Here is a 57,071-nt window from a genome sequence, read left to right on the forward strand (position 1 = left end):
TGCCATCAAGGGCGGCGTGGCTGTGGTCACAGCGAATGCGCAATCCCGAGTGTTCGGCTCGGGCCCCGACCTGCTCGGAGCGGCCTATGTCTTCGAGCGCGACTCCTCCGGCGTGTGGCGGCAGACCGCGAAGCTGACATCGGGCGATGAAGGCGACTTGTATGGAACAGACGTCGGTGTGGACAACAACATCATCGTGGTGGGCGCGCTGTTCTCCCATGTCACCTATGTGTACGAAAAACGCGCGGGCAGCTGGCAGCTCATGGCCACCTTGGGTACCTCGACCGGCGGCGGCAACGGTTTTTCGGTGGCCACTGCGAATACTCACATCGCCATCAGCCAGGATCCTCCGCACGGCATGGTGATCTATCGCCGTGAGACCAGCGGTTGGGTTCGGATCGCGAGCTACCAGAACGGCGTCGGCCTCGACGATGACGAGTACTTCGGCCCACAGGTGGACATCTCGCAGAACTTTGCCATCCACGGCAGCTTCGGCGCCGAGTCCCCGCCCATCCCTGCGACAGCCTTCATCTACACGCCCGCTGACGGCGGTAACGTGAATTGGCAGACGCCGGCGGTGACCGCGCTCACTCGGCCGGGTGGTGACGCCGGTCCCGGCGGCTTCTCTTCCCGAGTGAGCATCTCGGGCAATACTGCATTGATCAACGACTGGCTGTTCTCGCCGAATGCGAGCGGGCAATGGGTCAACATCGGTCAAGTTCCCCTTGCAATCGCCCTGGACGACGACGATACGAGAGTCCTGGGCCACGCGCCGCCGTTCCGAAACATTTCTTTATATCGACGCAACAGCGCGGGTCCCTGGCCGTTGAGCGCCGAGCTCGTCGCGAGCGAGTCGCGCGAGTTCACAGCTGCTGACGTGAACGCCGGCCGTGCGCTCGTCGCGTCCTATCCGAACAAGATTGCTTACGTGTTCGAAACCCCCGAGAACCTGGATCGCCCCGCCCTGTCGCAGGATGACTTTCAAGATGGCGACGCGAACGGCTGGGCGACCACGCCAGGAAGTTTGTTTGCCGTCGCGAGCTCCGGCACGTTTCGGTTTTATCGGCAAAGCAGTGTCGCCGGAAACTCGGTGGCGCTGTGGCAAGCTGCTATCGGCAACGACCAATCCATCCAGGCGGACATCACTCCACGAGCCTTCGACGGCGCGGACCGTTGGTTCGGCCTGGTCGCGCGCTATACCGACATCAACAATTATTACTACGTGACGGCTCGCAGCGGCGGCAGTCTGCAATTGAAACGCATGCTCGCCGGCAGGTATACGACGCTGGGTACGGCCTCCATGCCGGTCGCGATCGGAACGCCGAATCGCATCCGGTTGGAAGCGGTGGGCAATCACGTTCGCGTCTTCGTCAACCAGAACGCCGTCATCCGCGTGCGCATCTCCGCGCTCAGCGGCGGCCGTCCGGGACTCATCACATTCAAGGCGCGCGCCGATTTCGACAACGTCGTCGTGAACGCCAATCCCGCGTACCTGGCTTTTGCCGATAACTTCGAAGGACGGCGCAACAACTGGCAGATCCAGGTGGAAGGCGACTGGCCGGTCGTCTTCGCTAACGGTTCGCACGTTCGCCGGAACACCGACGTAACAGGCAGCGCTCGCCTGGTGATCGCCGGCGCCGGACAGGCTTCTTTCGGCACTCCGGGCGATCAAGTGGTACAGGCGGATCTGCGTCCCACGCTATTCTCCGGCACGGATCGCTGGGTCGGCGTCATGGCCCGGTATCACGATGACGCCAACTATCACTACGTCACGCTGCGTAATAGCGGCTTCCTGGATATTCGCAAGCTCGTCAACGGCAGTGTCGTCAGGCTGGCGCGGGTACCGTTCACGGTTCAGCCGAACGTCAATTATCGGGTTCGTCTCGAGACGGTTGGCACGAGCCTGCGCGCCTTCGTCAACGGCAGATTGCGAGCGGAAGCGACAGACGCGTCGCTGACGCCTGGGATTTCCAGCGCCGGCGTCGTGACATTCAAGGCGGCCGTGGATGTCGACAATTTCTCGCTGCTGCAGCCGTAGCGACTGCCCTTCTCCCGTCGCCGCGATTTGCGACTCTCGCGGCGACACGACAGACTGATGACAGCCTCGCTGCATAGCGTGGGCGATGCCTTCAGCGGCCTCAAAACGGGAGAACAAGCAAGATGAACCTGGGCTTCTCGCGCAACGCCGGCCCCATGTGCCGGCTGATTCTGCGTACCGGTTTGCTGGCCGCGCTGTTCGCAACCACTCCGCTGTTCGCCAACGATGTCAACAAAGAGGCCATCGCCCGCGGCGACCGCTATTCCGGCCGGGTCTGGGCGACGCGCTCGCCCGTGATCGCCCGTAACGGCATGGCAGCCACCGCCCATCCCCTCGCCTCGCAGGTAGCCATCGACATATTAAAAGGGGGCGGCAGCGCCGTGGACGCCGCGATCGCTGCCAACGCGGTGCTCGGGTTGATGGAGCCGATCTCCTGCGGCATCGGCGGAGACCTGTTCGCCATCGTATGGGATCCGCGCACCAAGAAACTTTATGGCTATAACGCGTCGGGCCTCGCGCCGGGCGGTCGCAGTTACAACGAGTTGATGGCGAAAACCAAGGCTGTGTACAAGGGCATGGGCGTGCCGTATGTGGCGCGCATTCCGAAGTATGGCTCGCTGTCGGTCACGGTGCCTGGCGCAGTCGATGGATGGTTCGCTCTGCACGGCCGCTTCGGCAAGCTGAAGATGGCCGACGCGCTGGCGCCCGCGATTAAATACGCGAGAAGCGGCTTTCCGGTTACGCAAACGATCGCGATGAACTGGCAGCGGAACATCGCGTTGTTCGAAGCGAACCGGGCCATGATCGAGGAGTTCGACAACGCCAAGCGCGTCTACACTATCAATGGCCGCACGCCAGCCGAAGGCGAGATATTTAGCAATCCTGATCTCGCTGCCACGCTAGAGAAACTTGGCCAGGAGGGGCGCGCCGCTTACTACGAGGGTGCAATCGCCAAGACCGCGGACGCGTACTTCCGCCGCATCGGCGGGGATCTCCGCCTCGTCGACTTCACTTCTTATCACGGCGAATGGGTCGAGCCTCGCAGCGTCAACTACCGTGGTTACGACGTGTATCAGCTGCCACCGAACAGCCAAGGCTTCGGCGTGTTACAGATGCTGCAGCTTCTGAAGACCTACGATTTGAAGAGCATGGGCCCGGGCAGTCTCGCAACGGTGGCCACCGTGCTCGAAGCGAAGCGCCTCGCGTATGAGGATATGGCTCGTTACTACGCCGATCCACGCTTCTCGAAGATTCCCATGGATACGCTGCTGTCGGACGCATACGCGGATCAGCGACGCAAGCTCATCAATGTGGACAATCCCAGCCGTGATGTGAAACCGGGTGAAGCGCAGTTCAGCGTCGGCGACACGACTTATCTGACGGTCGCGGACAAGGACGGGATGATGGTGTCGCTCATCCAATCGAACTACCGCGGACTCGGCTCCGGCCTGGTGGCGGACGGTCTTGGCTTCATGTTCCACGATCGCGCCGAGCTGTTCTCGCTCGATCCGAAGTCCCCGAATGTTTACGCCCCGGGCAAGCGGCCGTTTCACACCATCATTCCGGCGTTCGTCATGAAGGACGGCGAGCCGTTTCTTTCTTTTGGCGTGATGGGCGGCGACATGCAGGCACAGGGCCAGGTGCAGGTGCTGGTCAATATCATCGACTTCGGCATGAACGTGCAGGATGCCGGCGACGCCGCGCGCTGGTATCACGGCGGCAGTTCCACCGTCATGGGCGAGCCCGCGCAGGGTTACGGCGTCCTTGCGATGGAGTCCGGTTTCCCGCAGGAAGTGAAAGACACACTCGCCAAACGCGGCTTCCAAGTCATTCCGCCGGGCCTCGAGTTCGGCACCGATGAATTCGGCGGCTATCAGGCGATTCAGTGGGATCGCGTCAATCGCGTCTACTGGGGCGCGAGTGAGATGCGCAAGGACGGCCAGGCCATCGGCTATTGAGGCGCCGGCGATGTCAGCGCACTACACCGCCGGCGGGTCGTCAGATCAGAACTTGATCGAATTGCTGATCGAGACCGCGCGGCCGCGGCCCGACAGATAGTAGGCGTTCGGTCCGGTCGGGATCTGGTTGATGCTGCTCGCGCTGATGGCCTGGATGTAATACTCGTCCGCCAGGTTCTCGACCGCGAGCGTCCAGTTGCCGAAGCGCTGCGTCTGGTACTGCAGGGTCAGATCAACGAGCGTGTAGCCTTCGAAATGTTCCTCCAGCGAGGCGCCGCTGTTACTCACGCGACCCTCGTTCATATCGCGGCTCAGATACGACGCGGCCGACAGGGTGGCGCTGGCGTTATCGCTGAACGCCCAGTTGACGATGGCCGCCACCTTGTTGGGCGGAATCTGATCGCCCGTCATGTGAACATCGAGCGGCTGTCCGGCGGCGAGCGAGGTCTTGCCTGTCGTGTCCGAGTAGATGGTCGTCAGCGTCAGGCTGTCCGTGATGTGCGCTTCGGCCATGAGCTCGTAGCCGGTGACGCGCGTCGGCGAGCGGCTGACGAACGACTGCTGAAGCACAGGATCGAACGTCAGCGAGCTGCCCAGCGGAGCATACGAGCGGTACACCGACGCACTGAAGCTGCCGAGCGAGCCGCGCCAGTTCACGCCGGCTTCCCGATTCGTCACCAGCAGCGGCGTAAGGTTGCCGCGAGTTTCCAGACTCTGATTGGGCGTGTTGATCGAACGCAAAGCGCGACCGATATCCGGAATGCCAAAACCTTCGCTATACGCCGCATACACCGACCAGCCGCCGCCGATACGGAAGATGCCGCCGATGTTGTACAGATTCTTGGTGAACGACAGTTCGCCACCTTGCACGAACGTATTGAACGGCGCGATGGTGGTGAAATCGTCCGTCTCGAGTTTCGCGTCTTCGTGACGAACGCCGCCGCGGACAGTCACCGGGCCGTATTCATATTCGATCTGCGTGAACGGCGCGATGCTCTGGTACTTCAACGGCGGCACCCAGACACGATGCGTCATCGCCAGGCCCTGCGCGGTCTCGTCATTGAGATAGTCCACGCCGATATCGAACTCCAGGCGGCTCAGCAGAAAATCCGGACGCACGTAGATCGAACGCACGCCGTGTTTCTTCGCCGTGATTTCCGATTGATCGACCAGCGTGCCGATGGGCGCGATGCGGATATCCTGCTTGCTCGGATCGATGGACGCCGGATTCAGCGCGCTCTGGTCGTCCTTGAACAGCTGTAGCAGCAGTTTGCCGCCGAGCAGGTCGTCATGCGTGTACACGAACGACGCATGGTTCATGACCTGATTTTGCGGCGTGCCCAGCGGCGTGCCGCGGCGACCGGAGTTGGTCAGGTTGAGCGGGCGATTGCCGTCCACGGCGACATAGTTGCCGTTATCCGCGTAATGGAAACGATTGATCATCAGCTCGACGCGCTGCGAATCGTCGGAGCCGAAGTTGTTGCCGACCTTGATCAGGAAATTGCGCGAGAACGTATCGAAGTTGTCGACGCCCATGAGCCTGCCATGCGCGTCGTAGTCCGGCGTGCGCGACACCAGCGCCGCCGCGGCGAATACGTCGAATTCTTCCTGGGCGTGAGAAACATTCAGGCCGGTACGCCAGCCCACCGTACTGCCGTGGAACTGCGAGCTCACCTTGGTGTCGAGGTTGACTTCGGTGGCGCCCGGCTTCGCTTTTTTGGTGATGTAATTGATGATGCCGCCGGCCGCACCGAGACCTTCGGTCGCCGACGGACCGTTGATGACTTCGACACGCTCTACCATCGACATGTCGATGAAGTAGGATCCGACGCTGCCATCGCGCAGCGGTGTCGATTGCGGAATACCGTCGAGCAGATAAAGCGGCCGGCGCCCGCGCAGTGTTTCCCCGAACGTGTAACGCCCGCCGCGAGAGGGCGAATAGCCTGGCAGGCTGCGCTCGAGCATTTTCGTGAGATCTTCCGTGACAGCCATATTGGACGCCACGTCCGTGGAGTCGATGACGCTGACAGCGCCAGGAATGCGATCCAGCGCTTTGCCAGTTCGATTGGCGGCGGTCACCAGCACCTCTTCGAGGACCGGCGACCGATCGGTGGACTCTTCGCTCTGTGTCTGCGCGCTTGCATCCATGCTGACACTGACAGACAACACCGAGGCGATCGCCATCGCGCACCCCGAGCGTCGTTTCGATAACTTGAGCAGCATCGTCATCATCTCCCCTCTGTTAGTTTCAGGCAGGCGCCCGCCGGCTGTGGTACGCGACCAGACGTACCGGCCAGACACCCGTGGATCGATCAACGCGTCAGTTAGACCTAGAGTGAATCTAGGATTGTTTGGATGTCATGATGGCCTACGATGTCCGCCGTTGCTGTCACGGACCTGTCGCGATGCGAGTCCGTTAAAGTCCGGAAGCAACGCCGTAACGAATGTGATACGACCGCTACGGTTGCGCCATGACGCAGCCCTGCCGAGAGAAGCTGTAATCAGTCGCATTCCATTCGGGGAGGTCACATGAGCACTAAGAGAGTGGTATCAACCTTGCTCAAACCTGCACTCATCGCATGCATGGCGCTCGGCGGCGCGCTGGCGACAGCCGGCGACGATGCACGCAACGACGATAGCAATCGCCAGACGAGCGTGAATGCTTCGTTCGGCCGCGGGCTCAACACCGCGTTCCCGGGCAATGCAGTGAATCATGCGGTGTTGCCCAAGGAAATCCACGTCAAGAAAGGCGGTGTGGTCGACTTCGGCGTCGCCGGTTTTCACGACATCGTTATTTTCAAGCCGGGCGTGACCCTCGAAGACCTGAACGACGGCACCGGACAATTGCCGCTGTTTCCGCCGATATTCGTACTGCCGCCGAATCCCGCCACCCCCCTGCCCGCCAGCAGCGCGTTTCTAGCGGACGATATTTACTATCGCGGCATCAATCCCGGAGGCGGACCGTTAGGGACCCCGTTCGACCCCATCAGAATGAACGGCGAGAATCGCAGCGAACCGGTCGCGTTCCTGGAGGCTGGAAGCTACCTGGTGATCTGCAACATCCGTCCGCATCTGCTCGATGGCATGTATGCCTACGTTCGGGTGAGCAATTGAGTACACGGGAAAGAGATTTATCCAGCGGTCGTTTGTTTCGGCTCTTGGAGAAAAATAAAAGTATCTTCCCCCTTCCGTTCACGGGAGGGGGAAGAGGGTGGGTCTTCCGGCAGGCTCAGCTCTTCCGAGGCTGGATGTTCGCGTTCAAACGAAACAGATTCGTCGGATCGTATTTGGTCTTCACCGCCACCAGCTTCTTATAGTTCCCGCGATAGTTGGCATTGATGTCGCTGGCCGTAGCCTCGCGAGGCATGTCGTTCACATAAAACCCGCGCGTGAATTTCTCGAGGCCCGACCAATAACGACGCGTCGCTTCGATGTGATCAGTGGCATTCTCGCCGTGAGTCCAGCCGCTCATCGTCATCATGTTCGCCAACGCATATCTGTGCGCAAAGGCCGTGGCATCCTCAGGAACCCGCGAACAAGCCCCACCGCAGTGCTGGAAGAACAGCGCCGTAGTCCGGCGCGGGTCGCCCTGGATGCCCTTGACCAACGCATCGATGAGATCGCCGGGCATCGCGGAAATGAAGCCGCCTTTGATATAGGTTCCCAGCAACCGCGCGTCAGACCAGTCCCCCGAGCGTTGCAATTCCACATAGTCCATCGCCTTGATGCTATCGGCGACGGACCCGCCAACTTTCCGGAGCGGCGCGAGCGCATGCTCCGCCTCCTGCGCCGGTCCGCTGTAGCAAACATCCAGCTGAGCGACGCCCGGAGCGCCACCGGGCGGCAGCACCACGATTGGATCGAAATAAAGAGTGTCCGGCGCGGCGGGCGCATAGTCCGCGTACATCGCGAGCACGTCGCGCATTTTCTCGAACGGAAACGTCAACTTGCCGGCGATCACTTCCCGCTGCATCGGATGCAACTTGAACTCGAAGTTGCTGACGACACCGAAGTTCCCGCTGCCGCCGCGCAAGCCCCAGAACAGGTCCGGATGCTCACGCATGCTCGTATGCAGCAGTTGTCCATCCGCCGTCACGACATCCATCGCGGTGAGATTATCGATGGCCATGCCGAAGCGACGAGCCACGCGACCGAAGCCGCCGCCGAGCGTGAGACCGCCCACTCCCGTATGCGACACCGTGCCAAGCGGCGTCACGAAGCCTTGAGCCATCGTCTCCGCATCGACTAGTCCCAATAAGCTGCCGCCCTTCACCGAGACTTTCCGCCCGGCGGTATCCAACTGCACGCCGCGGAAGTTCTTCAGATCGATCTGCATGCCGCGCTCGCAGGTCGACTGACCGGAATGACTGTGGCCGCCGCATTTCACCGCCAGCAGCAGGTTGTGCTCGCGGGCGAACTTCACCGCGCTCTGAATTCCCGACACATCGGTCGGCTGCGCGATGAGCGCCGGATGTTTATCGAACGACGGGTTCAGCAACAGGCGCGCTTCGTCATAACCCGCGTCCCCGGCCAGAAGCAGATTCCCCTGCAGCCGTTCGGCGAGCTCGCGAATCTCGGCGCTGCGTAGCGTCACGTCGCGCCCCTCGGCAGTGATTGCGGACACATCGCCAATGGGGCCCGACCGGGCCAGGGCGGAGACGAAATTGAAGGCAGGTAAGGTGGCCGTCGCAAACAGCGCTGACCTCACGAACTCGCGGCGTTTCATAATTGCCCCCATGCCCCAAATGCTTTGTATGCACAGTCCATTCGAGTTCTTCTGGAGCGCGCCGGTCCTTGGTCGGCGCGCTGGAATTCGTGGAGAGTAGATGCCCTTGGCGGCGCGAATGCAATCGCGGCCGCCCGCGTTTTCACTCCCGAATCGCGGGACTGGACATTCATCGCCGCTGCAGCAATCCTGGGAGGATGTTCGGTTCGAGGAGGGCGCCATGACCGCCGCTGCCCGATCCCAGTCCGCCACCGCTCACACCCCTGCCCTCGTGGACGACCCGGCCGTGGGCCTGCCGGCCTGGATCTACCGGGACCCCGACTTTTTCGAGCTGGAGAAGCGCTCCATCTTCCGAACCAGCTGGCAGCTGGTGTGTCACGGCAGCGATATCCCCAATCAGGGCGACTATCACTGCTTCGACCTGCTCGGCGAGTCCATCGTTTCGGTCCGCGGTCGCGATGGCGCGATCCGCAGCTTCCATAATGTGTGCCGCCATCGAGCCTCGCGTCTGCTCGACGGGCCGAAGGGTCACTGCGGCGGACGCATCACCTGTCCCTACCACGCCTGGAGCTATTCGCTCGATGGCCGGCTCATCGGTGTGCCCCACCGCGAAACGTTTGGCGACCTGAATCCGGAGCAGCACGGACTGGCGCCGCTAGAGCAGGAAATCTTCATGGGCTTCATTTTCATCCGCCTGGAGCCCGGCTTGCCCAGCGTGCGGGAAATGCTGGCGCCGTATGTCGACGACCTCGCGGCTTATCATCTGGAAGAGCTGGTGCCCCAGGGCCGCGTCACGCTGCGCCCTCGTAATGTGAACTGGAAGAATGTCGCCGACAACTACTCGGACGGCATGCACATCGATGTCGCGCATCCGGGGCTCACGCGACTGTTCGGCCGCAGCTACGGAATCGAAGCGCAATCCTGGGCCGACAAAATGTGGGGCCTGCTGCAGGAGACGCCACGCAAGAGCTGGTCCGAACGCATGTATCAGAAGCTGCTGCCCGCGGTGGAATCGCTGCCGCCGGAGCGCCAGCGACTGTGGACTTACTTCAAGCTGTGGCCGAACCTGGCCTTCGACATCTATCCCGACCAGATCGACTTCATGCAGTTCATTCCCCTCTCCGCCACCGAAACCATGATTCGCGAGATCGCCTATGTGCATCCCGACGATCGGCGTGAGATGCGGGCAGCGCGCTACCTGAACTGGCGCATCAACCGACAAGTGAACAAAGAGGACACCGCATTGATCGCGCGCGTGCAGGCCGGAATGAATTCGAGCAGCTATACCGTTGGACCGTTGAGCGAAACCGAAGTGTGCCTGCGCAGCTTCGCGAAACGAATGCGCGCCATGATTCCGGAGAGCCGCAGTGCCCGCAAAGTCTGACGTTCTCATCGTCGGCGGCGGCCACAACGGGCTCGTCTGCGCGGGCTATCTCGCCGCGGCGGGATTGAAAGTCACGGTGCTGGAGCGACGCCATGTCGTTGGCGGCGCAGCCGTCACCGAAGAATTCCATCCGGGCTTTCGAAACTCCGTCGCCTCGTACACCGTTTCGCTGCTCAATCCGAAGGTCATTCGCGATCTGCAGCTGCAAGCTCACGGCCTGCGCGTCGTCGAGCGCGAGATGTCCAACTTCCTGCCGACGGAAGACGGCCGCTACCTCGCCACGGGCGGCGACAGAACCAAACGCGAAGTCGCGAAGTTCTCGCAAAAGGATGCGGACAAGCTGGATGCCTACGGCGATCGGCTGGATGTCATCGCCGATTTGTTACGCGATCTGGTCCTGCAGACGCCGCCGAATGTTGTCGATGGCGGCTGGCGCATGGCCTTGCCAGAGCTCGTGCACGCGGCCCGCCTCGGAGGTCGTTTCAGCAAGCTCGACATGAGCATGCGTCAGGAACTGTTGAGCCTGTTTGTTACTTCCGCCGGCGACTACCTCGATGGCTGGTTCGAAAGCGCGCCCATCAAGGCCGTGTACGGTTTCGACGGCGTCGTCGGCAACTATGCCAGCCCCTACTCGCCGGGCTCTGCCTATGTATTGCTCCATCACGTCTTCGGTGAGGTGAATGGCAAGAAAGGCGCATGGGGCCACGCCATCGGCGGCATGGGCGCCATCACCCAGGCGATGGCGAAATCCGCCGCGAGTCGCGGAGCGGATATTCGTGTCAACGCGGGGGTGCGCGAGATCATCGTCGAAAATGGCAAGGCCGTCGGCGCGGTGACCGAGTCCGGCGAGACGTTTCATGCCGCCGCCGTCGTTTCGAATTTGAATCCGAAGTTGTTATATACGCGCCTGATCGATGCAGGAGCGCTGCCCGCATCGTTTCTCCAGCGCATCAATCAATGGCGCTGCGGCTCCGGCACGTTCCGCATGAATGTCGCGCTGTCCGAGCTGCCCGATTTTTCCTGCCTGCCCGGCAAGCAACGCGCCGCTCATCACACTGCGGGTATCATCATCGCGCCGACCCTGGCATACATGGAGCGAGCCTACTTCGATGCACGCACTCACGGCTGGTCCAAACATCCCATCGTCGAGATACTCATTCCCTCGACGCTCGATGACAGCCTCGCGCCTCCGGGCCAACACGTAGCGAGCATGTTCTGCCAGCACGTGGCTCCGATGTTGCCGAATGGCGAATCGTGGGACACGCATCGCGAAACCGTCGCCGATCTGATGATCGATACGGTCAACGCACACGCGCCCAACTTCAAGGCCGCCGTGCTCGGCCGGCAGATCATGAGCCCGCTCGATCTGGAACGCACGTTCGGCCTGATCGGCGGCGACATCTTCCATGGCGCGCTCAGCCTGGATCAAATGTTCTCCGCGCGGCCCATGCTCGGCTACGGCAACTATCGCGGGCCATTGCCCGGCCTATATATGTGTGGCTCGGGCACGCACCCCGGCGGCGGCGTCACTGGCGCACCGGGCCACAATGCCGCGCACGAAATCATGAGCGACTTCCGCCGCCGGGTGCTCCGGCGCAGCGCCTGAGATTCGGATAACTCCAGAGTTCTAGAACTCGCAACCTAGAACGCCGGATCGATAGGATTCGCAGCCACAGCTCTTAGAGTCACGGTTGCTTCTTTCGAAGCAAACACAACGACCGGGAGGGCTGATCATGAATATCGTGAAGAGCTGTTGGATCGCGGCAAGCGCTACTGTATTGGGCACCTCGCTCGCATTCGCGATAAGTCCCCACTTCCTTCGCGCCTCGGACTCCATCGACTTCGATACCGGCGAGTTTACATGCAGCTGGAAGGAAGTCGGCCTGGGCAACAATGCGCTGATCACCTATGTCTGCAGCGCCAGCGCGACGGCCACCTTTGTCTGCATCAACCACGGCGGCCGTAATCCGTCCGCGGCCAACAAGACCACCGTGGAAGCAGACGTGGGTGCGACAGGAACATTTCCTTCCACGAAGAATGGCTCGATTACCGCCAGCCTGACCGTCGAGCCGCCGGGACCCGGCGAGTTCAGCTGCCCGCCCGGACAATCCATGGGTTTGGCGCAGGTCAGCTACACTAATGTGCTGCTAACAGACACGACCAATGGGATCGCCGTCGCCCTGGCCGATCAGTCCACCGGTTGTCTGCTGCCCAACGTCGTCGAGGCCTGCTAACAACAATCGAAGCCCAACCTGACTTGCGGGCTCGACGTTTCTCCCGAGCCCCGCCGTCTGTGAATCGCTCAAGCGTTGTGTGCTCAACGGATGCGGCGTCGCGTACGCGATTTTGTCTAACTTTCCCGCTTGCCGTGGGTTATTGATTTGAGTTAAATCCTCTTCCTCGCCACATTGCGCACCTTCCGGACAAGGCGGTGCAGGACATATATATGAGCGGGCGTGGCAGACGCGTCAGCGCACCGCTCTTCGAGTCCGCACATGCAACCCTTAGCTGCTCCCCTCGGCCGGAAGCATTGGCAAGTGGCCTACGCCGGCGAGACGCCGAATGTGCGCTCGGCGATTTTCGGGCTGTGCACCAAGCAATCGATATTCCGATTCTGCGGCCAAACGGCGGCCCCGCATCAACTCGTCGGCGTCACACCCCCTCCAGACATCATTGTGATGGATGACGCCCTGTTGAGTCGGCGGGGGCTGACAGAGCTCGCGAAATTGCATGTCGCCTTGCCGCTCGCTCGCACGCTGCTGATCGGCGACTCGCTGCAGCCTTCGACCGTATCGGCCACTCTGCGTTTGGGAACATGGGGGGTGCTCGCCACTATGCGCGTGACGTTCGACCTGGACCGCGCGCTGTATGCTGTCGCCGGCGGCGAGCTCTGGTTGAGCCGGCGACAGCTCGCCACCGTGGTGGCGTTCACACACACGGCGACCCGGCGGGACTTCACCGAGCTGACCGCCCGGGAAAACGCCGTCATGCGCGGTGTGCTGCTGGGTCAATCGAACAAGCAGATCGCTCGCGACCTCGACATCGCGGAGCATACGGTGAAGATCCATTTGCATCACGCGTACGCCAAACTGCGCGTCCACAGCCGGGTCGAGCTATTGCTACACTACCGTGGCGGGAGCGAGGCTGTGCATTAGTCATCACCGGGCGGCCATTGCCGTGGACGGGGGTATCTGAACTCCATCTAACGCGACAACTAACCCCGGCCCACGAAGGGCATCTTCGTCGCCATGAGAGTCATGAACTGCACGTTCGCGTCGAGAGGCAGATTCGCCATGTAAAGCACGGACGTGCCGACGTGCTCGACGTCCATCAACGGCTCGACCGCGGTGCTGCCGTTGGCCTGTGGCACACCGCGCGCCATCGGTGCGGCGAGATCGGTGGATGCATTGCCAATGTCGATCTGCCCGCAGGCGATGTCGTATTTTCGGCCATCGAGCGAAGTGGATTTGGTGAGCCCGGTGATTGCGTGCTTGGTGGCCGTGTACGGCGCCGAGTTGGGTCGGGGCGCATGCGCGGAGATCGAGCCGTTATTGATGATGCGCCCGCCGCGGGGCTGTTGCGCCTTCATGAGCTTGAAAGCTTCCTGCGTGCAAAGAAACATCCCGGTCAGATTGATGTCGATGACCTGCTTCCATTGCTCGAACGTGAGCTCTTCGAGCGGCACGGGCGGCGCGCCGACGCCGGCATTGTTGAACAGGACGTCGAGGCGACCAAACGCGGCCTTGGTCGCGGCAAACAATGCCTGCACCGAAGCGGGAATGGCTACATCCGTGGGCACCGCCAGCGCGCGATGGCGATCGACACCTGCGAGTGCAATCACCTCCTCCAGCGGTTCCCCGCGACGCCCGGCAAGGACGACACGATAACCGTCTCTCAGCATCGCGAGCGCCACGGCCTTGCCGATTCCGGTCCCGCCTCCCGTGACGATCGCAACTCTTTCGCTCGCAGTCATATCCAGCTCCCGTCGACTAGTCCGCTTCACCCGGCCATACTACCGGGGCGGAATCGGCGATTGCGAGCGGGAGACAGCGTGACTCCGGTCATACGTTGCAACGACTACTTCGAGGCTCACCTCCTCGCGGGGCTGCTGAGACAGCACGGCATAGACACGTTCCTCCAGGGAGCGTACTTGCAGGGCGCGCTCGGCGAAATCCCCGCGATGGGTCACCTCGCCCTCATGGTCGACGAATCGGATCACCCGCGGGCGAAACAAATCATCGAAGCCTACGATCGCGGCGAGCTGGAGCTGGATGAAACACAGGCCGAGTAAAGCGATAGTTACGGCAACGGCCGATAGATGCGATCGAACACATAGTCCGCGATCTGCTGGCCCTGCGTGATGCCTTCGGTCTTGTCGAACGCCCAATGAATGCCGAGATAGATGCGGCTCTGACCGTTCTCCTCCTCGGCCTCCGATAGCGACTTGAAAGTGCGCGGATGCCGGATCCGCGCCACACCCTCGTTGTCGCGCGTGACGCCATTGTACTCGTCCGAAACGAAAGTAAACGAGATATCGTCGGTGCCGTAGAAACGACGCAGAGTCTGGAACAGCGCCCCGCCAAAACCGGCGTGGCCCGAGGGATAGGCGGGGAACGGCGGCGTAAAATTCGGTCCTTTCAAATTGCTGGCCGGCGCACCCAGCGGAGAGAACGTCGGATCGCCGACGGTCGCGGGATTGCCATCGCCTTTGCCGGTCGGACCGGTTCCGAGGTCCGATTCGCGAATCGCGGTCACCGGCCGCCAGAACTGGTAGTAAAACTTCGAGTCCCAGATGGCGATTCCCGCGTCTGCCAACGCCACATTCACCAGTGCGAGCAGACGCGCGGTCTCCGTGGCGTCCGAGCCCATTTGTCTCGCGATGGTCGTGGCGATCTGGTTATAAAGACGCGGGGGCGCGCACAGGCTCGGCATGCCGTCGTAAGCCCAGAAGATGCCGATGAACGTCTGCTCCTGCGTACGCTCTGTCGGCGTCGTCACACCATCGCCGCCGAGCCGCTGCACCTCTTCGTACGCTTCGACATATTCCCTGCTGGTCATTTCCGGGGGCGGCGGCGCGCGGAATTGTTTTCCCGAGGTGATCACGAACGGTTTGATCTCGCCCCAAGTCGCACCCAACGCCGCCTGGCTACGACTGACTGGATCGGCCCGCCACCAGCCGGGCTTATTACTAGGCGTGAAACCGTTACCTATCGTGGGTTCGTCATAGTACGAGCCATCGTATTTGCGAGCTCGAAGAATGCGCTTCGCGGCGTCCGCGCCCACGCTCCTTCCGGCCTTGCGTGTGTCGTCCGCGGGCAACCGATCCAACGATGTTTGTAATTCACGAGCGAATATCGGGCTCTGCGATGGGAACATTGCCTTCAATGTGTCATGCGCCGCCTGCGCGATCGCCGCTCTGGTCGAAACCCGCGTGGGATCGGCGACGCGGGGAATACTCGTGAAGGGCTTGTAGCCGCCTTCCACTGCCGTCATGGCATCGAACATCGCGATATGGACGATGGCGATCGCTCGCGCCGACCGCCCCGGTCCGACCGCTTCACCATAAATGCGATTCTCGCCCGCCTTCACCGGTGTGTGATCGAGGCCACTGGCGTCGATGGCGACGCTGTTCCAGTGCAGGACGAAGCCGAGTTGCGACGTGTCCGTCTGCGTTTGTTTTGGCAACAGAACAGCGCTCCCGACATTCGACTCTGGACGCGGGCCCAGATACTCATCCACCGTGATCGATGCTTTGTTTACTGTTTCGCTCGCCGCCGTGTCGGCGGATACTCCCAGTGAAATGAGCGCACAACACAGACACGCGCCGCGAACGGCGCGCTGAAGGATCGGATGTAACATTTCTTTCTCCCCGTGCCGGGGCCGAGAAAGGAGTAAAGGGAGTCGACAGTGAGGCCCCGGGCAGCGCGCAGACAACGGGCGCTCGATGTACTTAGTTCCTCAGAAAAGAAACATTGCCCGCCGCCCCCTGCGCAAATGAAAACGCCGCCCCGAAGGCGGCGTTTTCTTTCAAGTGGCTGCGTGCGACTGACGGGCCGGCAGCTGCTACTCGTTCGGGCAGTAGTCGATGCCTTGCAAATCCGCCCACGCGTTCAAAGTGGCTGCCGCGTCGTGACGTTGTGCATCGCTGCCCGGGCCTCTGCTTGCGAGATCGGACAACAAATCATCGCACGCCGCGCCACACGCATCGGTGCCGAACCAAATCTCCGTATGAGTCTTCCAGAAACCCGGGCTGCAATCGTTGAGCGTCGGCGGCGGTGGCTCTTCCCCATCGCCAGGCGCCGTTGCGAAAGCAAAATAGGCCAGCGACAGACCCGTACCGAGCGCGGCAACGCACAACGTGTTTCTTATCAGCTTGCTCATGGGATTCCTCCTTCGTTTGAGGTTCCCGCCGTTTAATGCAAACCACGCACCGGAAATAAAAACCTGTTAAACCCTCCGACGTTGACGCCGTTCGCCGACAATGCTGCAAATGCGGCATGTCACGATTTCCGACAGTGCAAGCGCCGCACGCTCGTCTGTATGATTCCCCACGCAGGGAAAATTTCCGTCGGCGAGTCGGCAGGTCTGACATGAAGAAATATTCGGCGCTGTTGGTGGGCTTGATGCTGGTCGGCTGCGCGTCGCAGCCCACGGTGAAGTCCTGGATGGATCCGGTTTCGTCGGTCACGATCACCGCTCAAACCGAACCGATGGTTATGGTTCGCTCCGATCCGCCACCCGTGTTCAACGAGCGCGACTACGCGCAGCTGACGGCAATCGAAGTCAATCGGATGGGCGATCGTCGCCTGTATCTGGTCGCCATCCTGTGGACTACGGCTGATGTTTCTCGCAGCCCAGAAACCTTCGAAGATTCCTTCCAGCAAGTGGAGCTTCAGGTGGCGGACCGCACGCTGGCGCTGACCCGACACGCGGGCAAAGCTTCCGAGCTGGGCATCAGCCAGTCGGCGCTGCCTCTGCCCATCTCCGGATCGACTCACATTTATTTCCCCATCGAGCGCGCCGACCTGCGGGCGATCTCGCGCTCGACTCGAATCCAGCTCACCGCGCGCGGCGTCCCGAATGCGCCGCGCCGCTATGAGGAATTCAGCGACGGCCGGCAGAGCCTCAGTGATTTTCTGAGCCAGCTGCCGGGGGAATCATCCAGCTCGGGCGGCTAACCGCCCGTTGCTCGCCCGATGATCACGTGTAACACCTGTTCAGAAGTTCGACGGTCGGTCACGCGATAGCCGAGCTCGGCGAGATCCAGCCCCGCGAACAGGGACTCACCGCGTCCGAGCAGTATGGGCACGATCGCCACGTGCATCTCGTCGATGAGCCGCGCCTGCAGGAATTGGCGGATCGTCGCGGCACCGCCACCGATGCGGACGTCTTTGCCGTTGGCAGCGGCGACCGCGCGTTCGAGCGCCGCGTGAATTCCTTCCGTCACGAAATGAAACGTAGTTCCGCCCTCCATTTCGATGGAAGCACGCGGATGATTGGTTAGAACAAACACGGGCGTGTGATAAGGCGGATTCGGTCCCCACCAACCCTTCCATTGATCGTCGGGCCACGCGCCCCGACTGGGCGCGAACATGTTTCGACCCAGAATCCACGCCCCAACGTTCTCGACACCGCGAGCCAAGAAGTCATCATCGATGCCAGTGCTGCCGTCGCCGTGGCCGTGCATCTTCTGGAAGGTTCGAGTGCCGAAGGCCCACTCGTGAAGCGCGAGTCCGCCGACGCCGAGCGGATGCTCGAGTGACTGATTCGGACCGGCGCCGAATCCGTCCAGGGAAATTGCAAAGCCAGCCACTCGGATCCTGGTCATGCAGGTCTGCTCCTCGGGTCTAAAAAAATAAATGATGCTGACGTCACCGAAGCGCCAGGTTCGCTGCCCCGGCAATGGCGCCCTGATTCTTCCGCTGCAGGATGACTGCGACGCCGGTCGCATCCCGCGGCAGCTCCGCAAGCGATGCTGTCATCCGCTGCGGTTTGCCATTCCAGGTCCCCAGCCGCTTGATGGATCGAACGACGTTGAAATGCTTCAGCGTCCGGCGCGCATTTTCGCCGCCGGCGATTTTATCCGTGGCCTCGGCGAGATAAGAAACGAAATACACGTCCATCGATTCGCGCCACGCTTCCGTGAACTCTATCTGCACGTTGCGCCCGACCTTCGACATGGTCAGGCCCAGCGCATCACGATCGCTTGCGAGCGCCTGCTCCACCGCGCTTCGATTCGATCCCACCAAACTCGTGTCTCCGCTCACGACCATCTGAGGTGTAAAAGTCCCGGAGCGCGACAATCGCCTCACGTATCCTTTCTGACGTTGCGTGGCCTCCGGCATCGAATATCGATCCTTCCAGCCGAGATCGTCCCAATAGTCGACGTGATAGGCCAACGCAATGACGCCGGGCCTGTGCGCGAGCTCGCCGAGCAAGGCGTCCGCGGGCGGACACGAGCTGCAACCTTGCGAAGTGAATAGCTCCACGACGACGGGCTGTGCGCCGGCGCTTGCCCAAAACAGCAGCGTCACCCATGCCAGCGATACGAAACGTTTCATGCAAACCATCCTGATCGGGCCGCGGTCGTGTAGTCAACGTCCCCTACTGCCGTCACGTTCGTTGACGCCCCTCCGCCGAATACAAAACCTGGCACAGACATCAGACCCGCCGCATCTAATTATATGCACTGACCCGTGCGCATTGCGGGGAGACTGACATGAAACGCTGGTTGGCCGGAGCGGCGATTGCTTCGTTGAGTTGGCTCGGAATCGCGGTCATGGCTGCAGGCGCCGAGGAGACTTTGCAAGACGATGGCAATGACGAGGTGTCGCGCATCGATTTACGCAACCTTCAACACGCGCTCGAACAGGTCCGGGAAGGCAGAGCGATTTTCCGCCACGACACCTTCGGCGACGAAGTGTTTTGGGGCGATACGTTGCGCTTGCATACAGCGATTGCCGGAAGCGCGAGTGGCGGCGTCGGCGCTGGACTGAGTCCGAAAGCGGCGCTCGCGCTGGGACTCAAAGTCGATGTCGATGCGCTGCCCGAGAGTCTGCGCAATGATTTGCAACGAGGCCGCGTCAACCTGGAAGCTCCCGCAACGACATTGGCGCTGTTGAAGCTGAATGCCGTTGTCGGCGTGCGTGGGTTCTTCGATGACACGGGACAACGGCTGCGGTCGGTCGGCATTACCTGCGCCCTGTGCCATTCGACGGTAGACAATTCTTTCGGGCCCAGCATCGGCCGGCGACTCGATGGGTGGGCAGCACGCGATCTGAACGTGGGCGCGATCATCGCGCTCTCTCCTAACGTGCAACCGTTTGTCGATCTGCTCCGTATCGTCGACCCGTCCATCGACGCCGCGACCGTGCGAACCGTGTTGCGCAGTTGGGGGCCTGGCAAGTTCGACGCCGAGTTGTTGATGGACGGCAAAGCCTTCCGACCTGATGGCAAGTCGGCCGCGACGTTGATCCCGCCCGCCTTCGGCCTGGCCGGCGTCAATTTGCACACCTGGACCGGTTGGGGCTCGGTGACCCATTGGAACGGTTTCGTCGCCAATCTGGAGATGCAGGGCCAAGGCACATTCTTCGATCCGCGCCTGAACGATGCACTCAAGTTTCCGATCGCTGCACAGGCGGGTTTCGGCGACGTCCGCCGCACGCCGGACCTGGTCACGGAGAAGCTTGCCCCGCTCCATCTTTATCAGCTCGCCCTGCCGGCGCCGCGCCCACCTCGCGGTAGTTTCGACGCTGCCGCAGCCAAACGCGGAGCGGAAGTATTCGCAGGCAACGGCGACTGCGCTCGCTGCCACGTGCCGCCGCTGTACACCGAGCCCGGCTGGAACATGCATACCCCGGACGAGATCGGCATCGACAGCTTCCAGGCCGATCGCTCGCCGGACGAGCATTACCGCACGGCGCCTCTCAAGGGACTGTGGACGCACGGCAAAGGCGGCTACTATCACGACGGTCGATTCGCGACGCTCGAAGCCGTCGTCGATCATTACGACAGACATTTCACGCTCGGCTTGTCCGCTGCCGAAAAACGCGACCTGGTGCAGTATTTGAAATCGTTGTGAGCTCGAAGCACACCCTTGGCAGTGCGGATCTGACGGCTGTAGCTGACGCGGACCTGGTCAGCGCCGTCTTGGCTGGAGACCGCACTGCCATGGCAGCGCTGATCCGCCGGTACGACCAGGCGATGTACCGGACGGCGCGCAGCATTCTGAAAGACGATACGGAAGCCGAAGATGTGGTGCAGGAGGGCTTCCTGCTCGCTTATCGCGGCCTCGGAAGCTTTCGACACGACGCGAAGCTTTCGACGTGGCTGATTCGGATCGTCGTGAACCTCGCCGCGGGACGTCTGCGCAAAGTCTCCCACCGGCAGAACATGGTGCAGTCGAGCAACCCCATGCGGGAACGAACGGACCGCGACGACGACGCCCCAGAGCAACCGGATCAGGCGCTCGGCAGGGAGGAGATTCGCCGTTTGCTCGAAGCCAAAATCGACCGCCTGCCCGACCCGTACTGTGTGGTGTTCGTCCTGCACGGCGTGCAGGAGCTGTCGATCGAAGAAACTTCCGAAGCTCTGGGCATTCCTCAGGCCACGGTGCGCAGCCGCTACTCCAGAGCTCGAAAACTGCTTCGCAAATCGCTTTCGACGGAACTGCACGGCGCGCTCGGCGACGCCTTCCCCTTTGCCGGCCAGCGTTGCGACCGGATGGTGAGCTCGGTCATCGCCGCACTTTACAGTACGTGAGCCTCGGGACTGGGAATCGGCAAGCTGCGCCCAGGTTTGATATAAGGGCGCGCGGCGACGGACACCTCACCCATTGGAACTCACCGCATGATCCGAATTCTAGTGCTGCTGCTGTGCCAGTTTGCCGTGCAGACGATCTGCATGGCGCAGGCGACCTATCCGCAACCCGTCGAAGGCGACGTGGTCCTCCGCGACTTTCGTTTCAAATCGAGCGAAGCTTTGCCGGAGCTGCGCGTGCACTACCGAACGGTCGGCAAGCTCGAACGTGATGCGAAGGGCGTGGCGAAGAACGCGGTGTTGGTTCTGCACGGCACGGGCGGGAGTGGCGCTCAATTCCTGCGCGCCGAATTCGCAGATCACCTGTTTCGAGCGGGCGGCGTCCTGGATGCTACCAAGTATTTCATCGTCCTGCCCGATGGCATCGGTCACGGCAAATCCAGCAAACCGAGCGACGGGCTGCGCGCCAAGTTTCCGCGCTATGGCTATGTCGACATGATCGAGGCACAGCGCTTGCTGTTGAAGGAGCTCGGCGTCGAACACCTGCGCCTGGTGATGGGCACGTCCATGGGCGGCATGCACAGCTGGCTGTGGGGCGAACTGCACCCGCAAATGATGGATGCACTCATGCCGCTCGCCAGCCTTCCAGGGCAGATCTCGGGACGCAATCGCGCCTGGCGACGCGTGGTCATCGACGCGATCCGCAACGATCCTCTGTGGCAGCAAGGAAACTATAAAGAGCAGCCGCCCTCGCTGAAGACAGCGCAGCAGATGTTGTTCTTGATGGGCAGCAATCCCGTGCTTCGTCAGGAGCAGATGCCGACGCTACGTCGTAGCGACGAAGTGCTGGATGCTTACGTCGCCAACGCGCTGAAAACGGCCGATGCCAACGACATCCTTTATCAAGTCTCGGCCTCTGAAGACTACGATCCAGCGCCGCAGCTGGAGAAGATTCGCGCGCCGCTGGTGGCGATCAATTCTGCCGACGACCTCATCAATCCTCCCGAGCTCCAGATCCTCGAGCGCGAGATCCGTCGAGTGCCGGGTGGCAAAGCAATCGTGATCCCGTTCGGTCCGGACACGGTCGGCCACGGAACGCATACGATCGCCAAAGTCTGGGAGCAGCACCTAGCCGCCCTGCTGCGGCAGTCAGAGCGACGTTGATCTGACTGCCGCTTCAGGCCGCTATCGATCGTTCAGGGCTTGGAACGATACGGCGGGTACATTCGGATGTTTGTATTGGGACGTCGTCTGATCTGACACATGCGTGACGCCCGGCACCCGGGCCCACGCCTGTGCCTCCGATCGTGTGTTCGCGATCACCAGCACCCGCCGGTGGCCGAGATTGCCGAACGGCCTGCCCGCGTAGCTCACATGCCAGGGTGACAGCGGCTTCGGATGCTCGAGCACGACGCCGTCGACGTAGCGCTCACCCGTGAGCGCTTTGATGGTACCGGCTTCCCAAACATTGTTGTTCACGATAATGAAACCGGGCTTGATCGCCCGCCGTTTCGCGTCCAGGCGCCGCACCAGATCGATGTTCCCCGCCACGTACGCATTCTTTTCCCACAGCGGCCACGAACCCCACTCGGCAAGACTGCTCCACGGGCGCACTCCCACCGTATCCAGAAATACGCCATCGACCTTGCCTTCGCGCATCAGGCGCTCGACATAGCTGACCACGTGATCCGACCAATCCGAGCCGGCGCGAATATCAGTCATGCGCGTGTTCGCCCACGGGCTTCTCTGTCCGTACGTCGGATAGGGCCACAGCGGCACCTGGCCGATGTCATTCATATAGAACTGAGTATCGAGCGCACACACGAAGTGATCCGGCCGCGCTATGGGATTGATATAGGCGAGAACCTCCGCACCCTTCTGTCGCGCCGCTTGGAATGCAGGGTCGTTACGATTGCAGCGCCCGGCGATGAGCATGCCGGTGGGTTTGCCGTATAACGGCACGTTGGTCACATACTTCCAGGCGATTCCCAGCGGATTGGCTGCTTCCGCGGACCCGACGCCGACAACGGACAGCAATAGAGCACTGACTGCAACGAGTGCATGCATTCGGAACATCGTCTCTCACCCTTCTTCGTCTGATTGCTAGTGATAGCCGGTCACGTGCGGTATCTCGGCGTCGCCGCCGAGAACCGGATGCCACAGATTCTTTGGAATATGCGCGTGCCCGGAGATTCTTCTGACTTGCGCGCGCGAGCCTACGCGCGAGCTCTCGCAAGGTGCAAACTGTCGCCGATGGTCCACGCTGGATTTTTTGTACGGGCGAGATTGGAAAAGTTACAGGGAGGCGGATTGTGACATGGAACGTAGAGAGCTGGAGATCAGCCGGATCGTCGCCCGACTCGAACTTGTGCCGACTGTGTCGGGAGGAATTTTACATTCGGCGTTTCTGCGGAAACGTCCGGCGGTGAAACCTCCTCGCGAGCGGCGTCGATTGCCTTGATAAACACCTGCCTCATCTCAGTCGGCAGTCGGGCATCAATTAACTCGGCAAACTGCCCAGTTATTTACGGAGTTCCGAGATGCGAAGCAGATCGCCTGGCGCGATCGGAGGCACCTGTTTCTTCGCCACATCCACCGAACTCAGCCGAAAAATGGCATCGAGCTGTCGTGCAGCCAATGATTCATGGGCAACGCGGTACCGCGGGTCAATCTTCCAAATTCCACGGCGGTATGGAGATACGTTCTTCTTCAATACAGCGCTCATGGAACTCTGCTTGACGCTCAGAGAGGATGACTGCCCGATCGGTGCATCAACACGCTCCCCACAGTCGCGCAACCGGCCTGCGCCGTCGGTTGGCGCATGCGCTCTCACCCTGCGGGCCTGGATCGCGCCCGTGGCTTCTCCAGCGCATCCATGGCTAGAAAAATCCTCTTCAGTCCATCGTGCTGCGATGTCGCTTGATCGAATTCGCCGATGAGATCAAACAATGTGTCGATCGCAGCCCGTTACAAACGCCACCGACTCGTACGTCTCATTCATAACGTACATGCCGGTTCGCTTGCGAACGCTCTGGAAAAGTTCTGTATGGCGCTTCATGGAGCAAGATCCAAAGTCGATGGCATCGGCGTACTCCCTTAGACTCTTATATTCATCGATCGCCAGCTCTTTCCTCGAAACTTGCCTAGATCAATGCCTCTTGCGGCGTAATGTTACCAATTTCGCCTCCGAAATGTTTCTGAATCTGTCCGTTGCCGGCCTCGTCCGCCCGCCCGGTCAGCATCCGGGACGAAGGTGCGGGTACTTACGGAATTGCTCATAGGTGCTTCGAGCAGGCGTCGCAAGCTAGACGTTATTCAGATGGTCAGAAGGACGCTTTTCTCCCGTTCAAGTGCTCGGCGTGCGGCGGGCCGCTCGATGAGGCGGTTCTTTAGGGCAACCAAGTTTGTCAATTTCATGATCGGCAACCCCAACTCGCGGCCCCACGGGAAGAAGACCAGAGCATAGGGGTCGGCGAGCGTGAACTCGTCACCCATGATCCAGGGACGGTCGGCCAGCGCGCCATCGATCTCCTGCAGGCAGGCCCAGTAGTTATCCTTGGCCTGTGCCTTGACGGCTGCGTGCAAGCTGACATCCGCGACGAGGTGCTCGGGATGAATGAACTGCTTGAACGTCGGGTGAACGGTCCCGGAAAGCCACGCACAATGCGCGATCGTGCGCGCCCTCTCGAGCGGATCAACGCCGAGCAGATTCTTCTGAGGATACGCGGTCCCGATCCATCCGAGGATTGCGGTGGTCTCCAACAGCACACGACCATCGTTGAAGCGCAGTGCCGGCACCTTCGCCCGTGGATTGATCGCACGATACTCGGGTTTGTGTTGTTCGCCGGTAAAAATGTTGATCTTTTTGGCCTCAAAAGTCGCGCCGGCCTCTTCCAACGCAACATGGGAGGCCATCGAGCAGGCATACGGGCAATAGTAGAGAGTCAACACAGTACGATCCTTGAATCGGAGTTGTATGGGGATAATCGGGATCTGTTCGAGGCACGCGCATCGACTACGAGGCGCGTGCCACCTGCGCATGCAGTGAGGCATTCTCCGCCTCCAGTGAGGCATTCTCCGCCTCCAGTGCGGCCACCCGGTCGCTGATCTGGCGCAAGCCATCTTCAAGCTGCGCTTCGGTGTAGCGCGGGACGATGTGCTGATGGCAATTCCAGTCGAAATTCTGCAACCGCAGCCGCACGATCCGTTCGACTTTGCTCCGCGCGCCATCCACTACTGCTGCTGTCAGCGCGGCGTCTGCATCGAGGGATACCAACTCCGCATGGACATATATCTTGAGCCGGGCCCGACGCGGATAATCCATCAGGAACAAACAGGCCTTGTCGTTTGCCGATAGATTGCCCGCACTGATGTATTGAAAGTTTCCGCGATAATCGGCGAAGGCAAGCGTCCGGTCGTCCAGTAGCTTCAGGAAGCCCTGTGGGCCGCCGCGGTGCTGGATGTAAGGCCAGCCGGTCTCGGACGTCGTCGCCATGTAGAAACTGTCCCGCTCGGCGATGAAGCGAACCTCGCGCTCGGTGAAGCGATCGAAGTCGCGCTTACCCCTGAAGTTCTCCCACATCTCGGCGACGCCGAGTTGTTGTTGTATCGCGCGTACAGCGGGCGTCACCGCCACATCCAGGAACCCAAAGCCCATTGCCGTCTCCAGCCGCATCCATGCGATGAATGTAGTGAGATTGACGGAGCCGAACAATTAGACGAGTCTGAGGAGCAGCTACGCAAAAGATGAGGAAATGGATGGATCGACTGGAAGCCATGTCACTACTGATCGACACAGTGGATACGGGAAGCTTCTCTGCCGCGGCGAGAAAGCGAGGCGTGCCGGTTGCTACACTCACCCGAAAAATCGGACAGCTGGAAGAGCATCTAGGCGCGGTTCTCGTGATCCGCTCGACCCGCACGCTGTCACTGACCGATGCCGGGCAGCGTTACCTCGCAGGCGCGCGCCACATCATCGCGCAAGTCGACGAGGTCGAACGCGAAGCGGCGGGCGAATTTGTTGAGCCCACCGGACGATTGGTGGTGAGCGCGCCGCGAATGTTCGGCCGCCTTCACGTCTTGCCGATCGTCGGTGACTTCCTGCAGCAACACGAAGGAATCACTGTCGATCTGCAGCTCATCGACGCTAATGTTGATGTGGCTGCGGGAGCCGCCGACGTCGCCGTGCGGATCGGCGCGCTGCCGGACAGCAGTTTGATTGGCACCAGGCTTGGCAGCATGCGATCCGTCATCGTCGCCAGCCCCGCGTTTCTTGATCGGTATCCGACACCGCAGCAGCCGGACGATCTCGCAACCCTGCCCTCGATAGTTCTCAACATCCCACTACCTGCCATTGCTTCCCGGCCGCGCGCGCGGTCACCCGATTGGCCTGTTGGGCAGATACGCTTGCTTGTCTCAGGCGCCGAGGCGGCCGTTGATGCGGCTGAGGCCGGACTCGGCTTCGTGCATCTCTTGCACTACCAGGCGGCAGATGCCCTCAGAGCCGGTCGGTTGCGTCTACTTCTCGAGGGCTTCGAGGGCGAACCTGCGCCGGTGCACGCTCTGCATGCGCCGCTGACACAACTCCCTCAGAAAATCCGTCGCTTCCTCGATTTCTCGAGCGACCGGCTGCGTGCTTCGTTGCTTGCGATTGGGAAAGCGTGAAGGCGGGACCAGCCCGCTAGCCGGAGATGAGCCGCAACAGCAGGCGCCGCAGCGTACGACGCTCGTTGAGCTGACAAGGCGCCGGCGAACTGCTCCTCGTGCTCTGGAATGACTTCGCGTGCCTTCGCCAACAGTCGCAAGCCTTTGGGGAGTGACGAAGAGCTCGTACCGGCGCCGATCCACCGAAGTAACAGCGCGACGCACGAACCAGTGCCATGCCGCTCGATCCACCCGTGATGACTGCAACCTTACCTTCAAGCTTTCCCATGACTTTCCTTCCAAAAGATTCCGTTGGTTGTTCGGACGGGTCGGGCCCGTGCAGGTCATCGGCACCACTCTCTTCCGATGGCCGATGGCCGATGGTCGCATTGCCGAGGAATGGATGTGCGCCACTCACGGGCTGATGAAGTAATTGGGTATGCTGCCACGCCGGCGACAGGGTCGGCGACTGGAGGCAGCCGGGCCGATGACACAGCTCGCTAGAGAAAAAAAGCACGAAGGGGCGCGACCGGTGGTGGAGAACGGGTCCGAAATCGGCCGCCGGGGCATAGTCATTCTGGCGGCGTGGACACTGGTCGCGATGCTCTTCGCCGGGCAGGCCTGGGTTGCCTCACATGTGCGCGGCGAACCGTTGGCGTGGGCACGTGCCAGTGCCATCTGGCTCGTCTGGGCCGCGGTTTGGGCTGCCCTCACGCCGATCGCGCTTCGACTCGAGGCGCGGTTCCCGCTTCAACGACCGTGCTTCCTGGCCGCGCTTGCGGTGCACGGTGTCGCTTCGGCCACCTGCGCCCTGGTCAACCTGGCGCTCTTCGCGCTGGCGGCGCCAGTCATCGGTGCGACCCAGGTCGAACCCACCTGGCTCGGCACCTTCGGCCGGCTGCTGAGCACGACGCTTCTATTAAACATCCCGGTATATTGGCTGATCGTCGCCGCGGCACATGTGGAGCGACTCGTGCGGATCGCCCGAGAAAAGGATCGTCGGCAGCTCCGCCTCGAAGCGCAGCTGGCCGATGCCCGCCTGCAGACATTGCGCACCCAGCTGCAGCCACACTTCCTTTTCAACGCCCACAACACGATCTCGGTGCTGATGCACGAGAATGTCGACTTGGCAAATCGGATCCTCCTGCAGCTCAGCTCGTTACTGCGCCGCTCGCTTGACGGCGCCGAGACGCATGAGGTGACGCTCGGCGAAGAGATTGGCTTTCTCGAGAGCTACCTCGAGATCGAGCAGGCACGCTTCGGCGAGCGTCTGAGCTACCGGATCCTCATTCCTGATCAGGTTCTCGAAGCGCGGGTTCCGAACCTAATCCTCCAACCCCTGGTCGAGAACGCGCTACGCCATGGACTGGCCACGCGCGCTGGACCGGGGCGAGTGGAAATCAAAGCGGATCGGCAGGGCGACTTCCTCCTGCTGTGCGTTGTCGATGACGGCCGAGGTCTACCACCGGCGATGACCGAACGCGTCGGTCTGGCGAACACCAGGGCGCGGTTGCGCTTGCTGTATGGGGAAAGGCAACGCTTCGACGTGCGCAATTCCGGTGACGGAGGCGTCATCGCCGAGATCGAGCTACCTTGGCGCACCGTCCCATGACCATCCGGGTGCTGATCGTTGACGATGAACCAGTCGCCCGCCGCGGGATATTGCGACTGCTGCGGCAGGAGCCGGACATCGAAGTCGTGCAAGAGTGCGGTGACGGTGAGGCTGCGATTTCGGCGATCAGCGCACTTTCGCCCGACCTCGTGTTCCTCGATGTGCAGATGCCCGAGCTCGATGGGTTCGCCGTCATTGAAGCCATCGGGGGCAACCGCATGCCAGCGGTCGTATTCGTGACCGCATTCGATCAACACGCCGTGCGAGCGTTCGATGCGCAAGCGCTCGACTACGTGCTGAAGCCCATCGATCCGGAACGTTTTCGCCGTGCCCTGCAGCGCGCTCGTTCCCACCTGGCCCACCCCGATGATGGCTTCGTCCGCCGCGTTTCCGAAGCCTTGAAGTCGATCGATCGAGGAGAGCTGCGGCGTTATCCCTTGCGACTGGCAATCCGTTCCGAGGGTCGCGTTCGATTGCTCGACATAGGCGAGGTCGATCGCATCGTCGCCGCAGGAAATTATGTCGAGATCCACACAGGCGCGAAACAGCACCTGCTGCGCGAGACAATGGCCAGCCTCGAGTCCCGCCTCGACCCACAACGTTTCATCCGAGTATCACGGGCGGCAATCGTCAGCATTGCCCAGATTCGCGAAGTGCAGCCAATGTTCAATGGAGACTTCGTCGTTCTCCTCAAGAATGGCGCGCAGGTGAACGGCAGCCGGCGCTATCGGGCGGCGCTCGACGTCTTGCTTAGGTGAGCGCCGTTTGGGCCGCTGTACGACACGCTCTCGTCACTGCGCAGCCTCCACTCCTCCCACTGCCGCGTCCGCCTGGCACCAAGGGGGCGCGAGCGACCGCACGATAACTCATCATCCGCAACACGCACTTCCGCGTCGTCGAAATGTTGAGATGGAGAACGCAATGAATCCGATTATCGCTGGCGTGGCGTTGGCATTTGTAGCTGTTCCGGCGGCAGCAAGCGAGGCCGTAAACATGCGTTTCGAGTGCCGCGCGTCGACCACAAAGCCAAGTCAGCCGCCTGAACTTTCGGGTTTGTGGGACGTGCTCATGGATGTGGGAGGTGTTCCCAGCTTCGGTCTTCTCTCCCTTGGGATGTCAGGTACCGAGTTGGCGGGATCGATTGCGCTCAATGCCGGCGTGGTGGTGGTTCGCAGCCTGAAGTCCGACGGCCAGACCGTGGCGATGGTTGTCGCATCCGCCGAGGGGGACGTTCGCTTCGACGGTTCGCTCGCATCCGATGGGAAGCGGATGTGCGGCATCGTCAGCTACCATGACGGCCAGAAGTTCGAAATGATTGTGCAAAAAAGGCCGGACCGGAGAAGTGGCGCACAGAGTAGCCGAGCGGGGTAAGTAGAGTCGCTGGCGAACTTTCGGCGTCCGCAGACTCCCCGTCGCCCAAACCGGCCACGAGCGGTTGATGAAGCTCGCGTCCTGCGCTCCTCCGCCACCTACGCCGTTCTCGTTCGAGCGCGGTGCGCTTGTTCCTCGGGGTCGAACATCGAGATTCCGCCAAGGGCGGACGTTGCCGGCACCTCAGTCTGCAGCACGTCCCAATGCTCGGCTAGCTTGCCACCCTCAACTCTAAAGATATCGATCACCACCTGAGGTGCGTCCGCCCAGCCGCGGATGCGGCCGTGGATGGCGACAAAATCGCCTTCGGCGACGATCAGGCCGGGCTCGTAGTAAACGTTCTGCGACAGGTTGGCGACGAGCGACTGCAACGCGTCGCGACCTTGGGGGATATTGGGGTTGTGCTGGATATAATTCGGAGCGTAGAGACGTTCCACTGCCGACGCATCGTGACGCTGGAACAGTGAGCTCATCGCATCGAGCACCAGCGCCTTGTGCATTTCCATCCGATGGAAATCCGATCTATCGACCTCTTCATGATCCTTTGTATAAAAAGGGGGACGACGGGGCCTGATAGAACATTCGGCCTTTTCGTCGTCCCCGCTCGGATCAGCGCGCGGTGCTCGGCGCTGGCGTGTTGAGCAACTGCTGCTCCCACAGATACGCAATACCGCTGCCGGCGGCATGCTGCTTGATCACCTCCGTCAGCTTGGCGGCGGTGTCGGCGCGAGCCCAGTCGCGCTGCCATTCGGCGGCGAGCGCCAGCCAGGTCATCATGTTCGCGCCGGCCGCGATCATGCGCTGGATGGCGACCTGGTGGGCCTCGACCGAAACACCGCCGGACGCATCGGTAATCACCGTCACATCCCAGCCTTCGCCGAGCGCTTGAATCACCGGCATCGCTACGCAGACCTCAGTCCACAGGCCCGCGATGATCAGTTGCTTGCGGCCCGTCGCCTGGACCGCGTCCACCACCTTCCGATCCTCCCAGGTGTTGATGAGCGTCCGGTCGATCACCGCCTGTCCGGGGAATACATCGGTGATCTGTGGGAAGATGAAACCGCCCCGCTCGGCGATGACGCTCGTCAGGATGGTAGGCACGCCGAATGCCTTCGCCGCCTTCGCCAGAGCCGTCGCGTTGTTGACCACCATCTGCGGTTCGTGGCTGTTGAGGTTCGTGAGCTGGTACGGCTGGTGGTCGATCAGAACGAGCACCGAGTCTTCGGGACGCAGAAGCGACGCAAGGCCGTTGCGAAAAGTCATGAATACATCCTTTGCTACTGTCGTGGGGAGGCGGGTTTGCAAGAGAGACGGGCACCGATGGGGCGCTGCCTCGGGGGTGCGAACCTTGTCATTCTCCTGCGTGACGCGGTAGCGCTGTTTTGTGTCAAGCTGTGTCGCGGAATCGGCGACGCCGAATGGGATAGCTTTGTCAGGCTGTATTGCGAAATCGGGAACGCCAAGTTGGATATCGAAGATTTGCGGACATTTGTAGAGGTTGCGGATGCTGGAGGAGTTTCGCCCGCCGCGCGCCGGCTCGGCCTCTCCAAGTCAATCGTAAGTCGGCGGCTCGGCCGGCTCGAAGCGGAACTTGGCGTCCAGCTTCTTGCACGAACCACGCGCGGCGCCGCGCTCACCGAAGCCGGGAGCACGTTTCGAGATCATGCCGCCAGAGCCTGCGCCGAGATCGATCAGGCCAGAGAAACGATCCTGCCCGACGGTGAGCTGCGCGGCCGCTTGCGGGTCGCCGTACCGATTTCTTTCGGCCCGACTCACTTCGCTCACGTGTTAGCGGATATGGCACGACGCCACCCGCAGCTCCACATCCACACCGCCTACACCGACCGTTTCGTCGATCTGATCGCGGAAGGTTTCGATTGTGCGATCCGGGTTGGCTATCTCCAGGACTCCAATCTGGTTGCAAGATGCGTCGGGCCTATCTATGGGAAATTGGTGGCAAGCCCGGACTATATTGAAGCGCATGGTTCCCCGGAAACGCCGGAGGAGCTCCTTGCCCACCCGGCCCTCATGCAAGGCACCGAAACCTGGCAATTCATGGATGGCGACAAGATCGTCACGGTTCGTCCCCAGGGCCGCTTCAAGGCCGACAACGGCACCGCGCTCGTCGCCGCCGCGCTAGCAGGTCTTGGCATCGCATGGCTGCCTGACGGCCTGACCGATCAACATATCGCTTCCGGCGCGCTCGTTCCGGTCATGCCGCGCTATCCGCCACCTTCGGCGGGCATCTATGTCGTCCGCCCGCCCGGTCAGCATCCGGGACGAAAGGTGCGGGTCCTTACCGAATTGCTGATGGAGTGTTTCGAGGAGGCCTCGCAAGCTACGGGAACCGTGCCGAGAACCCAAGCGTAATCGGACAGTGCCGCCCGAAGGAGCGACACCATGGGGATAGGGGAATCTCTTTCATGAGTGCCTCCACATGACTAACGGACTCCCGCTCCAGCGCGCCAAACCCGTGCTGCTCGTCGGCGCAGTCGTAATCTTCGTCAGCTTGGGAGCTGCTGTGATGTCGAGTCGCGCGAACGAGCCCGATGAAAGTGATGACAAGCTGTCTCCCGGCACAGCGGCTGCGCGTGCACTTCTGCAATCGCTGCCGGAAGCCAAGCGAACACAAGCGAAGTTGTCATTCGATTCGTCGGAGCGCACGAACTGGAATTACGTTCCCATGAGACGCGCCGGCGTTGCGCTGGCGGAGCTCGATGCAAACCAGAAAACGCTGATCGATCCATTGCTGCGTTCCGCGTTGAGCACGGCGGGCGTCAAGACCGCTCAACAGATCGTGCAGCACGAATCCATCCTGGCGGAGATCGAAGGGAATGCCCGCCGCGATCCGGAGCTCTACTACACCGCGGTTTTTGGGGAACCCGGTCCGCGTGCACCTTGGGCGTGGCGATTCGAAGGCCATCATCTTTCTGTCAACGCGACCCACGTCGACGGGCAAACTCAGGTCGTGGCGCCACTGTTCATGGGCTCGAATCCCGCGCGCGTACCATCCGGCCCGAAGGCCGGTCTGCGATTGCTCGCGGCAGAAGAAGATTTGGCTCGCGAACTGATACGCATGTTGCCGGATGAACGACGCACCCGCGCGATCCTTTCTAATGAGGCGTTCTCAGACATCATCACGCGTAACGACCCAAAGGTGCGTTCGCTGAACATCGAAGGGCTTGCGGCAGGCGACATGTCTCAGCGTGAGCAAACGCAATTGCGCAAGCTACTGCACGTGTACTCTGATCGCATGACGGAGAGTGCTGCGCGAGAGCAGCTCGATCGCATCGAGCGCGCGGGCTTTGACAAGCTGCACTTCGGGTGGGCTGGCAGCCAGGAGCCGGGGAAGCCGCATTACTACCGGGTGCATGGCCCGACTGTCCTGATCGAGTACGACAACACTCAGAACAACGCCAATCATATCCACAGTGTCTGGCGCGACTTGGAACGTGACTTCGGCGGTGACTTACTTCGTGCGCACTACGAAGCGCATCGGGCAGACGATCATGGTCACGAGCACTAGCGCGCTTAGCCGCGCCATGGCGGACATTGTGGCAATGTGTCGACGGAATTGACACACCGATCTCTGCTCCGATTCGTCTTTGCCAAAACTCACGCCGGGCAAGCTAGAATCCCGCGACGGCTGAACCCGTCGACGACGGCGACCCATCCGAACAACAAACATTTGCAGCGGGGCACGGCGGCCCGGGGGAAGAAACAAGTGATCGCTCAGCGGATTCTGGCTCTCGCGTTGCTCTCCTGCGTCCTCGTCGCTTGCGGCGGCGGGGGTGGCGGCGATAACGGCGGCACTGGCGGAACCGGCAACCCTCCGCCGGGCGGCGGCTCACCAAACAATCCACCGCCTCCACCGCCAGACCCGGACCAGCAACGCGCCGAGGACGCGCAGGTGCGCATGCTCTTGAACGGTGCGATGCTGGCGATCGATTGGTTCGATTTGTTCGATAACGAGCTCGGCTTCCAAGTGGAGCGGCGTGTCGGCGCAGGCAGCTGGGAAATCGTGGAATCATTCCCGGCAATGAATGGAGCCGACGGTTTCTGGTACGACTCCGTTCCCGTTGCCGCTTCATACCGGGTGACAGTCGTCCTGCAAGGAAGATCGATACCGCTGCACTCTCCCGGCCACGAAACGGAAATCGCCATCGACCCTGCGCCCAGCAATCCCCCCACGGTTCAAATCGATCAGCCCGAGCCGGTGCGCAGTGCCGTGCGAGTCAGCCTGCAGAACGCCGGGCCCGGCGCCGCGGTCATATACACCATCGACGGAGGCGCGTTTGCTCGCGCCACCGGCGGTGGAACATTTGCGGCCACACTACCGGCGCAACAGCTCGTCGACGGTCAGCGCGAGCTGTATGCATTTATCGAGAGAACCCCCGGCCTGACGTTGGGCTACAGACGCACCCTGCAAGTCGACAATCCCGCGCCGGCGGTGCTGTTTTTTTTCAACACAACGGTTCCCTCCAACGGCCGCCTGGGCTTGTCGGCCAGAGCCTCTTCGGATGCCGGCATCCTATCGGTGGAATTTTTCCTCAACGGAGCTTCGGTGGCCGTGAGGTACGCGCCGGTCCCCACCACGGACCAGTACGCCTACGGCGTGGATCTCTCGACCCTACCAGTAGGCCCGAATGTGTTTCGCGTGGTCGCCACCGACAGCACGAACGCCACGGTGGCCATGGAGCAAACATATACGGTGAATGCCGCGCCGTAGGCCGCGAGCGGGTATGGCTGGATGCGCTGCCCGCTGCCGTTCTTGTTCGCCGACTGCAGGCTGTCTAACATCAGAAGCGGACAGCGCTGCAAGGAGAGCATCACATGGCTGAGGCAAGATTCCCGCGGCACAAAGGGCCTTCGCTCGCCGGAGCACTCGTTCTGTCGCTAGGCTTCTCGATTATAACTTCCGCTGCGCAGGTTCCTGCAAAGGGCGGCACCAATTGGGTCGTACCGCGCACCGCTGACGGCAAGCCCGATCTCCAGGGCAACTGGAGCAACGAAACCCAGACACCTCTCGAACGGCTGGGGAAACAGGGACTCACGCTGACCGACGAACAGGCGACTGCGCTTGAAAAGCGTGCCCAACTCGTGGAGGAGTTCCGCGACCGCCCCAGTGATCCCAACGCCCCGCCGCCTTCGAAGGGAGGCGACGGCCCGCTGTCGCCGCCGGGCGAGAAGACGTTCGTCGAGCAATTTGCCGAAGCGGCCGGTGGCGCAGTCGGCGGCTATAACGGCTTTTGGCTCGACCCAGGTAACAAGGTCATCCGCATCGACGGTGTCGCTCGTAGCTCCATCATCGTCGACCCGCCCGACGGCCGCATTCCCGCACTGACCGCCGAAGGCAAACAGCGCATGGCGGAACGCATCGCGCTGACGAGGAAGTTCGGCGAATACGATCACCCCGAAGTCAGGCCGCTGTCCGACCGCTGCATCGTTTCCTTCGGATCGAACGCCGGACCGCCGATGCTCCCGAACTATTTCTACAACAACAACTACACCATCGTTCAGACCAAAGATCACGTCATGATCATGACTGAAATGAACCATGACGCGCGTGTCGTTCGCTTGGGAGCGGCCGGCCATGCGCCATCGCAAGTGCGCCCGTGGTTCGGAGATTCGATCGGACACTGGGAGGGCGACACGCTCGTCGTCGAAACCACGAACATCCATCCGACGCAACTGGCGCAGACTTCGCCGTTGTGGCCCTATCGCGGAGCGTCCGACAAATTAAAGGTGACCGAACGGTTCACGCGCACGGGGCCAAATGTCCTGCTGTACAAGTTCACGGTAGAGGATCCATCGACATTCACCGCGCCGTTCAGCGGCGAGCTGCCGTTCAACCGCATCGACGAGCTGATTCACGAATACGCATGTCACGAGGGAAATTACGCGCTTCCCGGCATCCTGGCGGGGGCCCGCGCGGAGGAGCAAGCTAAGAAGCAGTAGCCTCTCGTGCCGGATTCATCTGGGGCCGTGTCGTGAAAAGAATCGATTTGTCATCTGTTCCTCGACGGAAGGGCTCGAAGTACCCTGCTCCATTCGATGCACCGTGCCGGGAACGTGTGCGGCAAGCTATCGGCGATGCCGCAGGTCTCAACGATTTCGGCGTCAATTTGCTACACCTGCCGCCGGGCGCGTGGTCGAGTCAGCGGCACTGGCATTCGGCCGAGGACGAATTCACCTGGGTTTTGCAGGGTGAAGTCGTCCTGATGACTGACGAGGGAGAGGAAGTACTGCGGGCGGGAGACTGTGCGGGCTTCAAAGCCGGTGATGCAAACGGCCATCACCTGCAGAATCGTTCCAACGCTCCCGCCACTATCTTGGAAATCGGATCCCGCCGTCCCAGTGAGGACATCTGCACCTATTCCGATATCGACATGCAGTGGGGACCGACAGGGATCACACGCAAGGACGGATCGCCCTACTAACAATTCCAGGCAGCGGGTGTCGAATCGCTTTCAAAAACGATTATCCGGATCGCTTGGTCGCGGGTTTCTTCTTCAGCCGCTGCGGCACGATCGTTTCGCCCTTGGCCAGCATCGCCACCAGCGTCGCGATCTTCTTCGCCCGCCCCGCGGGCGTTTTCATGTTGTTGGTGCGGAAGATCAGCGCGAAGAGGTTCTGTCGGTTGAGCGACTCAAACGTCTTGCGAGCGCGAGCGTTGGCATCGATGGCGGCGCGAAGGTCTTTGGGGATGGTATCGGCGGAGGCGCTGCGAATAGGCGCATAGGCGGCGGCCCAGCGGCCGTCGGCCTTCGCGGCGTCGATGCACTTCTGGCCGTGGGGCGTCATGCGTCCGGCTGCGGTTAGGCGCGCGACATGGTCGCGATTGATGTCACTCCAGATGCTCTTGGGTTTGCGAGGCGAGTAGCGCTGCAGAAAGGAGACATCGTCATAGGACTTACGTAACCCATCGATCCAGCCCCAGCACAGCACGACGTCCAGCGCCTCGGCGGTAGTCACCGTCGGCTGGCCCGAGTCTCTCTTGTAGACCCGCAGCCACAACTCGGTCTCGCGGTCGTGATGTTTGCTCAGCCATTTCTCGAACTCGGCGGCCGAGCGAAAGCTCTTGATCTTGTTCGGATCGGGAATCACCTGAGCCATGTTTCTAGCCCTCGTCCCGCACGCGCATCAACGCGAAGCCGAGCAGGTTCAAGCCGCGCCACTGGTTCGGATCGCCGATTCGCTCATCTTCACTCGCCAGCCCGACGCCCCAGATGCGATCGTAAGGGCTCGCTTCGACCAGCACTTTCGAGCCCGTGAGTTTCAGGAACTGCTCGAGCTCGGGGTTCTGCGAGAACTTGGCGCGGTTGGCGCGGACCACGATATTCAGTCGATGCTCTTGCCAGACTTTCTCATTGAAGCCACGCACCTTTCGTCCGAGCGCTTTCGCCGCGCCTGGATTCGGGGCATGCAGCACCTGCTGCCTGGTCTCCTCGTCGCCGAAGAGCGCGGCCTTCTCCGCCATCATGAAGTGCTCGGCCGTCGCATAACGTTGTCCGTCCACGACGAACGGCGCGCCGTACCATTGGCTGAAGCACGACGCGGTGACCTGGTCGCCGCTGCGGGTGTGGCCCCAAAAGAAAACGAACTTCAGCCGCTGTCCCGCGTTGAATCGGTTCCGAAGGTCTTCGACGAGCTGCGCATCCTGCACGGATTGGCCCCATGGTCTCGAAAGCGACTTTATATCGCAGGCGGCGTGCGAATTCGAATATCACGGTCTGGACCGTCGGGCACTCCACCCGGTCCTGGGGGATCGCATTCTTTCGCCCAGGCCAGCCGCTGTGTGCGGTTGAGCTTCTTCAACGCCGCCTCTGCCTTGAGCGCTTCTGACTTGCTCGCGAAGGCGCGAGCGCCAAGCACGTGAGTCGGTGGGTTGGAGCGCGTGAACTTCGCGCCTTTGCCGCTGATGTGGACGGCGAACCGGGCGGCGACGTCGATTGCGATGCCGACATACGTGCGGCCGTCGCGGCAGGCGAGCAGATAGAGCCACCAGGACTGAGTCATCCAGTGAGCTTAGCATTTATCACTAACGCACTGGTCTGCTCAGTCTCAGCACCTGACGATAGCTCACGGCGCGCGTCGTTACGGGGTTTCCATGGATGAACTTCGGTCGGAAGCGCGCCTCTTGCATGGCTGCCAGAACATCCGCCGCGTACTTATCGAGAGTGTCGTGTTCAACCACTCGCGCCTTCGAGACAGATCCGTCGGCCTCAACGTCGAACTCCAACTCGACGTAGCGCAACTCGACCTCCGGCGCCGGTGGATTTCGCGCGATCAATGGCGTCGGGTAGTACACACGGACGGGAATGTCCAGCCGCGATCCCGGCGACACCTGCTCGGCATTTGATTCGATCAGCCGCCAAGCACGCTGGTAGTACGGCAACGCCTTCGCCGGCGCCTTCCGAATTTGAAACCAGTCACCCGTCTGCACCAGCGTATCGATCAGCTGATCCGTCGATGCACGTGGGTTGCCATCGAGAATTCGTAATGCCTCGCGAAGGCTATGCTCCGCAGCGGCCGCAAGCTCGCGCGGACTTTCTACTTCTGTCTTCAGAATGGTATTGATGCCACCAAAAGCCGGGGGCATGTGCTCACGCCGCACTGTCGCAGGATGCGACAGCTCTCGCATAAAACTCGCGGCGAAATCGCGCAGAGGCTCGACCGCGGCGAGATTGTCGTTAGCAGCGCTGGCTTCGACGATGTTGAGCGCCACCTGATAGGCCATGCGCGATTCGCGGAACTTGCCGGAGTCCGCGAACCAATTCCCAAGATCACAGTATGCCGGCACCACACGCACATCCGGCGAGCCATAATTTTTCTCGGCAGCACGAACCGCATACAACATGTGTTCCTGCGCTTCGGCATCGCGCCCCACTGCGCTCAAGCTGGCTGCGAGCTGCTTCAACAACTCGATCTGGCGTAGATCGAACACGCCATAGTTGACGCGCACGATGCTCAACGCTCTTTCCAAATGGGGAATCGCCTCGCGATGCTGTCCGGCGCGGGCAAGTGCGTAGGCCAAGTCGCGTAGCGGGGCCACTAAGGTCACACCGCTGCCCGAGGCTTGTTGCTGAGCGAGTTGCAATGCTTCGACGGAGGACTCTATCGAAGCGTTCGGATCTGCAAATTCCAGCGCTGCCGGTTGCTTAGATCGCAGCCAATCGGCGTCGATCGATTCCGTCGCCCAACACGAGCCTGTACTGGCCAGCAGCACCGCCAGCCAGCGCGGGCCTACGCGCGAGAAACGGCTCATGGTTCGTCTCCGCCATCACGCACACAGGAGAGCGAGAGCTACCGAACGATCAGAGCCGTGAGATCGTTCCAGACTTTACAGTCTGGCAGGACAGCTCAGTCGGTAGCTAACTCTTGCGCCTCGACGACAGCAACGCCTTCTCCCGACATTTCTTGAATCGATTCAGCAGCTGCGAGTACACAGCCTCTTCGACCGGCCCAACGCCGAGCCATTCGACCGTCAACGAATCGAGCTGCCCCTCCTCCGCCTTCACTCCCTGCCCCATGCTGTCTCGCAGGCGCTGTATCTGATATTCCCGACGCAGAGTCTGGTCAGCATCCGGCGTCGGGGTATCGGTCAGAATCTCGGCGCGGATGCAGAGCATGCGAAGAGCTCGCTCGTTCGCGACCAGATCGTTGTCGCTCTCACGAGCCAGCGTAGCCTTCACTGTCTCCAGTCCGCGCTTGGGCCACTTGGCGGCGCCAGCCAAGCGATCTTCCGCAGCTTGTCTCAACGCCGCGCATTCCGCCGCGTCGGCCTGTCGCGCGACCGCCAGTCGGAATGCGCGCACTTGGTTGGCTGCGTCGAACAGGCCGGTCCAACCCTGCTCCGCTTCGAGCGCGTGCTGTCGAGCCACTGCGTTATGGCAGCGATCGAACGCGCGCTCGAACCTGTCTTGCAACTGGCGAGCGTGGCCTTTCGGCAGTTCCTCGATGGCGTCGAACGCGAGCCGCAGTTCGGGAAGTCTCTTGGCGTTCTCGAGCAAATCATGGTCGGTGAGGGCGGCGATCTTCTCCACCTCTTCGCACAGGGCAACCGCCTGAGATTTTTTGCTCTCGATGGCCTCGTTCTGGCTGGCGAATTCCTGCTGACGCTTCTGAAACAAAGCATCGCATTGCTGGCGGAACTCCTCCCACAGCTTGCGATCCTCGTCACGCGGCACCGGGCCCACGGATTTCCATTGCTCCTGCAGCCGCTTCGCCTCCTCGATCGCCTTCTTGGTATCCGACGATTGCAACAGGCCGCGCACGCGATTGATGAGCGACGTTCTTTCCTTCACGTTGCGCGCGTATTCCGCATCGATACGGCTCTGCAAAGCTGCCGTCAGCTCGTTGAATTTGCTCTGCAGGCTCTCGGCTTCGGCCGGGTCCACGGGTGAGTGCTGACGCCACAATTGCCGCGCCTCACGCACGGCAGTGATCACGGTCCGCCAGTCGGGCTGCTCCCAATTGTGCTGAGACTCGAAGTTGGCGAGACGCTCGAACAGCAAGCCGCGCTGACGGAGGTTCTCCTGCTTGACCTGAGCCTGGGCCTCGAAGAACTCACGACACGGCTGATAGGCCTTTTGCGCCGCCTCGTGGAAACGTTGCCAGTCGGCCTCCGCTTCGCCCGCGCCTTTGCTCAGTGTGCGCCACTGTTCCTGCAGATCTTTGATGTGACCGGCGAGCGCCGAAGGATGCAAAGTCGCGCCGATGAGCGCCTCCATCCGTTCGATCAATTCGATGCGCTTCGGGGCCACCGAAAAGCTTTTCCAGTCGGCGAGCTCTTGCAGCTTCTCATCGAGCTGTTTGATTTGATTCGCAAGATGCGTCGGCAGCGCTGGCGCCGCGGATAATTTGTCTTCGATCGCGCGACGTAGTCCGGCAGCCGTTCTGCTGCTGCCCGCGGCCAGAGCTCCGTGCGCCTTGCGCACCAATCCGCCGATTTGACGCAGGGCCTGACCTTCCGCCTCGGCCTTCTCGGTCCGCGCCTTGCGCTCCTCTTCGAGAGTTCGCGCCCGCTCAGCGGCGGCTGCAGCGGCGGCCTGCTCTTCGACTTCACGTTGCTTCTGCGCGAGAGCTGCCGCGTTGGCAGCGGCCAGCTCACGTGCAGCTTCGGCAGCGACTTGCCGAAGGTGTTGAGCGATGACTTCTCGCGACCGATCGATCGCCTGCTGAGTCGCTTCGGCAACGGCTTGCTCCGCATGCGCGGCCACGGCCTTCCAGCGATTCTCCAGCTGCTCCAAGGTGGGCGTGAACAAAGGATCGAAATGCCGGTGACTGTGCCGCTCGATGGCGGCAGCGACGGCGCTGACTTCCTCATGCAGATGCTGGGTCTCACGCTCGTGCGCCAGCAGAGCATCGCGTTTGCGCGTCAGGATTTTATAGACGCTCTTGTCCTTGCCGCCTCGAGCGTCCCTGAGCAACTGGCGGATCTGCGCCGGATCTTCCACGGCCTCGGCCGCCCGCTGCCTGATCTTGGTGGAGGCGCCTTCGATCACCAGCCGGGCCACTGCCTGGAAATCGCCGGTCGCAATCGCGGCCGTCAAGCTTTGCTCCTCCTGCGCAGCGAGCAAGGCAGGATCTGGCGCGGCGGGTGCGGACACCTTTGGAGGGATCTTCTCCGGCTGTGGCGCCGGAGCTGCGGGGGCCGGCGCCTTGCGGAAGCGCGAAAACAAGGACATCGATCGATCCTGGACTGAAGAGCCGGGGGCGGCGGGATAGTTTAGCGGATCGTCATTTGCGTTTTAGCAAACGTTTGCGACACGCCCGTGAACTCGACCGGCCGCGGCTGCCGATTCGCCGCGATGATACCGCTACCAAGCGTCCCGGATTGGTGCTAGCGTTGGGCCGCCCGACAGTTTCAACGCTGCACAATAATTCCTGGGGGATAGACCATGAGCATGGATTCTCGTGCGTTGCTGAGTGCGTGTGTGTTCTGGGCCGTGCCGATCGCCGCCGTGGCGCAGACCGAGCCCGTCATTGTCGAAGCCGAATCAGCCACTATCAGCTCTGCTTACGCCGTCGGAACCGCGGACGGCGCCACCTACGTTACCATCGTCAACGATTCACCGGGCTTCGGCCCGCCCGCCAACGCCGAGGGCGCGCTGACCTACTCGGTCACGTTTCCCGCCGCTGGCAATTACGATCTCTACGCCCGCTTCCGCGTCGGCCCGATGGGCGGCAGCGACGATAGCTTCTACATCGGCAACGGCTTCGGCGACAAAGTCGGCACCGGTCAGTGGGTGCTGGTCAATCAGGTCGATGGCGGCGGCTTCACCACGCCGGCTGACACGGTTCGCAATGGGGGTCCGGCCACGACCAATGTTTTCAAATGGTTCAGACTCACGGGCTTTGCCGGACCCGCGACCTGGACGGTGCCCGAAGGCAATCTGACGCAGGTCTTTTCCGCCGGCGGGCGCGAGACCGGCAACTTCATCGATAAGTTTGCCTTCGGCCGTCAGGGCTCGTGGTACACGGTGAACAATCTGGACACCGGCTCCGCCGCGACCGGCACACCACCGCCGCCGCCTCCCCCGCCGTACACGCCACCCGGTCCGCCGATCGCGACTGGCAAGCCCAAGTATTTGGGCAGTGCTCATAGTCCGGCGCAGACCGCGAACTTCGCCGCGTACTGGAATCAAGTTACGCCGGAGAACGGCGGCAAGTGGGCATCGGTCGAGAGCACTCGCGACGTGATGGACTGGACGCAGGCCGATGCCGCGTATCAGATGGCCCGCAGTAACGGATTTGTTTTCAAGTGGCACGTGCTGGTGTGGGGCAATCAGCAACCGGAATGGATGCAGAATCTGCCGCCCGCCGAACAGCTCGAAGAGCTGCGTGAATGGTACGCCGCCATCGCCGCGCGTTATCCCGATCTGGAACAGATCGAGGTCGTCAACGAACCTCTGCACGATCCGCCGCTCGCGCCGGCCAACACGCCGCCGGGCCAATCGTGTGGCGGCTGTGGCAACTATTACGAGGCGCTCGGCGGCGCTGGCGCAACTGGCTGGGACTGGATCGTCAACGCATTCGCGCTGGCGCGCGAATATTTCCCGAACGCCAAGTTGATGCTCAACGATTACAGCATCGTCAACGACGGCAATGCGGTTAGAACCTACGTCGGCATCGTCAAGTTGCTGAAGGCGCGCGGGCTGATCGATCTCGTCGGCATTCAGGGCCACGCCTTCTCGACCACCGAGCCGGCGCCGATGCCTAACCTTCGCGCCAACCTGGACTATCTCGCGAGCAAGACCGCATTGCCGATCTACGTCACCGAGTTGGATGTCGATGGCAACGACGATCCGGTGCAACTCGCCGGCTATCAAAAGATCTTCCCGGTGTTCTGGGAGCATCCAGCCGTGCACGGCATTACGTTGTGGGGCTATCGACCAGGACACTGGCGAACGGCCCAGGGCGCATGGCTCGTTTATGAGAATGGCGCCGAGCGTCCAGCGATGCAGTGGCTGCAACGCTATGTGCGTAACGACCGAGCCGAGGTCGTGCATCAGTTCTTGTCGATCTCCGCGAATGCGCCCGCAGGAACGGTGGTTGGAACCGCGAGCGCAAGCGATGCTGACACCGACACGCCGTTCTCGCTGTGGCAAACGGAATATTCCTCGGGAGGAATATTCGCCATCGATCCGAACACGGGTGTGATCACGGTGGCCGATGCGGCCGCGTTGAGCACTGTTCCCAAAGGCACGGAGCTGAAGTTGTTCGTATCCGTGTGGGACGGCTACCAGCGCAGCGAGCCAGGCAGCGTGTCCATCGAAGTGAAATAGCGAGCTGCAACTTGCAGGGCCGCGCCGGCCCTGCCTTTGCTGACGGTCAGTTCAGCGCAGCTGATCCGATGGCGACGTGATCAACAGGCACATGCACCCGGTCTCGCTATAAACCCGCTGATCCGCGGTGCCGGGCTCGGCTCTGTTGTAGTCGCCGGGATAGAGCTTGCGGTCTTCGATCCACAGTTCGCCCTCGAGCAAGTACAGCTCCTCGACACCCGCGTGGCGATGGGGTGGATAGGCAACGCCGGGAGCAAGCCGCACGAGCATGCTCACTCGATCGCTTTCGGTATCGGTGGACAACAGCTTGCAGGTGATGCCAGGAGCGGCTTCCTGCCATTGCGGCTCTTGCCAGTCCTGCGCACCGGACCATGCGACCTGCGGCGCCGGAGGCACCGCGGACTTTTTCTGCGGCAAGTTGGCGATCCGCTCGGCAAGGCTGTTCCAAAGCGGAGCGGGAGGCGGCAGGGTCTGAGTGCGCCACGCCGTCAATGCGCCGGCGAGCGCGCCCAGCGAGTAGTACTCCTGCTGACACTCCGCGCACGTGGGCAGATGCGCGGCCATCAGCTCGGTTTCATTGGAGTCCAGCGCAGCCAACGCATATGAGGGCACTAGATCTCTGCGCTCGCATCGATCGTTGCGCGATGACGAGCTCATGAATTTTCACCTCGGTCTTGGAACGCCTGCTGCAGCCTGGCAAGTCCGGAACGGATCCGGCTCCTGATGGTTCCGACCGGCTCGCCATTCTGAGCCGCCAATTCCGCGTAGGACGAGCCGTTCAGAAGGGTAGCTTCGATGACCTTGCGTTCAGGCAGGGACAATGCATCGAGCGCATGCTGTAGTCGCAGGCTCTCGACGATCTGCTCGGAATCGCGACCCGGCGGCTTGCCGGCGCGAGGATGATTCAGAGCGTGGGAACGGGCCCGCCGCATGATCCAGCCGAGCACCGGCCCGTCGGCGCCGTCGAAAACCGGCGCTTCACACCAGATCGTTTGAAACACGTCGAGCACCAACTCTTCGGTCAGCGCGCGGTCGCCGGTCAGCCGCAGGACATAGGTGAACACCAGTGAATGAGTCTTCTCGTAGAGTGAACGCAGCGCCGCTTCGTCTCCGGCGGCGATGGCGCGAGTGAGCGCGAGCCACTCCTTTTCGGAGACACGAGCGATCGCCGGATTGGCGTACAGCAGCTCACCTAGCGTGAGTGAATTCTGATTGGTCGCTTCGGCGCTCACGGGACGAATCGTGCCGGGAGCCGCAAATCAGTTCAAGACCAATCGTTCGCCGATCGTTATCAAATGATAACCGGATCGCTTAGAGCCCCACTTTCGCAGCCGAGCGCCGGAACGATTCACGAGTCTCGGCCGGAAAGCGGAACGCCCGGAAAAAATCGTCGATGCCGTAGTCGGGCGCTGCGCGGCGAAGCACGACAACCTGCGCCCGAGCTTCATCGAGCCTGCCCGCGGCGGCGAGACAGTTCACTGCCACAGCCTGAACGTTCACATGCGCGTTCGGGCGCACGGCCGCCTTGCTCGCCCAATCTGCCGCTTCTTCATATCGCTGCAGTCGGAACAAGGCGATCGCGCGCGAGGCGAGCATGGCGAACATGAGAGGATCGAAGGGGCTGAGCTGACGCGAGATGTCGCTGGATTCGATGGCGCTTTGCGCGTCCCCTTCCTGGCTCTGCACGAATCCCAACGTGTAGTGACCCAGCGCGAAGTTCGGACTCAGCCCCACCGAACGCTGCAGCTCGAGGACGGAATCGTCGACATGTCCGCGCAGCCATAGCGCCCTGCCCATGGCCCAATGAGCAGCGGGGTCGAGATCGTCGGCGACGATGCTGTCGGCGGCGGCAGCGTAAGCGCGTTCGATCTCACGATCTCGCTCCGCGCTCCAGTGTAGGAACACATTCTGGAAATGCGTGAACGACAGGCCGGCGTGCGCGCGTGCAAAGGTGCGATCCTGCTTCACCGCGAGCTGAAAGAAATGGGCTGCGTGCCGATTGTCCTCGGCGTTGAAACGATACATGTGCCACAGCCCGCGATGATAAGCCTCCCACGCATCGAGACTGCTGGGCGGCTTGAGCACGGCGCGATTGCGTTCAGCGGTTTCTATCTGGCCCGCGAGGGAAATCACGATGCGATTGCCGATCTCGTCGAGCACATCGAACGCGGCGTCCAGGCTGTAACTGAAATCGTCCGCCCACACGATCCGGCCCGTGGCTGCTTCGGCGAGCTGCGCGGTAACGTTGAGCCGTCCTTGATAGCGCCGGACCGAGCCGCTCGCGACGTAGTCGACTTTGAGCAGGCGAGCCGCCTCTTCGGGCGGAACATTCCGTTCGCACAGTGAGAACACACTGCCCCGAGCGATCACGAACAGCACGCGCAGCTTGGCGAGTCGAGTGATGATGTCTTCGGTGAGCCAGTCGGCCAGCCCGCCGCGAGCACCCGGCTCCAGCGAGCGATCGCTGAAGGGCATGACGCAGATCGACGCGCGACGCGGGCCGAACGATCCTGCAATGCTCGGGGTCTCCGGTTTTGTTTCGACCGGTGGCGGCGACGAGAGCTGCACGACCTCCGGTCCTTCCTGCATTCTTTTCTGGCGCGCGGCGCGCCAGCATTCACGAATCGACATCCAGTCCACACCTTCGGCTTCGAACAGCCGAATGGTGGCTTCGAGGTGCGCCTCCCCTTCCTTGATCCTGCCAGCCTGTAGCAGCCGCTGCAGCAGCAGTTCGTGAGCACGCCGATCGAAGGGCGCGAGCTGCAACCATTTTTCCAGACTGGCAAAGGCTTCGCTCTGATACTCCTCGCCGTAACGCACGACCAGCTGTTCGAGGACAGCGACATGATCCGCACGGAACCGACGCCGTTGGGCGCTGAGCCAGCTGGCGAATTCGGGATTGCGATCGAGCTCCAGCCCGGCGGCGAAATCTCCGCTGTAGAGATCGCTCAACTCGCGCAGTTGAGAAACATTCAACGTTTCGAGGCCGGGCTCCCTGATGAGCGCGATCTGCTTCGTATCCACATAGCAATCGGAAAGGTCGAGCGCGACCGCGTCGCCGGCGGCATCGACCCGCTGCTTCGATGAACCGTCGAGCACTGCCCTGAGCTTGCTCAAACACCAGCGCAACTCACCGCGTGGATCGCTGGACGAATCGCACAGCAAGTCACAAACGCGACTGCGCGGCAACGGGCCCGACGTCACCGCCAGCAGCGCCAACAGCCCGCGCACCTTGCGGGAAGAGGGCAAGGGAATGTCGACGCCCTGCTTCCACAGCGTCAGCCGACCCAGCAGCCGCAATTGGACAGGATGGTCGGTCACGAGCCCTCCAATTCCCATGGTTTTTACCACGGCCGCTGCCACGCGCCGAGCCTAAGTTGCCCGGCGTCGACCATCCACAACCACTTTTGGGAGAAGACGATGACTAGACTCCGAGGCCTGTTGGCCGCCAGTGTGTGCGCGTTCGTATCCTGGGCCGGGCCGGTCGCCGCCGATGCGGTGACGGACTGGAACGAAATCACCATGACCGCCGTGGCCGCCGGCCGGCCCGGTCCGGTGGGATCGCTGGATACCGCGCTGGTCCAGATCGCCGTGCACGATGCGGTGCAAGCCATCGAGCGACGCTTCGAGCCTTATCACATGGAGGTTCGCGGCGCTAAAGGCAGCCGTTCAGCGGCGGTCGCGGCGGCGGCTCACGACGTGCTGGTCGGCATGTATCCCGCCCAGGCCGCAACGCTCGACGCCACTTATCACAACTATCTTGCAAACAATGGTCTCACGGACGACCCGGGTTTGACCGTGGGCCAAAAGGTCGCTGCGGGCATCCTGCCCCTGCGCCGCCTCGCGCCCGAGCCGTTGCCGCCTCCGTTCATGGGCGGCACGGATGCCGGCGTATGGCGTCCGACCGATTCTTTCCAAGGCACGCCCCCGGCGCCGGCGCCTCACTCCCCGATGGTCGCGCCCTGGATGTCCGCGGCCGATCCCTTCACGCTGACCAGCCCGAAACGATTTCGCCCGGAGCCGCCGCCGGCCCTGAGCAGCGAGCGTTATCGCCGGGACTACGACGAAGTGAAGGCTTTGGGCGCGTTGCTCAACAGCTCGCGCACTCCCGCGCAGACCGACCTCGCCTATTTCTATAACGACAACATCTTCGCGCAATGGAATCGCGCGCTGCGGACCCTCTCGACCAAACATATCGACCGGATCGGCGACACCGCCCGGCTGTTTGCGCTCGCCAACATCGCAACGGCCGACGCCGTGATCGCCAGTTGGGATAGCAAGAAACACTACGCCTTCTGGCGTCCGCTGACCGCCATCCGCGAAGGTGACAACGACCCGAATGCGCAGACCGTGGGCGACGCCAACTGGCAGCCGCTGGTGAACACGCCCAACTATCCGGACTACACCTCGGGTGCGAACAATGTGACTGCCGCGATGACTCGCACGCTCGCGATGTTCTTCGGTCGCGATCGCATGATCTTCGAAGTGACGAGTCTCGCGCCCAACGTCGAGAAGAAGGTGCGGCATTACGAAAGGTTCTCGGACGCCGCGCGCGATGTCGTCGATGCCCGCGTCTATCTCGGGATTCATTTCCGGTTCGCCGACGAAGCCGCCCGCACGCAAGGCGATCGCGTCGCCGAGTGGACCTTCAAGCACTTCCTGCTGCCGGTCGAGGAGCAACGTCGAAACTGACATTTCTGTCAGGCTTCACGGGCGCTGCCCGTGAAGCCTGCGATCATTTGCAATGGCACTCGAAATGCCGGACGCTACCCGCAGCGGGAGCACCAACGATGAACACCAAACGCCGTCGAATCGGCTGGCTGATTTTACTCTTGCCGCTGTATGCGGCTTGCTCGGCGACCTACCTGGGTGCATCGGGACGGCTCAGTGGCAACGACTGGCGGACCGCGAGTCGCGAACCCGTCGGCCTTGCGCCCGATCCAGCGGTGACACCCGAAGCCGTCGTGCAGGTGTACGCGGCACGCACCATCAGCTGGCGCGGATATTTCGGCGTGCATACATGGATCGCGGTGAAACGCAGCGGCGCCGACGAGTTCACGGTGCACGAGGTCATTGGTTATCGGCTGCGACGAAATGGGACTGCGGTCGTCTCGCGCGTTCGGCCGCCGGATGGGCGCTGGTTCGGCGCTGAGCCAGAATTGCTAAAAGATGTGCGCGGGCCGGGCGTGGACGCATTGATCGAACGCATCGAAACGGCCGTGCAGAACTACCCGTACGCCGACACTTACCGCATCTGGCCCGGTCCCAACTCGAACACGTTCACCGCGTTCGTTTTGAGAGACGTGCCGGAGTTGCGCGTCGACTTGCCGCCGACGGCGATCGGCAAAGACTATCTCGGGCTCATGCCAGTGGGGCTCACGCCGAGCGGCACGGGCGGACAAGTCAGCGTGCTCGGAGTCGCGGGCGTCGCCGCCGGTTGGGAAGAAGGCGTCGAGCTGAACCTGTTGGGCCTCACGTTCGGCGTGGATCCGCTGAGCTTATCGCTGAAGCTGCCGTTGCTCGGCCGCATCGGCCCCAGCGATCACGAGCCGGTGATCATCGAGTAGCGCGCAGATATTGGTTCCAGAGCTGGTTCGTGAACCGGCTCCGGGGATCGATTCGCGACTTCAGCTGAGCAAACATTTTCGCCTCGGGATACGCCCGATCGAATTGCTCGCGCTCCGCATCCAATCTATAGGGCAGATAGTAGCGACCGCCGTTTGCGAGCGCCGCGCCGATCAGCTCACGCGTCCAGGCGCACACGCGCGCTCGACTCATCCGTCATGCGTTGTTTGTAATAGAGCACGAACGAAAACACTTCCGTCGGAGCCCACTTCATCAACGACACAGTGTCTGGCGGCGAGTGTCGGATCGACACGTTCAGCGCTTCCACTCGCCGGTCGACGAGCACCTTGGCCATCGTCCGGGCAAAGGTGATGAAATTCCGCACGGGGATGAAATATTCCTGCAGCAGATAGGTCGAGAACATGCGCGTGCGAGGTTCGAGCGAAGCAGTATCCAGGCTCGCTTCGAAGTTTCGCCACACGACCGCGCTCTTGCTCTGCTCGCGCTCTTTGACGAAGTGCTGCAAACGATCGCCGCCCGGCAATTCGGTGATCGCCCAGATCGCGTTCTGTTCCTTGCCGTAATTCAACCCTCGCGACACCAGTCGAGCCGCGATCGTGACCGGCTTGTCGGTGCGAACCCAGCTCACCGCCACCGGCGCATCGAAGTTGGGCGGCGTCAGATCGGCGTTGTGTAAAAGCACGTTGGATTCTTTCTCCACGCGGTTGCGAAAGAAACTGGGATAACTCTCCAGCGGCACTCGCTCGACCACGCGCTCGATGCGAACGTTGTCGTCCAGTTCGAGCTCGACTTCCGTGATCGCGCCGAGCCCGCCATAGCCGCCGAACACTGCTCCAAACAACTCGGCATCCCGCGTGCGCGACAGTTCCAGCACCTGCCCTTCGAAAGTCACGAGTTGCACCGCTTGCACTGCGTTCACGAGCGGCCCGCGGCCCACATATCTTCCATGGCAATTCACCGACACCGAGCCGCCGACCGTGAAATTGCTGTAGCTCTGCATGATGCGGATCGACAGATCGGCGGGATCGACGACGTCCTGGATATCCCGCCAGCGCATGCCCGCCTGCACGCGAATTCGTTTGCTCGCCCGATCGAACCAGACGACCTGGTTCATGGCGCGCATGTCCAGGTGCAGCGAATCTGGCGCGGCGATCTGCCCGCCCATGCTGAAGCGACCGCCGCCCACCGAGACCGGTTGTTTCGACGAGCGCAATAACGCCCGCACCTCGTCCGTCGATCTCGGCCGCCGTTCCTCGGCCACCTCGATCGGGTTCAGTTGTGAAACATCGTTGACGACGACACCGGAGCGGCTGGCGGCTTGCGGAGACAACGAGGGCAGACTGGCGCCGGCGGCCAGGGCGAGCAGAGTACGGCGATCCATGCTGATTCTTGAAATCCTTAGCTTTTGAATTGCCCCATCGGGTGCGCCACTGTGCCATCTGTGACGTAACACTGTCACGCACTGACACATCCCGATCGCCGGGACGCGCTACGCAATTTTGCAAACAAATGTTTCGAGCAGGCCGATTGCGGGTAGAAGCGCACCCGCCGCGCACGTTGCACAAGCACAAAACCAAATGGCATAGCCCTTGCTACATCTGTATGCAGCGACGAGCCGTGACGTGCTCCGCAGCGACGATAGTAACCCAACAAGCGATCGTGAGAACGATCGAAACAAACCAGGGGGAAAGCCATGCGGACGACAGAGCGCAGGAATGGTCCAAACCATTTGACCTGGAACGCGGTAGCGACCGTCGTTATAGCTTTACTGGCCGGCCGCCCCGCGGCCGCCGTGGAAGTCGACGCCGGCGATTGGAAACTCACCGCCAACGGCAACGTAAACGTTCATTACATCCATGCCAGCTGCGAGGAAGAGACAGTCGCTCCCGTCGGCGGCGGGCTCGCCTGTTTCGGCGCGGCGGGCGAAGATAAATCCTCCTCGATCAGCAACGGTCTGCTGCCGGCGGCGCTGGCGATCGGCGCTTCCACCACGCAAAAGGGCCTGGATTTGACCGTCAAATTCGGTTTTTATCCGGGCATCAGCACCAACGACGGCAGCCCGAATCTGCAGCAAGGTGCGGATCCGGGTTTGCTGAACACCGCGCTTGGCACCACCGCCATCGACATGCGCGAGGTGTACATGACCTTCGGCAACGACAGCATGGGTACTTTCCTGCTGGGACGCGCCATCGGTCTGTTCGGCGCGGACGCGATATTGAACGATATGACACTGCCGGGCGTCGGCGCGGTCACTCCTGGCGGTAATGCGGCGCCGGCCAACACGTCGCTGGGCTCGATCGGGCTGGGTTACATCTATACGGACTGGCTGGGACAGATCAATTACACGACGCCGGATTTGAGCGGCTTCAAACTCACGATCGGCATCTTCGATCCGCTCGAGCCCGTCGCCGCGGGTGCGCCGACGCCCGAAGGCAGCCCCGGCTATCACGCCAAGGTCGCGTATGAGAACGGTCCCGTCTACGTGTCGGCGACCTTCATTGCCCAGAAACACGAAGGGCTCGTCAACGCCAACGATTTCGACAGCAGAGGCTTCGACGTGGGCGGCAAGTTCACGTTCGGCGACCTGGAAATCATGGGCTGGTACTACAACGGCAAGGGCATGGGCACGACGGCTCTGTATCTGCTCGCCTCGCCGGGCGGCGGCCAGGAGCGCGATTCGGACGGTTTCCTGGCGCAGGTCACTTATAAGATCGGCGACACCAAAGTGGGCGTGAATTTCGGCCAGAGCAATCTCGATCTAGCCTCGGGCGAAGTGGTGTCGGATCTGGTCGAGACCAACGAGAAATACACGGTCGGCGTGTATCACTCGCTGACCGAGAATCTCACCTTGCTCGCCGAGTTCACGGACACCACCGCCGAGGCTCACAGCGGGCTGGAGAACGACAGCACGAACATCAACATCGGCGCGTTCTTGTCGTTCTGAAACAAACGCGATACGCCAGCCGGCGGGCCGATCTGCAGTACTCCTGCAGATCGAGCCGCGGCAACAACATGCAAGGGCATCGCCGCCCATTAGCGGCACCGCAGCAACCGCTGCGGGTCTTAACGGCGCCCGCGTCGTCCGATCAGGAAATTCCGAACTGCGACGTCTCCGCTGAGCTCGATCGCGCGATCAAACGCTTCCGCCGCGTCTTCGACGCGGCCGAGCTGTTGCATCAGGTGCGCGCGCACTGCCCAGTAGGGTTGATACGAGCTGGTCTCGGCCGCGATCTCATCCAGCAGCATCAATCCAGCTCGAGGGCCTTGCAGCTGAGCATGCGCGGCCGCGCGGGCCACCGCCGCGCCGATCGAGGGAGCCACGCGCAATAATTGATCGTAGAACGCAACGATGGCGAGCCAGTTGGTGCTGCCTCCATGCGCACGTTCCGCGTGAACCGATTGAATGGCCGCTTCAATCTGGAATCGCCCGAGAGTCCGCATCTGCGCCGCTGCCGCGAGCTCGCGCTCAGCCTCGTGGATCAGCGATATTTGCCACTCGCGGGGATCTTGCTCGGACAAAGGCACATAACGCCCATCGGCGCTCCGCCGCGCCGGCCGTCGCGCTTCGCAATGAAGCATCAATGCGAGCAAGCCGCGCACTTCCGCGTTCTCTGGAATCTGGTCCCGTAACACGCGTGCAAGCCAGATCGCTTCCTGACCAAGCTCGGCAATGCGATGGTCCGCGCCGGTCGCATCCTCCCAGCTGTTGCCATACGCGGCGTAGATGGCGTTCAGCACTGCTTCGAGCCGCTCCGGTATCTGCTTCGCGGACGGAAGCTCGAATGAGATTCGCGCCTTTCGGATCTTGTTCTTGGCGCGCACCAGTCGCTGCCCGATGGTTTTCGGCGGCACCAGCAACGCCCGACCGATCGCCACGGCGTCGAGCCCGAGCACCGTCTGCAGCATCAGCGGAGTATGCATGTCAGGATCGATCGCCGGATGCGCGCAGACGAACAGCAGCTTCAGGCGCTCGTCCGGCAACGTCTCGGGATCCGGCGTCTCTTCGAGCTCGCGCATCATGAACGCCAGGGTTGGCGCGCTCAGATCGTGGACCTGCTGATGCCGAATGCGATCCAGCAGACGATTGCGCGCGGCGGTGAGCAGCCAACCCTGCGGACTTTTTGGAACGCCGTCGCGCGGCCAGGTGACCAACGCGGCTACGAGCGCGTCCGCCAGCGCGTCTTCGGCGCCCGCGACATCGCGCGTGCGCGACGCGAGCACCGCAATCAGCCGTCCATAGGATTCGCGCGCGACTTCTTCTATCGCGCGATGGATTTCACCATTGCTGACGTTCACCAGTGACGCGCTCATCCGTACTCGTTGACACCGGCCGCACTTCGACCGCGCCATAAGACGCCGCCGGACATCCCGCGGCCCACTCCAACGCCTCGTCTAGCGACGGCAGCTCGAGCACCATCACGCCGCCCAGCTGTTCCTTGGTGTTCGCGTAAGGGCCGTCTTGAATCTGCCGCTTGTCATCACGCAGCCGGACTGTCGTGGCGTTATCCGGGATGTCGAGCGCGTTGCCACCGACGTAGATCCCGGCATCGGACACCGCACGGAAGTAACTGCGCCACGCGCCGATAACGGAATCCGCCGCGGCTGGGTCGCGTCGTTCGAAGTCGCTGGGTCGCTCATAGATCATCAAGGCATAGAGCATGTCGTCCTCCGCTGCGCGGTTGCGCTGCTGTCCTGGTATGACGGCCGAAGCGCGGCCGTTTCGACAGGACGTAATCCACTGCGCGTCAATCATCGCCAAATTGACGCAGACAATCGCGTGTCGCTCCCCACGGCTCGGACAAAATCCGACTCACCATCAGTCACCTGCCGAGAAGTAAAAGCCATGGTGATGCTCGAACTGCTGCGGATGCAAGCGCAGAGACAAGCGCAGCTACTGTCGAATTGCGTGATGGCGCTCGCACGCGATCCTCTCGCTCCCGAACAACTCAATGCGTGCGCGGCGGCCGCGCGCTCCTTCGAAGGAACCGCGCAGACAGTCGGACTCGAAGCGGGGGCCGAGCTGGCTCGCGCGATGGAAGAGTGCTGCGCGGCCGTCCGGCGCGGCGAGATCGAATTGCAGCAGGAGTTGATCGGCATGATGATTCAGGCCGTCGACCTGCTCGACTGCATGGCCCGAGTGTCGCCCACCGCTCCGCCGCTGTTCTCGACGGACGAGACGCCGGAACACTACCCAGTGCCGGGCAAAGGCCAGGCGGTGCTCGTGGTGGACGACTCGCTCGAGACTCGCGAGCTCGCCCGCAAGTTGCTCATGTTTCGCGGTTACGAGGTAGTGATGGCCGCGGACGGCATCGAGGCCTGGTACGCGGTGCTCACCGGCAACTTCGAGCTCGTGCTCGCGGACTTGGAGATGCCCCTGCTCGACGGCCTGCAGCTCGCGAGGCGCATGAGGAGAGATCCGCGCCTGTCGGGCATATCCATCTTGATCGCTTGCGACAAGGACGACCTCCAACTGCGATGGCGCGTGTTCGACGCGGGCGCGAGTTACTACGTCGTCAAAGGCACCTTCCACGACACGCTGGTGGAAGCCGTGGAAACCCTGATCGGCCCCGCGCACTTGTAAGCGCGCCGCGCGATTTGGAATCTGCGTCAAATTGACTCGAATAGCGGGGGCGACCCGAGCGCTTCGAGCTTTGCGGCTACCACTAAGCGAAACTGCGCCAGCTCCGCTTCAAGATCCCGGCTGGCCTCCTCAACCTGAACGGACGATTGCGGCTCAAGGCGCGCGGCGAGCTGTGCGAGGCGTTCAGCCCCGACCATCGCGGCGCTTCCTTTTAAGGTGTGCAGCGTCTCGATGCGCGCGGCGGCATCCTGAATGCGCAGCTCACGGATGAAGCCCGCGGCGTTGGCAACGAACTTGCTATAAATCGCGGCAACTGCGGCCGGCTGACTTAGGCTCCCAAGGAGGTCATGTAATACATCCACATCGAGCACTTTGGCCGCGGGCTCGATTGCGGAGGCAGTCCCGGGTTCTCGCTGATCCATTGAATGTGACATATATCAGTGGTGTCGGCAGTGGGTCCGGATTAGGGTACATTGCACGCGTCTACCTGTCGGTCAGGTATACGGTACAGGACCACGGATGAAATCGCAGTCTGCCGACGCTCGCGCGCACGTTGATACGGCAAGAAATCGGGTTCTTGTCATAGACAACGACTCTTCGATGGTGCTGTGGGTCCGCTCGGTGTTGCAAGCCGGCGGTTACGAGTGTTTCCCCGCGCATAGCGGCGAGGAGGCGCTCGCGATCCTGCGCACGACGCCGGGCATCATAGTCGCGATCAGTGATATCCACATGCCAGGGATGGACGGCATCACCCTGCTGCAGAGCATCGGCTCGCTTCAGGGCGCATCCTCGGTGCCACGATTCATCTTTCTCACCGCCTACCCCGAGGTGGAATTCGCGGTGGCGGCGCTGAGACTGGGCGCGCTGGACTTCCTCGTCAAACCCGTGCGCCCTCAAGATCTGCTCAGCGCCGTGCGCACCGCTGTCGAGCGCGTCGATCGCAACCAGATCGCCATGCAGCTCACCGATCAGGCCGCGATGCTCGCGCAGCAGGCCGAAGCGCTGGCGGCTGCTTTGAACGCGTGGAAACAACCCCCACCCGAACAAATCGCGCGTAAGGCCGAGCCGCCTCGCAGCGATATTACGATGCTCGGGCTGGATCACTTGCGCCGACCGCGCGAGGCGGTCGAGCCGCTGGGTGAGCTGGACGATGTCGCGTGGGATTTGTTACGTGAGTTGTTGCGGGCCGAAAAAGCGGGCCAGCGCATTTCCGTGTCCGCGCTGAGCATCTCGGTCGAGCACATCTCCCCCACTACCGCACTGCGTCGCATCCGCGAACTGGTGAAAGCCGGACACATCGTTCGCAATCCCGACCCGATGGATGCACGCCGCGATTTCGTCACGTTGGAGTCGGAGAGCCGTGCTGCTCTGGAACACTACTTAGAACAAGTGGCCAAGGCGCTGGCTGCCGCAGTTGCGTCACGATCATGACAGCGCATGACCGCTGCCCCTTGCCGCAATTTGTTACTAGTTCACTTGTTGTAAAGACGCGCATTCGGTAGAAACACGCGCGAAATTGTTGTCGCATGCCGACATACGGAGGAAGCGATGGGGAAGGTCGTTCGGCGCAACCGCTGGCTACTCGTAGCTGGCGCTTTGGGTGTACTCACTTACGCGGTGCTGTTACCGCGTGAACAACAAATATCCTCAACTCAGATTCCTTCCGCGCCTTCAACCACGGAATCTCTAGTCGCGACACCGGATCCCGTTGTACGTACAATCGACAACCCGCCACCGTCGCAGAGTTCTCCCGTCGGTGTACGCCAGAACTACATCGTGCAGGCCGCGAGTGCCGATCTCGCTCGGCGCGCAGTAACGCGCGCTGGCGGCGAGATCACCGGCGATCTCGGAATCATCCGAGCGGTCGGGGCCGCGCTGGACAGCACCGAACTGGCCAGGTTGTGGGAAGAACCCGTTGAGGGTCTGCGCGTGTACGACGACGCGTCCGTCACATCGAGCAGCACCACGGCGCCTCCTGAAACTTACTATCCGACTCAAGTCGGCGCGGCCACGATGCACACGGGCGGCGTTACAGGAAACGGTGTCACGGTCGCAGTGCTCGACACCGGCGTATGGGTGGAGAAAGGGCCGTTGCAGCAGTCGTCCTCGGGCCGCAATCCTCGCGTGCTCGCGCAATACGACGTCATCCTCGCGCGCGAAAACCCGTCGGCTTATCCACTGCTGTCACTTAACAAGTACAGCCGCGATATCAACGACCTGAACGGTCACGGCACGCACGTCTCGTCCATCATCGCCAGCAGCGGCATCGCATCGACCGGCCGCTATCAAGGTGTCGCGCCCGGCGTGAACCTCGTGTCGGTCCGCGTGCTCAACAGCGAGGGTATGGGCCGTTATTACGACGTCATCGCCGGCATTCAGTGGGCGATGAACCAGCGCCTCGCGTATGGCATTCGCGTGCTGAATCTTTCCCTCAGCGCGCCGGTACGTTCGCACTATTGGGACGATCCGCTCAACCAAGCCGTCATGGCGGCGTGGGCCTCGGGCATCGTCGTCGTGGCTGCCGCAGGCAACGCGGGTCCCGCGCCGATGACCATCGGAGTTCCGGGTAACAATCCGTATGTCATTACCGCCGGCGCCGTCACGGACGCTTATCACCCATACGA

Annotated in this window: 54 protein-coding genes and 1 pseudogene (2 of these 55 running past the window's edge); 28 read left to right on the forward strand and 27 right to left on the reverse strand. The window is 61.8% G+C overall.

Going from position 1 to position 57,071, the window contains the following annotated elements:
* On the forward strand, window positions 1-2,038 hold the 3' portion of the coding sequence (locus VGD45_RS00850) for a hypothetical protein (protein ID WP_331153366.1). Its footprint begins 152 nt before the window's first position; 2,038 of the gene's 2,190 nt are visible here — the last part of the coding sequence; the start codon falls outside the window, past its left edge; the stop codon is at window positions 2,036-2,038.
* Window positions 2,039-2,160: 122 nt separating this feature from the next.
* Entirely contained in the window at window positions 2,161-3,996 is a 1,836-nt protein-coding gene (ggt, locus tag VGD45_RS00855) for a gamma-glutamyltransferase (RefSeq protein ID WP_331153367.1), read from the forward strand.
* Window positions 3,997-4,041: 45 nt separating this feature from the next.
* On the opposite strand, the gene VGD45_RS00860 is transcribed toward ggt, so the two are convergent.
* The gene (locus VGD45_RS00860) at window positions 4,042-6,219 is read right to left on the reverse strand and encodes a TonB-dependent receptor (RefSeq protein WP_331153368.1); all 2,178 of its coding nucleotides are present in this window, start codon (window positions 6,217-6,219) and stop codon (window positions 4,042-4,044) included.
* A 306-nt stretch (window positions 6,220-6,525) separates the two neighbouring features.
* On the opposite strand from VGD45_RS00860, the gene VGD45_RS00865 reads away from it, so the two are divergent.
* Complete coding sequence (locus tag VGD45_RS00865; RefSeq protein ID WP_331153369.1) at window positions 6,526-7,110, forward strand: hypothetical protein; 585 nt, start codon at window positions 6,526-6,528, stop codon at window positions 7,108-7,110.
* A 115-nt stretch (window positions 7,111-7,225) separates the two neighbouring features.
* Here the strand turns inward: VGD45_RS00865 and VGD45_RS00870 are convergent, their stop codons facing one another.
* Entirely contained in the window at window positions 7,226-8,722 is a 1,497-nt protein-coding gene (locus VGD45_RS00870; RefSeq protein WP_331153370.1) for an FAD-binding oxidoreductase, read from the reverse strand.
* Between the two features lie 220 nt (window positions 8,723-8,942).
* Between VGD45_RS00870 and VGD45_RS00875 the strand changes: the two genes are divergently transcribed.
* From VGD45_RS00875 to VGD45_RS00890, 4 genes are all read left to right on the forward strand, one after another.
* Complete coding sequence (locus VGD45_RS00875; RefSeq protein ID WP_331153371.1) at window positions 8,943-10,106, forward strand: aromatic ring-hydroxylating dioxygenase subunit alpha; 1,164 nt, start codon at window positions 8,943-8,945, stop codon at window positions 10,104-10,106.
* Complete coding sequence (locus VGD45_RS00880; protein ID WP_331153372.1) at window positions 10,090-11,712, forward strand: NAD(P)/FAD-dependent oxidoreductase; 1,623 nt, start codon at window positions 10,090-10,092, stop codon at window positions 11,710-11,712. Before VGD45_RS00875 ends, VGD45_RS00880 begins: the two co-directional genes overlap by 17 nt.
* Before the next feature lie 127 nt (window positions 11,713-11,839).
* Complete coding sequence (locus VGD45_RS00885) at window positions 11,840-12,340, forward strand: hypothetical protein (RefSeq protein ID WP_331153373.1); 501 nt, start codon at window positions 11,840-11,842, stop codon at window positions 12,338-12,340.
* Between the two features lie 261 nt (window positions 12,341-12,601).
* Window positions 12,602-13,261, forward strand: coding sequence for a response regulator transcription factor (locus tag VGD45_RS00890; RefSeq protein ID WP_331153374.1), 660 nt, complete (start codon window positions 12,602-12,604; stop codon window positions 13,259-13,261).
* A 59-nt stretch (window positions 13,262-13,320) separates the two neighbouring features.
* On the opposite strand, the gene VGD45_RS00895 is transcribed toward VGD45_RS00890, so the two are convergent.
* The gene (locus VGD45_RS00895) at window positions 13,321-14,079 is read right to left on the reverse strand and encodes an SDR family oxidoreductase (protein WP_331153375.1); all 759 of its coding nucleotides are present in this window, start codon (window positions 14,077-14,079) and stop codon (window positions 13,321-13,323) included.
* A 78-nt stretch (window positions 14,080-14,157) separates the two neighbouring features.
* Here VGD45_RS00895 and VGD45_RS00900 point away from each other — a divergent pair, with 78 nt between their 5' ends.
* Window positions 14,158-14,397, forward strand: a complete 240-nt coding sequence (locus VGD45_RS00900; RefSeq protein WP_331153376.1) for a DUF2007 domain-containing protein — start codon at window positions 14,158-14,160, stop codon at window positions 14,395-14,397.
* Window positions 14,398-14,405: 8 nt separating this feature from the next.
* Here the strand turns inward: VGD45_RS00900 and VGD45_RS00905 are convergent, their stop codons facing one another.
* Window positions 14,406-15,965, reverse strand: a complete 1,560-nt coding sequence (locus VGD45_RS00905) for a vanadium-dependent haloperoxidase (RefSeq protein WP_331153377.1) — start codon at window positions 15,963-15,965, stop codon at window positions 14,406-14,408.
* Between the two features lie 204 nt (window positions 15,966-16,169).
* A complete protein-coding gene (locus tag VGD45_RS00910) occupies window positions 16,170-16,487 on the reverse strand; it encodes a hypothetical protein (protein ID WP_331153378.1) in 318 nt (105 codons plus the stop codon).
* A 209-nt stretch (window positions 16,488-16,696) separates the two neighbouring features.
* On the opposite strand from VGD45_RS00910, the gene VGD45_RS00915 reads away from it, so the two are divergent.
* The gene (locus VGD45_RS00915; protein ID WP_331153379.1) at window positions 16,697-17,284 is read left to right on the forward strand and encodes a hypothetical protein; all 588 of its coding nucleotides are present in this window, start codon (window positions 16,697-16,699) and stop codon (window positions 17,282-17,284) included.
* On the opposite strand, the gene VGD45_RS00920 is transcribed toward VGD45_RS00915, so the two are convergent.
* Together VGD45_RS00920 and VGD45_RS00925 are read right to left on the reverse strand one after the other, a co-directional pair.
* The gene (locus tag VGD45_RS00920; RefSeq protein ID WP_331153380.1) at window positions 17,281-17,934 is read right to left on the reverse strand and encodes a dihydrofolate reductase family protein; all 654 of its coding nucleotides are present in this window, start codon (window positions 17,932-17,934) and stop codon (window positions 17,281-17,283) included. The genes VGD45_RS00915 and VGD45_RS00920 overlap by 4 nt on opposite strands.
* Window positions 17,935-17,977: 43 nt before the next feature.
* Window positions 17,978-18,667 carry a DUF1223 domain-containing protein gene (locus VGD45_RS00925; protein WP_331153381.1) on the reverse strand — a complete coding sequence of 230 codons (690 nt, stop codon included), beginning with the start codon at window positions 18,665-18,667 and terminating at the stop codon, window positions 17,978-17,980.
* Between the two features lie 158 nt (window positions 18,668-18,825).
* On the opposite strand from VGD45_RS00925, the gene VGD45_RS00930 reads away from it, so the two are divergent.
* From VGD45_RS00930 to VGD45_RS00940, 3 genes are all read left to right on the forward strand, one after another.
* A complete protein-coding gene (locus VGD45_RS00930; RefSeq protein ID WP_331153382.1) occupies window positions 18,826-20,187 on the forward strand; it encodes a hypothetical protein in 1,362 nt (453 codons plus the stop codon).
* Window positions 20,184-20,867, forward strand: a complete 684-nt coding sequence (locus VGD45_RS00935; protein ID WP_331153383.1) for an RNA polymerase sigma factor — start codon at window positions 20,184-20,186, stop codon at window positions 20,865-20,867. The genes VGD45_RS00930 and VGD45_RS00935 overlap by 4 nt, the downstream gene beginning before the upstream one ends.
* An 87-nt stretch (window positions 20,868-20,954) precedes the next feature.
* Window positions 20,955-22,028 (forward strand): alpha/beta fold hydrolase, encoded by a 1,074-nt coding sequence (locus tag VGD45_RS00940; protein ID WP_331153384.1) that lies wholly within the window; start codon window positions 20,955-20,957, stop codon window positions 22,026-22,028.
* 21 nt (window positions 22,029-22,049) lie between these two features.
* Here VGD45_RS00940 and VGD45_RS00945 read toward each other — a convergent pair whose 3' ends face one another.
* From VGD45_RS00945 to VGD45_RS00960, 4 genes are all read right to left on the reverse strand, one after another.
* Window positions 22,050-22,931: a hypothetical protein gene (locus VGD45_RS00945; RefSeq protein WP_331153385.1), complete on the reverse strand. Its 882-nt coding sequence runs from the start codon at window positions 22,929-22,931 to the stop codon at window positions 22,050-22,052.
* Window positions 22,932-23,385: 454 nt separating this feature from the next.
* Window positions 23,386-23,589 (reverse strand): hypothetical protein, encoded by a 204-nt coding sequence (locus VGD45_RS00950; protein WP_331153386.1) that lies wholly within the window; start codon window positions 23,587-23,589, stop codon window positions 23,386-23,388.
* Between the two features lie 590 nt (window positions 23,590-24,179).
* Window positions 24,180-24,815: a glutathione S-transferase family protein gene (locus VGD45_RS00955; protein ID WP_331153387.1), complete on the reverse strand. Its 636-nt coding sequence runs from the start codon at window positions 24,813-24,815 to the stop codon at window positions 24,180-24,182.
* 64 nt (window positions 24,816-24,879) lie between these two features.
* Window positions 24,880-25,521: a pyridoxamine 5'-phosphate oxidase family protein gene (locus VGD45_RS00960; RefSeq protein ID WP_349263182.1), complete on the reverse strand. Its 642-nt coding sequence runs from the start codon at window positions 25,519-25,521 to the stop codon at window positions 24,880-24,882.
* 101 nt (window positions 25,522-25,622) lie between these two features.
* Between VGD45_RS00960 and VGD45_RS00965 the strand changes: the two genes are divergently transcribed.
* The gene (locus tag VGD45_RS00965) at window positions 25,623-26,528 is read left to right on the forward strand and encodes a LysR family transcriptional regulator (protein ID WP_331153389.1); all 906 of its coding nucleotides are present in this window, start codon (window positions 25,623-25,625) and stop codon (window positions 26,526-26,528) included.
* A 193-nt stretch (window positions 26,529-26,721) separates the two neighbouring features.
* Here the strand turns inward: VGD45_RS00965 and VGD45_RS34260 are convergent.
* A pseudogene (locus VGD45_RS34260) lies at window positions 26,722-26,796 on the reverse strand (dehydrogenase); the annotation flags it as partial.
* Between the two features lie 198 nt (window positions 26,797-26,994).
* Here VGD45_RS34260 and VGD45_RS00970 point away from each other — a divergent pair.
* The 3 genes from VGD45_RS00970 (at window position 26,995) to VGD45_RS00980 (ending at window position 29,490) form a co-directional block, all read left to right on the forward strand.
* Complete coding sequence (locus VGD45_RS00970; RefSeq protein ID WP_331153390.1) at window positions 26,995-28,119, forward strand: sensor histidine kinase; 1,125 nt, start codon at window positions 26,995-26,997, stop codon at window positions 28,117-28,119.
* On the forward strand, window positions 28,116-28,877 hold the full coding sequence (locus VGD45_RS00975; RefSeq protein ID WP_331153391.1) for a LytR/AlgR family response regulator transcription factor: 762 nt from the start codon (window positions 28,116-28,118) through the stop codon (window positions 28,875-28,877). Before VGD45_RS00970 ends, VGD45_RS00975 begins: the two co-directional genes overlap by 4 nt.
* Window positions 28,878-29,040: 163 nt before the next feature.
* Window positions 29,041-29,490, forward strand: a complete 450-nt coding sequence (locus VGD45_RS00980) for a hypothetical protein (protein WP_331153392.1) — start codon at window positions 29,041-29,043, stop codon at window positions 29,488-29,490.
* 98 nt (window positions 29,491-29,588) lie between these two features.
* Here the strand turns inward: VGD45_RS00980 and VGD45_RS00985 are convergent, their stop codons facing one another.
* Both VGD45_RS00985 and VGD45_RS00990 read right to left on the reverse strand, forming a co-directional pair.
* Window positions 29,589-29,990, reverse strand: coding sequence for a nuclear transport factor 2 family protein (locus tag VGD45_RS00985; protein WP_331153393.1), 402 nt, complete (start codon window positions 29,988-29,990; stop codon window positions 29,589-29,591).
* 109 nt (window positions 29,991-30,099) lie between these two features.
* A complete protein-coding gene (locus VGD45_RS00990; protein WP_349263175.1) occupies window positions 30,100-30,753 on the reverse strand; it encodes a hydrolase in 654 nt (217 codons plus the stop codon).
* A gap of 201 nt (window positions 30,754-30,954) precedes the next feature.
* Between VGD45_RS00990 and VGD45_RS00995 the strand changes: the two genes are divergently transcribed.
* From VGD45_RS00995 to VGD45_RS01015, 5 genes are all read left to right on the forward strand, one after another.
* The gene (locus VGD45_RS00995) at window positions 30,955-31,860 is read left to right on the forward strand and encodes a LysR family transcriptional regulator (protein WP_349263183.1); all 906 of its coding nucleotides are present in this window, start codon (window positions 30,955-30,957) and stop codon (window positions 31,858-31,860) included.
* Between the two features lie 67 nt (window positions 31,861-31,927).
* The gene (locus tag VGD45_RS01000; protein ID WP_331153396.1) at window positions 31,928-33,016 is read left to right on the forward strand and encodes a DUF3500 domain-containing protein; all 1,089 of its coding nucleotides are present in this window, start codon (window positions 31,928-31,930) and stop codon (window positions 33,014-33,016) included.
* 198 nt (window positions 33,017-33,214) lie between these two features.
* A complete protein-coding gene (locus VGD45_RS01005; RefSeq protein ID WP_331153397.1) occupies window positions 33,215-34,219 on the forward strand; it encodes a hypothetical protein in 1,005 nt (334 codons plus the stop codon).
* Window positions 34,220-34,323: 104 nt separating this feature from the next.
* Entirely contained in the window at window positions 34,324-35,448 is a 1,125-nt protein-coding gene (locus VGD45_RS01010; RefSeq protein WP_331153398.1) for a hypothetical protein, read from the forward strand.
* Window positions 35,449-35,480: 32 nt separating this feature from the next.
* On the forward strand, window positions 35,481-35,930 hold the full coding sequence (locus tag VGD45_RS01015; RefSeq protein WP_331153399.1) for a cupin domain-containing protein: 450 nt from the start codon (window positions 35,481-35,483) through the stop codon (window positions 35,928-35,930).
* 40 nt (window positions 35,931-35,970) lie between these two features.
* Here the strand turns inward: VGD45_RS01015 and VGD45_RS01020 are convergent, their stop codons facing one another.
* From VGD45_RS01020 to VGD45_RS01040, 5 genes are all read right to left on the reverse strand, one after another.
* Window positions 35,971-36,606 (reverse strand): YdeI/OmpD-associated family protein, encoded by a 636-nt coding sequence (locus VGD45_RS01020; protein ID WP_331153400.1) that lies wholly within the window; start codon window positions 36,604-36,606, stop codon window positions 35,971-35,973.
* Window positions 36,607-36,610: 4 nt separating this feature from the next.
* The gene (locus tag VGD45_RS01025) at window positions 36,611-37,156 is read right to left on the reverse strand and encodes an NADAR family protein (protein WP_331153401.1); all 546 of its coding nucleotides are present in this window, start codon (window positions 37,154-37,156) and stop codon (window positions 36,611-36,613) included.
* Window positions 37,157-37,185: 29 nt separating this feature from the next.
* Window positions 37,186-37,509: a GIY-YIG nuclease family protein gene (locus tag VGD45_RS01030; protein ID WP_331153402.1), complete on the reverse strand. Its 324-nt coding sequence runs from the start codon at window positions 37,507-37,509 to the stop codon at window positions 37,186-37,188.
* Window positions 37,510-37,531: 22 nt separating this feature from the next.
* Window positions 37,532-38,758, reverse strand: coding sequence for a tetratricopeptide repeat protein (locus VGD45_RS01035; RefSeq protein WP_331153403.1), 1,227 nt, complete (start codon window positions 38,756-38,758; stop codon window positions 37,532-37,534).
* A gap of 106 nt (window positions 38,759-38,864) precedes the next feature.
* Window positions 38,865-41,180, reverse strand: a complete 2,316-nt coding sequence (locus VGD45_RS01040) for a DUF349 domain-containing protein (RefSeq protein ID WP_331153404.1) — start codon at window positions 41,178-41,180, stop codon at window positions 38,865-38,867.
* Between the two features lie 213 nt (window positions 41,181-41,393).
* On the opposite strand from VGD45_RS01040, the gene VGD45_RS01045 reads away from it, so the two are divergent.
* Entirely contained in the window at window positions 41,394-43,280 is a 1,887-nt protein-coding gene (locus VGD45_RS01045; protein ID WP_331153405.1) for an endo-1,4-beta-xylanase, read from the forward strand.
* A gap of 51 nt (window positions 43,281-43,331) precedes the next feature.
* Here VGD45_RS01045 and VGD45_RS01050 read toward each other — a convergent pair whose 3' ends face one another.
* From VGD45_RS01050 to VGD45_RS01060, 3 genes are all read right to left on the reverse strand, one after another.
* Complete coding sequence (locus tag VGD45_RS01050) at window positions 43,332-43,937, reverse strand: cupin domain-containing protein (protein ID WP_331153406.1); 606 nt, start codon at window positions 43,935-43,937, stop codon at window positions 43,332-43,334.
* Window positions 43,934-44,512: a sigma factor-like helix-turn-helix DNA-binding protein gene (locus tag VGD45_RS01055; RefSeq protein WP_331153407.1), complete on the reverse strand. Its 579-nt coding sequence runs from the start codon at window positions 44,510-44,512 to the stop codon at window positions 43,934-43,936. Before VGD45_RS01055 ends, VGD45_RS01050 begins: the two co-directional genes overlap by 4 nt.
* Window positions 44,513-44,591: 79 nt before the next feature.
* The gene (locus VGD45_RS01060; RefSeq protein WP_331153408.1) at window positions 44,592-46,601 is read right to left on the reverse strand and encodes a BTAD domain-containing putative transcriptional regulator; all 2,010 of its coding nucleotides are present in this window, start codon (window positions 46,599-46,601) and stop codon (window positions 44,592-44,594) included.
* 99 nt (window positions 46,602-46,700) lie between these two features.
* Here VGD45_RS01060 and VGD45_RS01065 point away from each other — a divergent pair, with 99 nt between their 5' ends.
* Both VGD45_RS01065 and VGD45_RS01070 read left to right on the forward strand, forming a co-directional pair.
* Entirely contained in the window at window positions 46,701-47,972 is a 1,272-nt protein-coding gene (locus tag VGD45_RS01065; protein ID WP_331153409.1) for a hypothetical protein, read from the forward strand.
* Window positions 47,973-48,070: 98 nt separating this feature from the next.
* Complete coding sequence (locus VGD45_RS01070; protein ID WP_331153410.1) at window positions 48,071-48,847, forward strand: DUF3750 domain-containing protein; 777 nt, start codon at window positions 48,071-48,073, stop codon at window positions 48,845-48,847.
* Here VGD45_RS01070 and VGD45_RS01075 read toward each other — a convergent pair.
* Window positions 48,837-49,043, reverse strand: coding sequence for a hypothetical protein (locus tag VGD45_RS01075; RefSeq protein ID WP_331153411.1), 207 nt, complete (start codon window positions 49,041-49,043; stop codon window positions 48,837-48,839). The genes VGD45_RS01070 and VGD45_RS01075 overlap by 11 nt on opposite strands.
* Window positions 49,024-50,247: an FAD-binding oxidoreductase gene (locus tag VGD45_RS01080; RefSeq protein ID WP_331153412.1), complete on the reverse strand. Its 1,224-nt coding sequence runs from the start codon at window positions 50,245-50,247 to the stop codon at window positions 49,024-49,026. Before VGD45_RS01080 ends, VGD45_RS01075 begins: the two co-directional genes overlap by 20 nt.
* Window positions 50,248-50,559: 312 nt before the next feature.
* Here VGD45_RS01080 and VGD45_RS01085 point away from each other — a divergent pair, with 312 nt between their 5' ends.
* Window positions 50,560-51,810: a porin gene (locus VGD45_RS01085; protein ID WP_331153413.1), complete on the forward strand. Its 1,251-nt coding sequence runs from the start codon at window positions 50,560-50,562 to the stop codon at window positions 51,808-51,810.
* 119 nt (window positions 51,811-51,929) lie between these two features.
* Here VGD45_RS01085 and VGD45_RS01090 read toward each other — a convergent pair whose 3' ends face one another.
* Both VGD45_RS01090 and VGD45_RS01095 read right to left on the reverse strand, forming a co-directional pair.
* Window positions 51,930-53,177: an RNA polymerase sigma factor gene (locus VGD45_RS01090; RefSeq protein WP_331153414.1), complete on the reverse strand. Its 1,248-nt coding sequence runs from the start codon at window positions 53,175-53,177 to the stop codon at window positions 51,930-51,932.
* Window positions 53,143-53,526 (reverse strand): YciI family protein, encoded by a 384-nt coding sequence (locus tag VGD45_RS01095; RefSeq protein ID WP_331153415.1) that lies wholly within the window; start codon window positions 53,524-53,526, stop codon window positions 53,143-53,145. The genes VGD45_RS01090 and VGD45_RS01095 overlap by 35 nt, the downstream gene beginning before the upstream one ends.
* Window positions 53,527-53,709: 183 nt before the next feature.
* Between VGD45_RS01095 and VGD45_RS01100 the strand changes: the two genes are divergently transcribed.
* Window positions 53,710-54,447, forward strand: a complete 738-nt coding sequence (locus VGD45_RS01100) for a response regulator (RefSeq protein WP_331153416.1) — start codon at window positions 53,710-53,712, stop codon at window positions 54,445-54,447.
* 26 nt (window positions 54,448-54,473) lie between these two features.
* Here VGD45_RS01100 and VGD45_RS01105 read toward each other — a convergent pair whose 3' ends face one another.
* Complete coding sequence (locus VGD45_RS01105; protein WP_331153417.1) at window positions 54,474-54,869, reverse strand: Hpt domain-containing protein; 396 nt, start codon at window positions 54,867-54,869, stop codon at window positions 54,474-54,476.
* A 97-nt stretch (window positions 54,870-54,966) separates the two neighbouring features.
* On the opposite strand from VGD45_RS01105, the gene VGD45_RS01110 reads away from it, so the two are divergent.
* Window positions 54,967-55,878 carry a response regulator gene (locus VGD45_RS01110; protein WP_331153418.1) on the forward strand — a complete coding sequence of 304 codons (912 nt, stop codon included), beginning with the start codon at window positions 54,967-54,969 and terminating at the stop codon, window positions 55,876-55,878.
* Between the two features lie 345 nt (window positions 55,879-56,223).
* Window positions 56,224-57,071: the 5' portion of a S8 family peptidase gene (locus VGD45_RS01115; RefSeq protein WP_331153419.1), read on the forward strand. Its footprint extends 778 nt past the window's final position; only the first 848 of its 1,626 coding nucleotides appear in the window; its start codon is at window positions 56,224-56,226; the stop codon falls past the right edge of the window.

Origin of the sequence: Steroidobacter sp., assembly GCF_036402275.1 — a bacterium.
Classification (GTDB): domain Bacteria; phylum Pseudomonadota; class Gammaproteobacteria; order Steroidobacterales; family Steroidobacteraceae; genus Steroidobacter.

Bases quoted from the DNA above. Each gene is read 5' to 3' on its own strand.
- ggt (WP_331153367.1), top strand. From the start codon at position 2,161: ATGAACCTGGGCTTCTCGCGCAACGCCGGCCCCATGTGCCGGCTGATT.
- VGD45_RS00860 (WP_331153368.1), bottom strand. From the start codon at position 6,219: ATGCTGCTCAAGTTATCGAAACGACGCTCGGGGTGCGCGATGGCGATC.
- VGD45_RS00865 (WP_331153369.1), top strand. From the start codon at position 6,526: ATGAGCACTAAGAGAGTGGTATCAACCTTGCTCAAACCTGCACTCATC.
- VGD45_RS00870 (WP_331153370.1), bottom strand. From the start codon at position 8,722: ATGAAACGCCGCGAGTTCGTGAGGTCAGCGCTGTTTGCGACGGCCACC.
- VGD45_RS00875 (WP_331153371.1), top strand. From the start codon at position 8,943: ATGACCGCCGCTGCCCGATCCCAGTCCGCCACCGCTCACACCCCTGCC.
- VGD45_RS00885 (WP_331153373.1), top strand. From the start codon at position 11,840: ATGAATATCGTGAAGAGCTGTTGGATCGCGGCAAGCGCTACTGTATTG.
- VGD45_RS00890 (WP_331153374.1), top strand. From the start codon at position 12,602: ATGCAACCCTTAGCTGCTCCCCTCGGCCGGAAGCATTGGCAAGTGGCC.
- VGD45_RS00895 (WP_331153375.1), bottom strand. From the start codon at position 14,079: ATGACTGCGAGCGAAAGAGTTGCGATCGTCACGGGAGGCGGGACCGGA.
- VGD45_RS00905 (WP_331153377.1), bottom strand. From the start codon at position 15,965: ATGTTACATCCGATCCTTCAGCGCGCCGTTCGCGGCGCGTGTCTGTGT.
- VGD45_RS00910 (WP_331153378.1), bottom strand. From the start codon at position 16,487: ATGAGCAAGCTGATAAGAAACACGTTGTGCGTTGCCGCGCTCGGTACG.
- VGD45_RS00915 (WP_331153379.1), top strand. From the start codon at position 16,697: ATGAAGAAATATTCGGCGCTGTTGGTGGGCTTGATGCTGGTCGGCTGC.
- VGD45_RS00920 (WP_331153380.1), bottom strand. From the start codon at position 17,934: ATGACCAGGATCCGAGTGGCTGGCTTTGCAATTTCCCTGGACGGATTC.
- VGD45_RS00925 (WP_331153381.1), bottom strand. From the start codon at position 18,667: ATGAAACGTTTCGTATCGCTGGCATGGGTGACGCTGCTGTTTTGGGCA.
- VGD45_RS00930 (WP_331153382.1), top strand. From the start codon at position 18,826: ATGAAACGCTGGTTGGCCGGAGCGGCGATTGCTTCGTTGAGTTGGCTC.
- VGD45_RS00940 (WP_331153384.1), top strand. From the start codon at position 20,955: ATGATCCGAATTCTAGTGCTGCTGCTGTGCCAGTTTGCCGTGCAGACG.
- VGD45_RS00945 (WP_331153385.1), bottom strand. From the start codon at position 22,931: ATGCATGCACTCGTTGCAGTCAGTGCTCTATTGCTGTCCGTTGTCGGC.
- VGD45_RS00950 (WP_331153386.1), bottom strand. From the start codon at position 23,589: ATGAGCGCTGTATTGAAGAAGAACGTATCTCCATACCGCCGTGGAATT.
- VGD45_RS00960 (WP_349263182.1), bottom strand. From the start codon at position 25,521: ATGGGCTTTGGGTTCCTGGATGTGGCGGTGACGCCCGCTGTACGCGCG.
- VGD45_RS00965 (WP_331153389.1), top strand. From the start codon at position 25,623: ATGGATCGACTGGAAGCCATGTCACTACTGATCGACACAGTGGATACG.
- VGD45_RS00970 (WP_331153390.1), top strand. From the start codon at position 26,995: ATGACACAGCTCGCTAGAGAAAAAAAGCACGAAGGGGCGCGACCGGTG.
- VGD45_RS00975 (WP_331153391.1), top strand. From the start codon at position 28,116: ATGACCATCCGGGTGCTGATCGTTGACGATGAACCAGTCGCCCGCCGC.
- VGD45_RS00980 (WP_331153392.1), top strand. From the start codon at position 29,041: ATGAATCCGATTATCGCTGGCGTGGCGTTGGCATTTGTAGCTGTTCCG.
- VGD45_RS00985 (WP_331153393.1), bottom strand. From the start codon at position 29,990: ATGCACAAGGCGCTGGTGCTCGATGCGATGAGCTCACTGTTCCAGCGT.
- VGD45_RS00990 (WP_349263175.1), bottom strand. From the start codon at position 30,753: ATGACTTTTCGCAACGGCCTTGCGTCGCTTCTGCGTCCCGAAGACTCG.
- VGD45_RS01000 (WP_331153396.1), top strand. From the start codon at position 31,928: ATGACTAACGGACTCCCGCTCCAGCGCGCCAAACCCGTGCTGCTCGTC.
- VGD45_RS01010 (WP_331153398.1), top strand. From the start codon at position 34,324: ATGGCTGAGGCAAGATTCCCGCGGCACAAAGGGCCTTCGCTCGCCGGA.
- VGD45_RS01020 (WP_331153400.1), bottom strand. From the start codon at position 36,606: ATGGCTCAGGTGATTCCCGATCCGAACAAGATCAAGAGCTTTCGCTCG.
- VGD45_RS01030 (WP_331153402.1), bottom strand. From the start codon at position 37,509: ATGACTCAGTCCTGGTGGCTCTATCTGCTCGCCTGCCGCGACGGCCGC.
- VGD45_RS01035 (WP_331153403.1), bottom strand. From the start codon at position 38,758: ATGAGCCGTTTCTCGCGCGTAGGCCCGCGCTGGCTGGCGGTGCTGCTG.
- VGD45_RS01040 (WP_331153404.1), bottom strand. From the start codon at position 41,180: ATGTCCTTGTTTTCGCGCTTCCGCAAGGCGCCGGCCCCCGCAGCTCCG.
- VGD45_RS01045 (WP_331153405.1), top strand. From the start codon at position 41,394: ATGAGCATGGATTCTCGTGCGTTGCTGAGTGCGTGTGTGTTCTGGGCC.
- VGD45_RS01050 (WP_331153406.1), bottom strand. From the start codon at position 43,937: ATGAGCTCGTCATCGCGCAACGATCGATGCGAGCGCAGAGATCTAGTG.
- VGD45_RS01065 (WP_331153409.1), top strand. From the start codon at position 46,701: ATGACTAGACTCCGAGGCCTGTTGGCCGCCAGTGTGTGCGCGTTCGTA.
- VGD45_RS01070 (WP_331153410.1), top strand. From the start codon at position 48,071: ATGAACACCAAACGCCGTCGAATCGGCTGGCTGATTTTACTCTTGCCG.
- VGD45_RS01080 (WP_331153412.1), bottom strand. From the start codon at position 50,247: ATGGATCGCCGTACTCTGCTCGCCCTGGCCGCCGGCGCCAGTCTGCCC.
- VGD45_RS01085 (WP_331153413.1), top strand. From the start codon at position 50,560: ATGCGGACGACAGAGCGCAGGAATGGTCCAAACCATTTGACCTGGAAC.
- VGD45_RS01090 (WP_331153414.1), bottom strand. From the start codon at position 53,177: ATGAGCGCGTCACTGGTGAACGTCAGCAATGGTGAAATCCATCGCGCG.
- VGD45_RS01095 (WP_331153415.1), bottom strand. From the start codon at position 53,526: ATGCTCTATGCCTTGATGATCTATGAGCGACCCAGCGACTTCGAACGA.
- VGD45_RS01100 (WP_331153416.1), top strand. From the start codon at position 53,710: ATGGTGATGCTCGAACTGCTGCGGATGCAAGCGCAGAGACAAGCGCAG.
- VGD45_RS01105 (WP_331153417.1), bottom strand. From the start codon at position 54,869: ATGGATCAGCGAGAACCCGGGACTGCCTCCGCAATCGAGCCCGCGGCC.
- VGD45_RS01110 (WP_331153418.1), top strand. From the start codon at position 54,967: ATGAAATCGCAGTCTGCCGACGCTCGCGCGCACGTTGATACGGCAAGA.